Origin of the sequence: Micrococcus sp., assembly GCF_030523875.1 — a bacterium.
Classification (GTDB): Bacteria; Actinomycetota; Actinomycetes; order Actinomycetales; family Micrococcaceae; genus Micrococcus.
This window is the reverse complement of sequence record NZ_JAUNHR010000012.1, coordinates 1-41,075: the sequence shown is the minus strand read 5'-3', so window position 1 is coordinate 41,075 and position 41,075 is coordinate 1. Positions and strand designations below refer to the sequence as shown.

At 74.0% G+C, this 41,075-nt stretch carries 38 protein-coding genes and 1 tRNA gene; 17 read left to right on the top strand and 22 right to left on the bottom strand.

Features of this window, described 5'->3' with window-relative positions:
• Nucleotides 1–109: 109 nt before the first annotated feature.
• From lepB to rsmI, 11 genes are all read right to left on the bottom strand, one after another.
• Nucleotides 110–871: a signal peptidase I gene (gene lepB, locus Q4D18_RS03145; RefSeq protein WP_303125708.1), complete on the bottom strand. Its 762-nt coding sequence runs from the start codon at nucleotides 869–871 to the stop codon at nucleotides 110–112.
• A 3-nt stretch (nucleotides 872–874) separates the two neighbouring features.
• Complete coding sequence (locus Q4D18_RS03140; RefSeq protein WP_303125705.1) at nucleotides 875–1,855, bottom strand: ribose-phosphate diphosphokinase; 981 nt, start codon at nucleotides 1,853–1,855, stop codon at nucleotides 875–877.
• A 73-nt stretch (nucleotides 1,856–1,928) separates the two neighbouring features.
• Nucleotides 1,929–3,455: a bifunctional UDP-N-acetylglucosamine diphosphorylase/glucosamine-1-phosphate N-acetyltransferase GlmU gene (glmU, locus tag Q4D18_RS03135; protein ID WP_303125702.1), complete on the bottom strand. Its 1,527-nt coding sequence runs from the start codon at nucleotides 3,453–3,455 to the stop codon at nucleotides 1,929–1,931.
• 34 nt (nucleotides 3,456–3,489) lie between these two features.
• Nucleotides 3,490–3,561 (bottom strand) — tRNA-Gln (locus Q4D18_RS03130).
• Between the two features lie 82 nt (nucleotides 3,562–3,643).
• Entirely contained in the window at nucleotides 3,644–5,134 is a 1,491-nt protein-coding gene (locus Q4D18_RS03125; RefSeq protein WP_303125700.1) for a sugar transferase, read from the bottom strand.
• Between the two features lie 104 nt (nucleotides 5,135–5,238).
• Complete coding sequence (locus tag Q4D18_RS03120; RefSeq protein ID WP_303125698.1) at nucleotides 5,239–7,071, bottom strand: ABC-F family ATP-binding cassette domain-containing protein; 1,833 nt, start codon at nucleotides 7,069–7,071, stop codon at nucleotides 5,239–5,241.
• A 65-nt stretch (nucleotides 7,072–7,136) separates the two neighbouring features.
• Nucleotides 7,137–8,096 carry a 4-(cytidine 5'-diphospho)-2-C-methyl-D-erythritol kinase gene (locus Q4D18_RS03115; protein ID WP_303125696.1) on the bottom strand — a complete coding sequence of 320 codons (960 nt, stop codon included), beginning with the start codon at nucleotides 8,094–8,096 and terminating at the stop codon, nucleotides 7,137–7,139.
• Nucleotides 8,093–9,019, bottom strand: a complete 927-nt coding sequence (rsmA, locus tag Q4D18_RS03110; RefSeq protein WP_303125693.1) for a 16S rRNA (adenine(1518)-N(6)/adenine(1519)-N(6))-dimethyltransferase RsmA — start codon at nucleotides 9,017–9,019, stop codon at nucleotides 8,093–8,095. The genes Q4D18_RS03115 and rsmA overlap by 4 nt, the downstream gene beginning before the upstream one ends.
• A 62-nt stretch (nucleotides 9,020–9,081) precedes the next feature.
• Entirely contained in the window at nucleotides 9,082–10,041 is a 960-nt protein-coding gene (locus Q4D18_RS03105; RefSeq protein ID WP_303125691.1) for a TatD family hydrolase, read from the bottom strand.
• Nucleotides 10,042–10,259: 218 nt separating this feature from the next.
• Nucleotides 10,260–11,747, bottom strand: a complete 1,488-nt coding sequence (locus Q4D18_RS03100; protein WP_303125688.1) for an NAD-dependent succinate-semialdehyde dehydrogenase — start codon at nucleotides 11,745–11,747, stop codon at nucleotides 10,260–10,262.
• A gap of 171 nt (nucleotides 11,748–11,918) precedes the next feature.
• Nucleotides 11,919–12,803: a 16S rRNA (cytidine(1402)-2'-O)-methyltransferase gene (gene rsmI, locus Q4D18_RS03095; RefSeq protein ID WP_303125685.1), complete on the bottom strand. Its 885-nt coding sequence runs from the start codon at nucleotides 12,801–12,803 to the stop codon at nucleotides 11,919–11,921.
• Between the two features lie 45 nt (nucleotides 12,804–12,848).
• On the opposite strand from rsmI, the gene Q4D18_RS03090 reads away from it, so the two are divergent.
• The 3 genes from Q4D18_RS03090 to Q4D18_RS03080 all read left to right on the top strand — a co-directional run bounded on the left by Q4D18_RS03090 (nucleotide 12,849) and on the right by Q4D18_RS03080 (nucleotide 17,619).
• Nucleotides 12,849–14,495 (top strand): dolichyl-phosphate-mannose--protein mannosyltransferase, encoded by a 1,647-nt coding sequence (locus tag Q4D18_RS03090; RefSeq protein WP_303125684.1) that lies wholly within the window; start codon nucleotides 12,849–12,851, stop codon nucleotides 14,493–14,495.
• 82 nt (nucleotides 14,496–14,577) lie between these two features.
• Entirely contained in the window at nucleotides 14,578–16,416 is a 1,839-nt protein-coding gene (locus Q4D18_RS03085) for a long-chain fatty acid--CoA ligase (RefSeq protein WP_303125683.1), read from the top strand.
• A 129-nt stretch (nucleotides 16,417–16,545) separates the two neighbouring features.
• Nucleotides 16,546–17,619, top strand: coding sequence for an alkene reductase (locus tag Q4D18_RS03080; protein ID WP_303125682.1), 1,074 nt, complete (start codon nucleotides 16,546–16,548; stop codon nucleotides 17,617–17,619).
• A gap of 89 nt (nucleotides 17,620–17,708) precedes the next feature.
• Here Q4D18_RS03080 and Q4D18_RS03075 read toward each other — a convergent pair whose 3' ends face one another.
• From Q4D18_RS03075 to Q4D18_RS03065, 3 genes are read right to left on the bottom strand one after another with little or no spacing between them, the layout of a single operon-like run.
• Nucleotides 17,709–18,902 (bottom strand): TIGR01906 family membrane protein, encoded by a 1,194-nt coding sequence (locus Q4D18_RS03075; RefSeq protein WP_303125680.1) that lies wholly within the window; start codon nucleotides 18,900–18,902, stop codon nucleotides 17,709–17,711.
• 43 nt (nucleotides 18,903–18,945) lie between these two features.
• On the bottom strand, nucleotides 18,946–20,505 hold the full coding sequence (ahcY, locus tag Q4D18_RS03070) for an adenosylhomocysteinase (protein WP_303125679.1): 1,560 nt from the start codon (nucleotides 20,503–20,505) through the stop codon (nucleotides 18,946–18,948).
• Between the two features lie 55 nt (nucleotides 20,506–20,560).
• Nucleotides 20,561–20,875 carry a DUF3499 family protein gene (locus tag Q4D18_RS03065; protein ID WP_303125676.1) on the bottom strand — a complete coding sequence of 105 codons (315 nt, stop codon included), beginning with the start codon at nucleotides 20,873–20,875 and terminating at the stop codon, nucleotides 20,561–20,563.
• A 72-nt stretch (nucleotides 20,876–20,947) separates the two neighbouring features.
• Here Q4D18_RS03065 and Q4D18_RS03060 point away from each other — a divergent pair, with 72 nt between their 5' ends.
• Nucleotides 20,948–21,457, top strand: a complete 510-nt coding sequence (locus Q4D18_RS03060) for a hypothetical protein (RefSeq protein WP_303125674.1) — start codon at nucleotides 20,948–20,950, stop codon at nucleotides 21,455–21,457.
• A 28-nt stretch (nucleotides 21,458–21,485) separates the two neighbouring features.
• Here the strand turns inward: Q4D18_RS03060 and Q4D18_RS03055 are convergent, their stop codons facing one another.
• Entirely contained in the window at nucleotides 21,486–22,010 is a 525-nt protein-coding gene (locus Q4D18_RS03055; protein ID WP_303125673.1) for a WhiB family transcriptional regulator, read from the bottom strand.
• Nucleotides 22,011–22,215: 205 nt separating this feature from the next.
• Between Q4D18_RS03055 and Q4D18_RS03050 the strand changes: the two genes are divergently transcribed.
• Entirely contained in the window at nucleotides 22,216–22,887 is a 672-nt protein-coding gene (locus Q4D18_RS03050; protein ID WP_303125671.1) for a TIGR03089 family protein, read from the top strand.
• Nucleotides 22,888–22,926: 39 nt separating this feature from the next.
• On the opposite strand, the gene Q4D18_RS03045 is transcribed toward Q4D18_RS03050, so the two are convergent.
• The gene (locus Q4D18_RS03045; protein ID WP_303125669.1) at nucleotides 22,927–23,502 is read right to left on the bottom strand and encodes a GtrA family protein; all 576 of its coding nucleotides are present in this window, start codon (nucleotides 23,500–23,502) and stop codon (nucleotides 22,927–22,929) included.
• Between the two features lie 211 nt (nucleotides 23,503–23,713).
• Here Q4D18_RS03045 and Q4D18_RS03040 point away from each other — a divergent pair, with 211 nt between their 5' ends.
• The 4 genes from Q4D18_RS03040 (at nucleotide 23,714) to manA (ending at nucleotide 28,350) form a co-directional block, all read left to right on the top strand.
• A complete protein-coding gene (locus Q4D18_RS03040) occupies nucleotides 23,714–24,883 on the top strand; it encodes a 5-(carboxyamino)imidazole ribonucleotide synthase (RefSeq protein ID WP_303125718.1) in 1,170 nt (389 codons plus the stop codon).
• 62 nt (nucleotides 24,884–24,945) lie between these two features.
• The gene (gene purE / locus Q4D18_RS03035) at nucleotides 24,946–25,437 is read left to right on the top strand and encodes a 5-(carboxyamino)imidazole ribonucleotide mutase (protein ID WP_303125716.1); all 492 of its coding nucleotides are present in this window, start codon (nucleotides 24,946–24,948) and stop codon (nucleotides 25,435–25,437) included.
• 4 nt (nucleotides 25,438–25,441) lie between these two features.
• Nucleotides 25,442–27,052, top strand: coding sequence for an LCP family protein (locus Q4D18_RS03030; protein WP_303125667.1), 1,611 nt, complete (start codon nucleotides 25,442–25,444; stop codon nucleotides 27,050–27,052).
• A gap of 38 nt (nucleotides 27,053–27,090) precedes the next feature.
• A complete protein-coding gene (gene manA, locus Q4D18_RS03025) occupies nucleotides 27,091–28,350 on the top strand; it encodes a mannose-6-phosphate isomerase, class I (protein WP_303125665.1) in 1,260 nt (419 codons plus the stop codon).
• Between the two features lie 26 nt (nucleotides 28,351–28,376).
• Here manA and glpX read toward each other — a convergent pair whose 3' ends face one another.
• Nucleotides 28,377–29,393, bottom strand: coding sequence for a class II fructose-bisphosphatase (gene glpX / locus Q4D18_RS03020; protein WP_303125663.1), 1,017 nt, complete (start codon nucleotides 29,391–29,393; stop codon nucleotides 28,377–28,379).
• Between the two features lie 110 nt (nucleotides 29,394–29,503).
• Here glpX and Q4D18_RS03015 point away from each other — a divergent pair, with 110 nt between their 5' ends.
• The 4 genes from Q4D18_RS03015 to Q4D18_RS03000 all read left to right on the top strand — a co-directional run bounded on the left by Q4D18_RS03015 (nucleotide 29,504) and on the right by Q4D18_RS03000 (nucleotide 33,269).
• Nucleotides 29,504–30,082 (top strand): DUF4245 domain-containing protein, encoded by a 579-nt coding sequence (locus tag Q4D18_RS03015; protein ID WP_303125662.1) that lies wholly within the window; start codon nucleotides 29,504–29,506, stop codon nucleotides 30,080–30,082.
• Nucleotides 30,079–30,753: a carbonic anhydrase gene (locus Q4D18_RS03010; RefSeq protein ID WP_303125660.1), complete on the top strand. Its 675-nt coding sequence runs from the start codon at nucleotides 30,079–30,081 to the stop codon at nucleotides 30,751–30,753. Before Q4D18_RS03015 ends, Q4D18_RS03010 begins: the two co-directional genes overlap by 4 nt.
• 43 nt (nucleotides 30,754–30,796) lie before the next feature.
• Nucleotides 30,797–32,230 carry a class II fumarate hydratase gene (locus Q4D18_RS03005; protein WP_303125657.1) on the top strand — a complete coding sequence of 478 codons (1,434 nt, stop codon included), beginning with the start codon at nucleotides 30,797–30,799 and terminating at the stop codon, nucleotides 32,228–32,230.
• A 472-nt stretch (nucleotides 32,231–32,702) separates the two neighbouring features.
• The gene (locus tag Q4D18_RS03000; protein ID WP_303125655.1) at nucleotides 32,703–33,269 is read left to right on the top strand and encodes a hypothetical protein; all 567 of its coding nucleotides are present in this window, start codon (nucleotides 32,703–32,705) and stop codon (nucleotides 33,267–33,269) included.
• 62 nt (nucleotides 33,270–33,331) lie between these two features.
• Here the strand turns inward: Q4D18_RS03000 and Q4D18_RS02995 are convergent, their stop codons facing one another.
• Together Q4D18_RS02995 and Q4D18_RS02990 are read right to left on the bottom strand one after the other, a co-directional pair.
• Nucleotides 33,332–33,835, bottom strand: coding sequence for an A24 family peptidase (locus Q4D18_RS02995; protein ID WP_303125652.1), 504 nt, complete (start codon nucleotides 33,833–33,835; stop codon nucleotides 33,332–33,334).
• 414 nt (nucleotides 33,836–34,249) lie between these two features.
• Nucleotides 34,250–35,728 (bottom strand): PhoH family protein, encoded by a 1,479-nt coding sequence (locus Q4D18_RS02990; protein ID WP_303125649.1) that lies wholly within the window; start codon nucleotides 35,726–35,728, stop codon nucleotides 34,250–34,252.
• A gap of 204 nt (nucleotides 35,729–35,932) precedes the next feature.
• On the opposite strand from Q4D18_RS02990, the gene Q4D18_RS02985 reads away from it, so the two are divergent.
• Nucleotides 35,933–36,592, top strand: a complete 660-nt coding sequence (locus tag Q4D18_RS02985; protein WP_303125648.1) for a rhomboid family intramembrane serine protease — start codon at nucleotides 35,933–35,935, stop codon at nucleotides 36,590–36,592.
• A gap of 31 nt (nucleotides 36,593–36,623) precedes the next feature.
• Here Q4D18_RS02985 and Q4D18_RS02980 read toward each other — a convergent pair whose 3' ends face one another.
• Entirely contained in the window at nucleotides 36,624–37,397 is a 774-nt protein-coding gene (locus Q4D18_RS02980) for an isoprenyl transferase (RefSeq protein WP_303125645.1), read from the bottom strand.
• A 77-nt stretch (nucleotides 37,398–37,474) separates the two neighbouring features.
• Here Q4D18_RS02980 and Q4D18_RS02975 point away from each other — a divergent pair, with 77 nt between their 5' ends.
• On the top strand, nucleotides 37,475–38,191 hold the full coding sequence (locus tag Q4D18_RS02975) for a hemolysin III family protein (protein WP_303125643.1): 717 nt from the start codon (nucleotides 37,475–37,477) through the stop codon (nucleotides 38,189–38,191).
• A gap of 45 nt (nucleotides 38,192–38,236) precedes the next feature.
• On the opposite strand, the gene Q4D18_RS02970 is transcribed toward Q4D18_RS02975, so the two are convergent.
• Complete coding sequence (locus Q4D18_RS02970) at nucleotides 38,237–38,638, bottom strand: hypothetical protein (RefSeq protein WP_303125641.1); 402 nt, start codon at nucleotides 38,636–38,638, stop codon at nucleotides 38,237–38,239.
• Between the two features lie 37 nt (nucleotides 38,639–38,675).
• Nucleotides 38,676–39,596: a mycothiol conjugate amidase Mca gene (mca, locus tag Q4D18_RS02965; protein WP_303125712.1), complete on the bottom strand. Its 921-nt coding sequence runs from the start codon at nucleotides 39,594–39,596 to the stop codon at nucleotides 38,676–38,678.
• A gap of 135 nt (nucleotides 39,597–39,731) precedes the next feature.
• Between mca and Q4D18_RS02960 the strand changes: the two genes are divergently transcribed.
• On the top strand, nucleotides 39,732–40,169 hold the full coding sequence (locus tag Q4D18_RS02960; RefSeq protein ID WP_303125639.1) for a DUF4307 domain-containing protein: 438 nt from the start codon (nucleotides 39,732–39,734) through the stop codon (nucleotides 40,167–40,169).
• A 182-nt stretch (nucleotides 40,170–40,351) separates the two neighbouring features.
• A complete protein-coding gene (gene greA / locus Q4D18_RS02955) occupies nucleotides 40,352–40,846 on the top strand; it encodes a transcription elongation factor GreA (protein ID WP_303125636.1) in 495 nt (164 codons plus the stop codon).
• Nucleotides 40,847–41,075: the final 229 nt, after the last annotated feature.

Below are 41,075 nucleotides of genomic sequence, written 5' to 3'. Positions count from 1 at the left end.
GCAGAGGGCGACGTCCGGGCCGATGCCTCGGCCATCCTGGAGGAGTCCGTGCGCTCCATGCGCGCGGCGGGTGTGCTCGCCTCGCCGTGACCCCCGCGCGGGGGCCTGCTCATGGCGAGCCCCAGTTGCTCGGCGGCCAGAGGGTGAAGAACACCCGGCCCACCACGTCCTCGTCCCGGACGAACCGGGCGCAGTCGCCCGCGTCCTCGGCGGGCACGCCCCGGCACTGGATCACGGAGTCCGCCGAATTGGAGCGGTGGTCCCCCAGCACCAGCAGGGAGCGCTCCGGCACCGCGACGGGGCCGAAGCACCGCGGGGAGCGGACGTCCCCGGACTCGCAGTCCAGCTGACCCGGCACGAACGGCAGGTCCCGGTGGATGTAGGGCTCGTCCAGCGGCTGCCCGTCCACGAGCACGGCACCCTCGGCCGAGCAGCACTCCACGGTCTGCCCCTCGGTCCCGATCACGCGCTTGACCAGCGCCTGCTCATGCGAGCGGCCGATCCCCGTGAGATCGCCGAAGGTGCGCACCGCGTTCTCCACCGGCCCCTCCGGGCCCATGTCCATGGCCCAGTCCTCATTGGCGGCGAAGACCACCACGTCCTGGGACTCGGCCATGCCGTCCGGGTACGCGGTGCGGTTCACCAGGATGCGGTCCCCCACCTGGAGGGTCTCCTCCATGGAGCCCGAGGGCACGGAGTAGACCTTGACCCAGAACGCCTGGACCACGGCCACCACAGTCAGGGCGATCACCACGTTGAGCAGCACCGAGGCCCAGAACGGCAGACGCGGCCCGCGGACCTCGGGGGCGGCGGTGGCCGACGACGCCGCCGGGGCGCCGTCCGAGCCGCGCACGGCCGGGGTGTGCGCCATGGCTCAGGCGTCCCCGTCGAAGAGGCTGGTCACCGAGCCGTCCTCGAACACCTCACGGATGGCGCGGGCGATCAGCGGCGCGATGGAGAGGACCGTGAGGTTGTCGAAGCGCTTCTCCTCCGGGATGGGCAGGGTGTTGGTCACCACCACCTCGCGGGCGCCCGAGTCGCCGAGGCGCTGCGCGGCCGGGTCCGAGAACACGGCGTGGGTGGCGGCGATGATGACGTCCTTGGCGCCGGCCTCCTTGAGGATGCGCACGGCGCCCGAGATGGTGCCGCCGGTGTCGATCATGTCGTCGATCAGCACGCACACGCGGCCCTCGATGTCGCCCACCACGGTCTTGGACTCGGCCTTGTTGGGCGTGGTGAGGTCACGGGACTTGTGCACGAACGCCAGCGGCACGCCGCCCAGGCGGTCCGCCCACTGCTCCGCCACGCGGACGCGGCCGGTGTCCGGGGAGACCACGGTGACCTTCTCCCCCTCCACGCGGCCCCGGATGTAGTCGGCGAGCAGCGGGATGGCGAAGAGGTGGTCCACCGGGCCGTCGAAGAAGCCCTGGATCTGCGCGGTGTGCAGGTCCACGGACATGATGCGGGACGCACCGGCGGTGTGGTACAGGTCCGCCACCAGACGGGCGGAGATGGGCTCGCGCCCGCGGCCCTTCTTGTCCTGGCGCGCGTACGGGTAGAACGGGGACACCACGGTGATCCGGCGCGCGGAGGCACGCTTCATGGAGTCCACCATGATCAGCTGCTCCATGAGGTGGTTGTTCAGCGGCGCCGGGTGGGACTGGATGACGAACACGTCCTTGCCGCGCACCGACTCCCCCGAGCGCACGTAGATCTCCCCGTTGGCGAAGTCGTACGCGCTCATGGGCAGCAGCTCGGTGCCGAGGCACTCCGCGATCTCCTGCGCGAGCTCCGGGTGGGCCCGCCCGGCCGCCAGCACCAGTCGCTTGTCCTCGCTCCGGCTCAGTTCCGTCATGACGTCCCCTGTCCTCGTTCGCTGCAGTTCTGCACGGCGCCGTCCGGCGCCGCAGTCCATCCTAGGCGTGGACTCAGGCCCGCTCGTCGCCCTCGGCCTGGTCAGGCGTTGCGTCGGCGTCGCGGCCCACGGCGCCGGCCGCGCGGGCGGCGTCCGCGGAGGCGGTGCCCGCCCGGCGGGAGACCACCCAGCCGTCCACATTCCGCTGGTCCACGGCGTTCAGGGCGAGCGCGCCGGCCGGCACGTCCTCGCGCACGGTGGCGCCGGCCCCGGTGTACGCGCCGTCGCCCACGGTCACCGGTGCGATGAACACGGTGTTCGAGCCGGTGCGCACGTGGGAGCCGATCACGGTGCGGTGCTTGTCCACGCCGTCGTAGTTGGCGGTGATGTTGCCGCAGCCGATGTTGGCGTACTCGCCGATCTCGGCGTCCCCGGCGTAGCCCAGGTGGGAGAGCTTCGCACCGCGGCCGATCGTGACCTTCTTGGTCTCGTAGAACGCGCCGATCTTGCCCTCCTCGCCGAGCACGGTGCCCGGGCGCAGGTAGGTGAAGGGGCCCACGGTGGCGCCGTCACCGATCACGGCCTCCGTGGCGTCCGTGCGCTTGACCACGGCGCCCTCGCCCACGCGGGTGTCCGTCAGCGTGGAGTCCGGGCCCACGACGGCGCCCGTGGCCACCTCGGTGGTCCCGTGCAGCTGGGTGCCGGGCTTGAGGGTGACGTCCGAGGCCAGGGTGACGGTGACGTCCACCCACGTGGAGGCGGGGTCGACGACGGTCACGCCCTCCTTCATCCAGCCGCGCAGGACGCGGTCGTTGAGCTGGCGGCCCAGATCGGAGAGCTGCCGGCGGTCGTTGGCGCCCTCGACCTCCCACACGTCCGCGGTGCCCACGGAGGCCACGCGGCCGCCCTCCGCGCGCGCCATGCCCAGCACGTCGGTGAGGTACTTCTCCCCCTGCACGTTGTCCGTGGACAGCTGCGGCAGGGTGCGGCGCAGCAGGGCGGCGTCGAAGGCGTAGATGCCCGAGTTGACCTCCGCGATCTCCACGAAGGAGGAGTCGCCCGTGGACTCGGCGTGGGCCACGGCGTCCTTGTGTTCCATGATGCGCTCCACGAGGCCCTCGGCGTCGCGGACGATCCGCCCGTAGCCCGTGGCGTCCTCCAGCGTGGCAGTGAGCACGGTGACGGCGTTGCCGTCCGCCTCGTGCGCGGCCACCAGATCCGCGAGGGTCTGCGGGGTGAGCAGTGGCACGTCGCCGTAGGTCACCACCACGGTGCCCTCGAGATCCTCCGGGAGCGCGGCGAGGCCGAGCTCCACGGCGCGGCCCGTGCCGGGCACCTCGTCCTGATCCGCGATGGCCAGGCCGGTGATGCCCAGGCCCTGCGCCACGGACTCGATGTGCTCCGCCACACGGTCCCGCTCATGCCGGACCACGGCCACGAGGTGCTCCGGCGCCAGGGACTGCGCCGCGGCCAGCGCGTGGCCCACCAGGGAGCGGCCACCGATCGCGTGCATGATCTTCGGCGTCGCGGACTTCATGCGCGTGCCCTGGCCCGCTGCCAGCACGATCACGGCGGACGGACGGGGGGTGGACTCGGTCATGGGGAGGGTCTCCTGCCGGTGGGGAAGCGGGGCGTTCCGCCCCTAGGACTCGAACCTAGACTGCACGGCTCCAAAGGCCGGCGTGCTGCCATTACACCAGGGCGGAGCGTCGTGAGGTCCCCTGGGCGGGGCCCGCCGCGACGACGCTGCATTCTCTCACGCGCCGCGCAGGCCTCCTGCGGGGCGGATCAGTAGGCGCCGTCGGAGGCGGCCACGGCCTTGACGGTGCGGCCCAGGATCACGAGGTCCCCCAGCAGGGACCAGTTCTCCACGTAGTACAGGTCCAGGCGCACCGCGTCCTCCCAGGAGAGGTCGGAGCGTCCGGAGACCTGCCACAGACCGGTGATGCCCGGCTGGACGAGGAACCGGCGGTGCACGTACTCGCCGTACTGGGCCACCTCGTGGGGCAGATGCGGACGCGGACCCACCAAGGACATGTCCCCGCGCAGGACGTTCACCAGCTGGGGCAGCTCGTCGATGCTGGTGCGGCGGATGAACGAGCCGACCCTCGTCACCCTGGGGTCGTCCTTCATCTTGAACAGGATGTCGTCCTCGCCGCGGTCGGAGACGAGCTGCGCCTTGATCTCCTCCGCATCCACCACCATGGAGCGGAACTTGAGCATGGTGAACGGCTCGCCGTGCAGGCCGATGCGCTCCTGCCGGAACAGCACCGGACCGGGGCTGGTGGTCTTGACGGCGATCGCCACGGCCAGCAGCAGCGGGGAGATCAGCACGATCCCGATCCCGGCGGAGACGAGGTCGAAGGCCCGCTTGAGGGACGCCTTGGAGCTGGAGAGCCGGGGCGTGGACAGGTGCAGCAGGGGGAGGCCGGCGAGGGGCTGGGTGTGCAGACGGGGGCCGGCCACGTCCACGAGGGCCGGCGCCATGATCAGGGAGACGCCGCGCTCCTGCAGGTCCCACCCGAGGTGCCGGACCTCCTCCGGGACGAACGGGTGGCCGGATGTGATGGCCACGGCCTCGATGTTCATCCGGTCCACGTGGGCGATGAGCTCCTGGACCGTCTCCACGTCCGTGCTCACGGGGACGGGCAGCCACTCCTCCTCCCGGGGCCGGTAGCCGGGGAGCACGGCGGCCACGGGGGCGTACCCGGCGCCGGCCTCGGGCTCGAGGGCGCCGTGGATGTGCTGGACCGCCTTGGGGCCGCCCACCAGGAGCAGGCGGCGGCGGAAGTCACCGCGGTGCCGGCGGCGGGCCAACCAGCCGCGCACCATGAAGCGGCCGAGCATGATCAGGAGGATGCCGAGTGGAAGCGCCAGGCCGACGTACCCCCGCGCCACCTCGAAGGTGGCCGCGTAGGCGAAGATGGCCACGAGGCCGAACAGGTGGAGCGTGGCGCGCAGGACGCGCTTGTACTCCTCCGCACCCACCCCGAGGATGCGGATGTCCCGGGATCCGTCCACGCCGAGGGCGGCCACCCAGGCCGCGCTGAGCACCAGGCTGAGCAGGCCGTAGTCCAGGAACTCGAGGCCGGGGATCTGCGCGAGGGCGAACCCGCCGAACCGCAGCTCGGCGGAGAGGAACGTGGCCAGCAACACGGCCAGCACGTCCACCAGCAGCACCAGCCGGGGCAGCCCCTGCTCCCACTGTTTACCCAGGACACGGGCGCGCACGGAGGATCCCCGCCGGCGGGGCGCGGTCGTGACAGCGTGCTGGGTCATCTCTCTCCTTGCAGGGCCGAAGGCACCCTCGGCGCCGGGGTGCCTGGCGCGTTACGTGAACATCACTCTATCCCTCGGGTGGGGAGGGCCCGGATGCGCGCCCCTCACATCTCGATCTCGGCCGCGGCGAGCCAGTCCTCCTCGAGGCCCTCCAACTCGGCGTCCACCTCGGCGAGCTCTGCGTGGGCCTTCCCCAGCTCGTCGAAGCGCTGCGCCTGGCCCAGCTCGGCCATGCGGATCTCGAGGCCGCCGCGCCGCTCCCGCAGCCGCTCCATCTGCCGCTCCAGCCGCGCCATGTCCTTGCGGGCCTGACGGCGCTCCGCCTCGGAGACCTCGGGGGCGTCCTCGTCCCCATCGCCCATCCCGCGGCAGGTGCCCTCGGCGTCGCCGCGGCCGCGCGTCGGCCGCGGGGCCCCGGCGGCATCGGCGTCCATGGCGGCGCGCAGCTCGAGGTACTGCTCCACGCCGCCGGGCAGGCCCCGGACCTTGCCGTCGCCCAGCAGGGCCACCTGGTGGTCCGTGACGCGCTCGAGCAGGTAGCGGTCGTGGGAGACGACGACGAGCGTGCCCGGCCAGCCGTCCAGGACGTCCTCGACGGCCGCGAGGGTGTCCGTGTCCAGGTCGTTGGTGGGCTCGTCCAGCATGAGGACGTTGGGCTCCCCCACCAGCAGGCGCAACAGCTGCAGGCGGCGGCGCTCGCCGCCGGAGAGCTCGGACACCTGGGTCCACTGCCGGGAGGTGCCGAAGCCGAGCATCTCCAGGAGCTGGCCCGGGGACATCTCCCTGTCCCCCACCTGGAACGCGGAGCCCTCGCGGGCCATGACCTCGGCCACGCGGAGATGCGCGACGTCGTCGAGCTCCTTGACGTCCTGGGTGAGGGTGGCGGAGACCACCGTCTTGCCGCGCTTCATGCGGCCGGAGTCCGGGGTCAGCCTCCCGTCCAGCAGGCGCAGCAGCGTGGACTTCCCGGCGCCGTTGACGCCCACCACGCCCAGGCGCTCGCCGGGGGCCAGGCGCAGGGTGACGTCGTCGAGGATGGTGGTGCCGCCCAGCGCGAGGCTCACGTCCTCCAGGTCGATCACGTCCTTGCCCAGTCGCGCCGTGGCGGTCTTGGCCAGGGACACGGTGTCCCGCGGCTCAGGGACGTCCGCGATGATCGCGTTGGCGGCCTCGATGCGGAACTTCGGCTTGGAGGTGCGGGCGGGGGCGCCGCGGCGCAGCCAGGCCAGCTCCTTCTTCATGAGCTGCTGGCGCTTCTGCTCGGTGACCTGCGCCTGCCGGGACCGCTCGGCGCGGGCCAGGACCCAGGCCGCATAGCCGCCGTCGAACGGGTCCACGGTGGCGTCGTGCACCTCCCACGTGCGGGTGCAGACCGCGTCCAGGAACCAGCGGTCGTGCGTGACCACCACGAGACCGCCGTCCGTGGGGCGCCAGCGCTGCTGCAGGTGGCGCGCCAGCCACGACACGCCCTCCACGTCCAGGTGGTTGGTGGGCTCGTCGAGGAACAGGACGTCGTCGTCCCCCGCCAGCAGACGGGCCAGCGCCACGCGGCGGCGCTGGCCGCCGGAGAGCCCGGCCACGGTCTGCTCGAGGTCCATACCGGACAGCAGGCCGCCGAGCACGTCCCGGATCCTCGGGTCCGAGGCCCAGACGTGGTCGTCCACGTCCCCCACCACGGCGCGGCGCACGGTGTCCTCCGGGTCCAGCACGTCCCGCTGGTCCAGCACGCCCACCCGCACGCCGCCGCGGCGGGTGACGCGGCCGGTGTCCGGCTCCTGCAGCCCGGCGAGGATGCGCATGAGGGTGGACTTGCCGTCTCCGTTCCGGCCCACCAGGCCGATCCGATCCCCCTCGTCCACGCCGAGGGACAGCCCTTCCAGGACGGTGCGGGTGCCGAAGGAGATGCCGATGTTCTCGGCGCCGAGCAGGTGGGCCATGAGGGGCGGGCCTTTCGAGACGGATGCGGGCGAGCGGAGTGGCGCCGGGGCGGGCACGGGGCGGGTCAGAGGACGTGGGCGCCGGGCACGGGGCCGTGCACGGGCAGGGCGGCCACGCCGGTGCGCTCCTCCACCGCGGTGGCCAGGCGCAGGGCGTCCTGCTCGCTGTGGGCGGCCAGGAGCAGGGTGGGTCCGGAGCCGGAGACCATGGCGCGCAGCGCGCCCTCGTCCAGGGCGACGTCCATGACGTCGGAGAGCTCGGGGAACAGGGCGACGGCGGGGGCCTGGAGGTCGTTCTCCATGGCGGTGGCCAGGGCCAGCGGGTCCGCCCGGGTGAGGGCGCGGACCACGTCCTCGTCCACGGTGGGCGTCTCCTCCCCGGCGGGGGCGCGGCCGGCGGCGCGCAGCTCGTCCAGGGTGCGGAACACCACGGGGGTGGAGAGCCCGGCGTCCGCCGGCAGGAGCACCAGGTGGACGGGCCGGCGGGCGGCCACGGGGGTGAGCTCGGCCCCGGTGCCCAGCCCCACGGCGGCGCCGCCGAGCACGGCGAAGGGCACGTCCGCCCCCAGCGGCTCGGCGATCTCCGCCAGGCGGGCGCGGGTGAGGCCGGTGTCCCACAGGGCGGCGCAGGCCATCAGGGCGGCCGCGGCGTCCGCGGATCCGCCGCCCATGCCGCCGGCCACGGGCACCTGCTTGGCCACCTGAAGGTCTACGCCGTGGGTCTCCGGGTCCAGGCCCAGGTGGTCCCGCAGGTGCGCGGCCGCGCGGTGGGCGAGGTTGCTCTCGTCCCACGGGACGTCCGCGGTGTCCACGAGGCTCACCTGGCGGGTGCAGGGGCCCACGGTGATGCGGCCGTCCGTGCGGGCCGTGGCGGTGACGGTCTCCCGCAGGCTCACGGCCAGGTAGACGCTGGCCACCGGATGGTAGCCGTCCGGGCGCGGCGGCCCCACCCGCAGGGAGAGGTTGACCTTGCCGGGGGCGGTGGCCGTGACGTGCCGGGCGGCCGGGGAGGCGGGCGCGCTCATACGGAGACACCCTGCCGGCGGGCGGCGTCCGGGCGGTGCGCCGCGATCCGCGCGAAGGCGGCGATATCCAGGGACTCCCCCCGGGCCTTCGGGTCCACGCCCGCGGCCACGAGCGCCTCCTCCGCGAGCGCGGGTGAGCCCGCCCAGGCCGCCAGGGCGGCGCGGAGGGTCTTGCGGCGCTGGGCGAAGGCGGCGTCCACGGCGGCGAACACGTCCGCCCGCGGCACCGAGTCCACCGGGGGCTCGCGGCGGGTGAAGGCCACCAGGCCGGAGTGGATGCGCGGGGCGGGCCAGAACACCTGGGTGCCGATCACGCCGGCTTTGCGGACCTCGGCGTACCAGGCCGCCTTGGCGGAGGGCACCCCGTAGGTGCGGGACCCGGGCGGGGCGGCCAGGCGGTCCGCCACCTCCTCCTGCACCATGACGAGCCCGTGCCGCAGGCCCGGCAGCTCGGCGAGGGCGTGGAGGAGGACGGGCACGGCCACGTTGTAGGGCAGGTTGGCCACGAGGGCGGTGGGGCCCGTGGCGGCGGATGCCGGGCGGACGGCGTCGATCTGCTCCGCGGACAGGGCCAGGGCGTCCGCGTGGAGCACGGCGAGGTCGGCGGCGCGCTCGGGGCGGAACTCCTGAGCGGTGCGGGGCAGGCGAGCCGCCGTCAGCGGGTCGATCTCCACGGCGGTGACGGCCGCCGCGGCGTCCAGCAGGCCCAGGGTCAGGGAGCCCAGGCCGGGGCCGATCTCCAGGACGTGCTCGTCCGCCCCCAGGTCCGCGGCGGCCACGATCCGACGGATGGTGTTCGGATCGATCACGAAGTTCTGCCCCCACTGCTTGGTGGGGCGCAGGTCCAGCTCGGCGGCCAGACGGCGCACGTCGGCGGCGCTCAGCAGGGGCGCGGTGGCGGCGGCGTCGGGAGGCTGGACCATGGCGGCGAGTCTACCGGCGGGCCGGACGCACGACGGGCGGGAGCTGGGCCGCTGCCCGGATCTCAGAATTCCCCGTACACCTGCCGGGTGGTCTCCGCGACGGCCCGCGCCAGGTCGGCCACCTCCTCGCCCCTCGCCTCGGCCATACTGCGCAGAGTGAGAGGGATCAGGTACGGCGCATTGGGGCGGCCGCGGTGCGGATGGGGGGTGAGGAACGGGGCATCCGTCTCCACCATGATCTGGTCCTGTGGCATCAACCGGAGGGCGTCCCGGAGCTCGTCATTGGCCTTAAAGGTCACGGGTCCGGCGAAGGACGCGTGCCACCCGTGCTCGGCGCATGTGCGGGCGAGGTCCGGCCCACCGGAGAAGCAGTGGAACACCACGTGCGGGGGCAGCCCGCCGTCGGCCTCCTCTTCGAGCAGGATCCTCACCACGTCGTCGTGGGCGTCCCGGTCGTGGATCTGCAGCGCCTTGCCCAGCTCGCGGGCCAGGCGGATGTGGCGCCGGAAGGAGTCCTGCTGCGCGGCGTGCCCCTCGGGCTCCGTGGTGCGGAAGTAGTCCAGCCCGGTCTCCCCCACCGCTCGCACCCGAGGATGCGCGGCGAGCTCCTCGATGAACGCGAACGCCTCCTCGAACTCCCCGCAAGCGGTGAGACGGGCGGCGTCGTTGGGGTGCAGGGCGATGGCCCCGAGCAGGCGAGGCTCGGCCTCGATCGCCTGGACGGTGAAGCGGGCGGACTCCACATCGCACGCCACCTGCACGGCACCCACCACGCCGACGGCCTCGGCGGCGTCCATCGCCTGGTGCACGTCCACACGGACCAGCCCGTCCCGGAAGTCCAGGTGCGTGTGGTTGTCCACCAGGGGCACAGGCAGCGGCTCGGGCGCCGGCGGGTACTCCAGACGACGCCTCTTCCCGGACTTCTCCTCGCGGGTGTCCCGCCGAGGTCCGCCGTCCTCTGTGGTGACGGGCTCGGCCGGGGATCGGTAGGCCTCGGGGGCGTCGAGGTGCTCTGCAGACATGCCCCTCACCCTACTGAGCAGCGTCACCCGCGCTCCCGTCACCACGAGCGATCCACTGCACTTCTGACCCTTCTGGCCCCCTGAAATGGCCCCAGAAGGGTCAGAACCGCAGGGGATTCCGGTGCGATCGTGGCCCCCAGCACGACGCCGGTCCCGCCGCCTCAGTGAGGTGACGGGACCGACGTCGTCGGGACCGGGCGCAGCGGAGCCCGGCGGGGTCAGGCCTTCTGCCCGGCGAAGGGGTCCGGGATGCCGACGTACTGGACCGTGGTGTACTCCTCGATGCCCTCGGCGCCGCCCTCGCGGCCCAGGCCGGACTGCTTGACGCCGCCGAACGGGGCGGCCGGGTTGGACACCACGCCCACGTTGGCGCCCAGGATGCCGAAGTCGATCTGCTCGGCCACGCGGTACATGCGGGCGGCGTCCTCGGTGAACACGTAGGAGGCCAGGCCGTAGACGGTGTCGTTGGCCATCTCGATGGCCTCCTGCTCCGTGGAGAAGGTGACGATCGGCGCCACGGGGCCGAAGATCTCCTCCTGCAGGATCGGGTTGCCCTTCTGCACCTTGAGGGCGGTGGGGGCGTAGAAGTAGCCGTCGCCCTCGATCTTCTCGCCGCCGGTGAGGATCTCGCCGCCGGCCGCCACGGCGCGGGTCACCAGCTCGTGGATGTCGTCGCGGGCGCCCTCGTCCACGATCGGGCCGAGGGTGGACTCCGGGTCCGTGCCGCGCAGCGGCTTGAGGGCCTCCAGCTTGGCCACGAACTTCTGCGTGAAATCGTCCACCACGGACTCGTGCACCAGGAAGCGGTTGGCGGCGGTGCAGGCCTCGCCCATGTTGCGCAGCTTGGCCGCGAACGCACCCTCGACGGCCTTGTCCAGGTCCGCGTCCTCGAACACGATCAGCGGGGCGTTGCCACCGAGCTCCATGGAGGTGCGCAGGACGTTGTCTGCGGCGTCCTTCATGAGCTTCACGCCCACCGGGGTGGAGCCCGTGAAGGAGACCTTGCGCAGGCGGGTGTCCTGCATGATCGGCCCGGAGATCGCGGAGGCGGAGGAGCCGGCCACCACGTTCAGCACGCCCTTCGGCAGACCCGCCTCCTGCATGACCTGCGCGAAGAGCTGCGTGGTCAGCGGGGTGAGCTTCGCGGCCTTGAGCACCATGGTGCAGCCGGCGGCGACGGCGGGGCCCACCTTGCGGGTGGCCATGGCCAGCGGGAAGTTCCAGGGGGTGATGAGCAGGCAGGGGCCCACCGGCTTGTGGTGCACCTGCATGCGCAGGGCGCCCTCGGGCATGATCAGCGTGCGTCCGTAGTGGCGCACGGCCTCCTCGGAGAACCAGCGCAGGAACCCGTTCCCGTAGACGACCTCGCCGCGGGCCTCGGCCAGGGGCTTGCCCATCTCCAGGGTCATGAGCAGCGCGAAGTCCTCGGCGCGCTCGTTGATCATGTCGTAGGCGCGGCGCAGGATGTCGGCGCGCTCCTTGGCGGGGGTGCGGGCCCAGTCGGCCTGCGCGGCGCACGCCGCGTCGAGGGCGGCCATGGCGTCATCCGAGTTCGCGTCCTGCAGGCTCGCGATGACCTTGCCGGTGGCCGGGTCCTTCACGTCGAAGGTCTTCCCCGAGGACGCGTCACGCCACTCGCCGTCGATCAGCAGGCCGGTGGGGACGGAGTCCAGCAGGGCCTTCTCGCGCTCGTCGGTCACGGTCATGGGGCACCTCTTTCGAATCGGTGGAGCAAGGGGCGGCTCCGGCGCCGTCCTCCATGGCTAAGGAACGGGGCGCAGCGGCGCCGTATTCCGGCGCGGGATGACGCCGCCCCTGCCCCGGATCCTAGCGAGCAACGCGTGCGTGGTCCCGCGTGGGTCCGCCGCGCGACCCCCTCACCCCCGCCGCGCGTCGAGCACCGTCTGGTAGAGCTCGCGGCTGCGCAGCCCGTGCGCGGCGGCCACCGTGGCCACGGCCTCCTTGAGCCGGGTGCCGGACGCCGTGAGTGAGGCGACCTCCGCCACCACGTCCGCGTCCGACGTCGGCGCGGCGTCCTCGGCGCGGGCCGGCCCCACCAGCAGGACCACCTCGCCGCGGATGCCCTCCCCCGCCTCCCGCTCGGCGGCCCACGCGGCGAGCTCGCCGGCGGTGCCGCGGACGACCTCCTCGTGCAGCTTGGTCAGCTCCCGGGCCACGCAGGCGGGGCGTCCGTCCCCCAGCACCTCGGCCACGGCCGCGAGCGCGGCCGCCGTGCGCTGGGGCGACTCGAAGTAGACCACCGTGCGCGCCTCGGTGCGGATCTCCTCGAGCCGGCGGCGGCGCTCGCCGTCCTTGCGGGGCAGGAACCCGTCGAACGCGAAGCGGTCCGAGGGCAGCCCGGACAGGGCCAGGGCGGTGGTGACGGCGCTGGCCCCCGGCGCGCACGTGACCGGCAGGCCGGCCTCGACCGCGGCGGCGACGAGGCGGTGGCCGGGGTCGGAGACGGCGGGCATGCCGGCGTCGGAGACCATCACCACGGTGGCGCCGTCCCGCACCTGCTCCAGCAGCCCCTGGGCCGAGGCGGCCTCGTTGTGCTCATGATGGGCCACCATGCGCCCGGTCGGGACCACCCCGAGCGCCTGGCACAGGCGGCGGGTGTTGCGGGTGTCCTCCGCGGCGATCACGTCCGCGGTGGCCAGCAGCTCCCTCAGCCGCGCGGTGGCGTCCCCCAGGTTGCCCAGCGGGGTGGCGGCCAGGACGATCCGTCCGGTGCCGGCGTCGGCGGTGCTCTGCGGGCTCATGCCCGCGAGCCTAGCCGCGTCCGCCCCGGCCCGTAGCATGGGCGCGTGCCCGCCTCCGCCCTCCTCCTCCGCCCCTCCCCGGACGTCCGGGACGTGACCGGGGCCGAGTCCTCGGGCCCGTTCGGCGAAGCCGCCCTGCGCGCCCGCCTGGGCGTGGCGGCCGCCGTCCGCACGCACGCGCACTGGCTCGTGCCGCTGCTGGTCACGGCGCTGGCCGCGGTCATGCGGTTCACCAACCTGTCCTTCCCGGACCGGCTGATCTTCGACGAGACCTACTACCCCAAGGACGCCTACTCCCTGCTGCTCTCCGGCTACGAGCGCCGCTGGGACGAGGACGTGGACGCCGCCTTCGCGCGTGGCGAGGCGCAGCCGCTGGACGAGGCCGCGTATGTGGTCCACCCGCCGCTGGGGAAGTGGCTGATCGGGCTGGGCATGCTGGCGTTCGGGCCGGACAACGGCCTGGGCTGGCGGTTCAGCGCCGCCGTGGCCGGCACCGTCTCTGTGCTCCTGGTGACGCTCGTGGCGCAGCGCCTGTTCCGGTCCGTGGCGCTCGGCGCCCTGGCCGGGCTGCTGCTGGCGGTGGAGGGTCACCACCTGGTGATGTCCCGCATCGGCCTGCTGGACATCTTCCTGTCCGTGTTCGTCCTGGCCGGGTTCGGCGCCCTCCTGCTGGACCGGGACCACGGCCGGCGGGTGCTGGCCCGGCGCCTGGCCGCGCAGGTCTCCGCGCACGACGCCGGCACCCGCTCCGCCGACCCCCTCGCCTCCGGCCCGTGGCTGGGCTGGCGGCCCTGGCGGGTCGTGGCGGGCGCCCTGCTGGGTGCGGCCTGCGCCGTGAAGCTCTCCGGCCTGGCCTTCATGGCCGTGTTCGGCCTGCTCACCGTGCTGTGGGACATGGAGGCCCGCCGCACCGCGGGCGTCCGGGACTGGCTGCGCGCCGGCGTCGTGAGGGACGGCCTGCCCGCCTTCGTGGCGGTGGTGGGCACCGGCGCGGCCGTGTGGCTGGCCTCCTGGACCGGCTGGTTCCGTTCCGAGGACGGGTACTACCGGCAGTGGCACACGGAGAACCCGCCGCAGGGTCCGCTCGAGGCCCTGGTGCCGGGTCCGCTGCGCTCGCTGATCCACTACCACCAGGAGTCGTTCCGGTTCCACGAGGGGCTCACCAGCCCGCACGAGTACGGCTCCAGCCCCTGGACCTGGCCCTTCATGGGCCGGCCCGTGAGCTACTACTACGAGGGCGGCGAGCCCGGGCAGAACGGCTGCCCCGCGGACGCCGCGCAGGCGTGCTCGGCCGCCATCACGGACATCGCCAACCCGTTCATCTGGTGGACGGGGCTGATCGCGGTGCTCGTGTGCCTGGCGGTGCTGCTGCGCCACCGGGACTGGCGGGCCGGCGCCCTGCTGGCCGCTTACGTGGCCGGCCAGGTGGTGTGGTTCCGCTGGCCCGAGCGCACCATGTTCTTCTTCTACACGGTGGCCTACGAGCCGTTCCTGATCCTCATGGTCGTCCTGGCCCTGTCCCTGCTGCTGCGCCGCGGGCACGCTCCCGGCCCGCGGTGGGGCGGCGTGCTGGTGGCCGCGTACCTCGCCGCGGCCACCGCGGTGTCCCTGTTCTTCCTGCCCGTGTGGCTCGGCGAGCAGATCCCGTACTCGTGGTGGAGCCTGCGGATGTGGTTCCACAGCTGGATCTGAGCCGCGCCTCCGAGCCCGGATCCCGCCCCGGGACCGGCGCAGGGGCCTGACCGGGCCCGCCGGGGTCGCTAGGCTCGACCCCGTGCACCACGAGACCCCCACCACCGAGGCGTCCACGGACGTCGTCGACATGCCCCCGGCCGAGACCAACGTCACCGACCTCATCCTCGCCTCCGCCGCCGAGGCCCCCCGGGCCCCGGTGTACGCCGTGCGCAACGGCGCCGGCGCCTGGCTGGACGTCCGGTTCGACACGTTCCTGGACCAAGTGCGCGCCGTGGCCAAGGGCCTGATGGCCCGCGGCGTGGGCCGCGGGGACCGGGTGGCCCTGTTCGCGGCCACCAGCTACGAGTGGGCGGTCCTGGACCAGGCCGTGTGGTTCGCCGGCGCGGTGTCCGTGCCGATCTACGAGACCTCCTCCGCCCACCAGGTGGCGCACATCCTCTCCGACTCCGGGACGGTGCTGGCCGGCGTCGGCACCCCCGCCCTGGACGAGCGCACCCGCGAGGCCGCGGCCCTGGCCTCCTGCGAGGTGGACACGTTCCCCATGACCCCGGAGGGCCTGGCCGCGCTGGCCCGTGCCGGCCGGAACGTGCCGGACGCGGAGTTGGAGGCCGCCCGGGCCGCCGCCACCCTGTCCGACCCCGCCTCGATCGTCTACACCTCCGGCACCACCGGCCTGCCCAAGGGCGCGATCATCACCCACGGCAACTTCGCGGGCGCGTGCGTCAACGTCCTCGCGTTCGCCGCGGAGGTGGTGGGGCACGGCCACGAGGAGCCCTCCCGCTCCGTGATGTTCCTGCCGCTGGCGCACGTGCTCGCCCACGCCGTGCAGGTGATCTGCCTCTACGCCCGCATCCAGCTGGCCCACGCCCCCTCCACGGCCACCCTCCTGAAGGACCTCGGCTCCTTCCGCCCCACCTGGCTGCTGGCCGTGCCGCGCGTGTTCGAGAAGGTGGAGGCCGGGATCGCCGCCAAGGCGGAGAAGGGCGGCACGGGACGGCTGTACCGCGCCGCCCGCGCCACGGCCGTGGAGTGGTCCGAGGCCGTGCAGTCCCGTGACCACGGCGACGGCCCCGGCCCCTCCGCTGCGCTCTCCGCGCGTCGGGCGCTGTTCGACCGGCTCGTGTACCGCAAGGTGCGCCAGGCCCTGGGCGGGCAGGTGAGGTACTGCGTCTCCGGCGCCTCGGCGCTCTCCCCCGAGCTCACCCACGTGTTCCACGGCATGGGCGTGCCGATCGTGGAGGGCTACGGGCTCACCGAGACCACCGCCCCCGCCACCGTGAACATCCCCGGCGCGCACCGGATCGGCACCGTGGGCCTGCCCGCGGCCGGCGTGACCGTGCGGATCGCGGAGGACGGCGAGATCCTCATCGCCGGCCCCGTGGTGTTCGGCGGCTACCACGGCCGGCCCGAGGCCTCCGCGGAGAGCTTCGACGGCGAGTTCTTCCGCACCGGCGACATCGGCGCCCTGGACGAGGACGGCTACCTGCGCATCACCGGGCGCAAGAAGGAGGTGATCGTCACCGCGGGCGGCAAGAACGTGTACCCCACGCCCCTCGAGGAGATCATCCGCCGCCACCGCCTGGTGGAGCACGCCGTGGTGGTGGGCGACGACCGCCCCTACGTGGGCGCCCTGATCGTCCTGGACCAGGAGGAGCTGACCCGCTGGAGCCTGGACCGCGAGCGGACCCTCACCCTCGCCGAGGCCGCCACGGACCCGCAGGTCCTGGCCTCGCTGCAGGAGGCCGTGGACGAGGCCAACGAGACGGTCTCCCGCGCGGAGTCCATCCGGCGCATCCGGGTGCTGGACCATGTGGTCTCTGAGGAGTCCGGGCACCTCACCCAGTCCCAGAAGCTCAAGCGCAGCCAGCTGATCGAGGACTTCGCGGACGAGGTGGAGGCGCTCTACCACCGCCGCTGAGCGGACGGCGTCGCACGGACGGCGTCGGATGGGCGCAGGAGCACGGGCACCGGGCGGGCCGCGGAATATCCGCCGCCCGCCCGCCCGTTACGGGGGGTGACCTCGACCGCTCCGACCGACAGGACCCCCATGCCCTCCCTGTTCGACCCCCTGGACCTCGGCGCCCTGCGCCTGGACAACCGTGTGACCATGGCCGCGCTGACGCGTCAGCGCGCCGGTGAGGACGGCGTCCCCACGGACCTGCACGTGGAGTACTACCGCCAGCGCGCCTCGGCGGGCCTGGTGGTCAGCGAGGGCGTGTTCCCGGCGTTCTCGTGCCGCTCCTTCCCCGGCCAGGCCGGGATCGCGGACGCCGACCACGCCGCCGGCTGGGCGCGCGTGGCCGAGGCGGTCCACGACGACGGCGGGCACCTGTTCCTGCAGGTCATGCACGGCGGGCGCATGTGCCACCCGGACCTGCTGCGCGGCGCCGAGCCCGAGGCCCCCAGCGCGATCGGCCCCGGCGTGCCCGTGCGCGGCTTCTCCGGCAAGCTCGAGGGCTCCGTTCCCCGCGCCCTCGAGACGGAGGAGCTGCTGCGGGTCGTGCGCTGGTTCGCGGAGGCCGCCCGTCGCGCGGTGGACGCCGGCGTGGACGGCGTGGAGGTCCACGGCGCCAACGGCTACCTGCTGCACGAGTTCACCGCGGCCTCCAGCAACGAGCGCACGGACGCCTACGGCGGCTCCCCCGAGAACCGCGCCCGCCTGACGGTGGAGGTCGTGCGCGCGGTGGCCGAGGAGATCGGCGCCGAGCGCACCGCCCTGCGCATCTCCCCCGAGCACGACGTGCAGGGGGTGCTCGAGCCGGACCGCGAGGACGTGCTCGCCACCTACGGCGCGATCCTGGACGGCCTGGCGGACCTCGACCTGGCCTACCTATCCGTGCTGCACCGGGACGTCGACGGCGACCTGGTGGCCGCCCTGCGCGAGCGCTTCGGCGGGACGTTCCTGCTCAACAGCGGCTTCGCCTCCCCCACGGACCTGGCCGAGGCCCGGCACATCGTGGAGGACGGCCTGGCCGACGCCGCCGTGGTGGGCCGCGCGCTGATCGCCAACCCGGACCTGGTGCGCCGCTGGCGCGAGGGCCTCGAGCTCAACGAGCCGGACCCCTCGACGTTCTACGTGGGCGGCGAGCGCGGCTACACGGACTACCCCACCGCCGACTGAGCCGTGCCGCACGACAGACCCCCGGGCGGGGCCGGATCCCTCCGGCCCCGCCCGGGGTCTGTCACGTCGCGGGACGCCCCGCGGGGCGCTCAGCGCGCGCCGTAGGCGTCCTCGCGGGCCCAGCGCAGGCGGGTGGCCTCCAGCTGGGCGCGGCGGTCCTGCGCGAGCTCCCGGCGCCGACGGCTCGGCCAGCCGAGCACGAGCGTCAGGAGCGCGCCGGCCAGGGTCAGCAGGGCGACGGAGAACGCCGCGTCCACCCAGAACTGCTCCGGGTAGAGGCGGATCAGCGCGTCGGCCGTGGAGAAGGTCCACGTGCCGTCCGCGAAGAACAGCGAGTGGAACCCGGCGAAGAACTCCTGCCACCCGGTGGCGGCCAGCACGCCGAGCACCACCAGGGCGATCAGCAGCCACACCGCGCCGGCGAACAGGGCGCGGCGCACCCCGCCCGGGCTGGTGCGGTGCAGGTACCAGGCCAGGGCGGCGCACACCAGGGTGAGCACCACCAGGGCCGCGGTGGCCGCGAGCATCACGATCTTCACGTCCGTCATGTGGGAGACCTCCGCCGCGGTGAACAGCGGCTGCCCCTCATGCATGAGCGAGGACAGATACCGGGAGCCCGCCAGGTTGGACAGGTAGTCCAGGCCCGCGGAGCCGTAGTGCATCCGGTCCCCCGTGGTGAACCCGTAGTCGTCCTCCGGGAAGCCGGGCCGGTGGTACTCCAGCCACAGGAACAGCGGGCTGGCCACCAGGCGCACGGCGGCCAGCAGCAGCGTGAGCGGGGCCAGCACGGCCAGCAGCACCTGCGCGACGCGCGGGCCCGCCGTGGGCAGGCGCGCCTGCTCCTCGGGGGTGGGCCCGTCCGCCTCGGCCGCGGCCCGGGAGCCGGCCACGCCCACGGGCGTCGCGGTGTCCCCGGGGTAGCGGTCGACCGGCACGGCCTCCCGCACCGGGGCCCGTCCGGCGTCGCCGCCGTACGCGCCCGGGGGCACGGCGGCGGACGGCGGGGTGGACCGGGTGGCCGTGATGTCCCCGCCGGATCCGGCGGCGTGCGCGCCGGCGCCGGAGCCGCCGGCCGCGGCGATCCCGCCGCGGTCCATCACCAGGGTCGGGTTGTCCCCGGCGCCGGGGCCGTCCGCGCCGGGGCGCGACGGCGCGCCCTGACGGGGCAGCGCCTGGGTCGCGTCGGCGTCGTCCTCCACGAACGCGCCGTAGTCCAGCCCGGACTCGAAGTCGTCGGATCCGGCGCGGTCCTCGCGCCCGGACCCGGTGGGGTGGGAAGCCATGGGAGTCCTCTCCTGCCGGGCCGCCGCGGAGGGCGGCACGGGCTCAGTAGCGGTAGTGGTCCGCCTTGTACGGGCCGGCCACGTCCACGCCGAGGTACTCGGCCTGGGTCTTGGACAGTTCGGTCAGCCCGACGCCGAGGGCGTCCAGGTGCAGGCGGGCCACCTTCTCGTCGAGCACCTTGGGCAGGACGTAGACCTGCTTCTCGTAGTGCTCGCCGGTCAGGGCACCGGTGCCCGTGGAGCCGCCGAACAGCTCGATCTGCGCCATCACCTGGTTGGTGAAGGACGCGGACATCACGAACGAGGGGTGGCCGGTGGCGTTGCCCAGGTTCAGCAGGCGGCCCTCCGAGAGCACGATGATCGAGCGCTCGGAATCGGTGCCGGCGTCGAACGTCCACTCGTGCACCTGCGGCTTGATCTCGGTCTTCACCACGCCGGGCACGCGGGCGAGCCCGGCCATGTCGATCTCGTTGTCGAAGTGGCCCACGTTGCCCACGATCGCCTTGTCCTTCATGCGGACCATGTCCTCGGCCATGATGATGTCCCGGCCGCCGGTGGTGGTGACGAAGATGTCCCCGTCCGCCACCAGGTCCTCGAGGCGGGCCACCTGGTAGCCGTCCATGGCCGCCTGCAGCGCGCAGATCGGGTCGATCTCGGTGACGATCACGCGGGCGCCCTGGCCGCGCAGCGCCTCGGCGGCGCCCTTGCCCACGTCCCCGTAGCCGCACACCACGGCCACTTTGCCGCCGATCAGCACGTCCGTGGCGCGCATGATGCCGTCCGGCAGGGAGTGGCGGATGCCGTACTTGTTGTCGAACTTGGACTTGGTGACGGCGTCGTTCACGTTGATGGCCGGGAACAGCAGCGTGCCCGCCTGGGCCAGCTGGTACAGGCGCATCACGCCGGTGGTGGTCTCCTCGGAGACGCCGCGCAGGGTGCCCGCGGTGCGGGTCCAGCGCTGCGGGTCCTCCGCGAGCGAGCGGCGCAGGGTCTCGAGGATGATCCGGTACTCCTCCGGGTCCTCCTCCGTGGCGGAGGGCACCGCGCCGGCCGCCTCGAACTCCACGCCCTTGTGCACCAGGAGGGTGGCGTCGCCGCCGTCATCCAGGATCATGTTGGGGCCCAGGGCCGGGTCCTCCGCGGCGCCGGGCCACGTGAGGATCTGCGAGGCGGTCCACCAGTAGTCCTCGAGGGACTCGTTCTTCCACGCGAACACCGGCACGCCCTGCGGGTCCTCCGGGGTGCCCTCCCCCACCACGACGGCGGCCGCGGCCTCGTCCTGCGTGGAGAAGATGTTGCACGAGGCCCAGCGGACCTCGGCGCCCAGGGCGGTGAGGGTCTCGATCAGCACGGCGGTCTGCACGGTCATGTGCAGCGAGCCGGCGATCCGGGCGCCGGCCAGGGGCTGGGACTCGGCGAACTCCTCGCGCAGGGACATCAGGCCCGGCATCTCGTGCTCGGCCAGGCGGATCTGGTGGCGGCCGGCCTCGGCCAGGGAGAGGTCGCGGACCGCGAAGTCGAAGCGCGCGCCGGGCACGGTGGTGCGGTTGGCGTACGCGGGGTCCACGTCGGGGGTCTGACGTGCGGAGGGGGTGTTGGTCATGGCCCCAGCCTACCGAGGCGTCCGGACGCGGGAGGCGGGGCGGAGACCGCTCAGGTCACCGTCCGTCGTCGACGACGCGCAGGAACCCCCGCGCAGGGCCCTCGCCCTCCGGCGCGGACGGGGCGGGCCCGGCCGGGGCGGCGCCGATCGCGCGGCGCGGGGCGGGTGCCGCGGGCTCCGGGGCGTCGATGCGCAGCACCTCCCAGCCGCGCGGGACGGTGATGCGGGCCGCGTGGGCGGGGCAGAGGTCGTAGGCGTGGGGCTCGGCGAGCTGGGACAGCGGGCCGATCACCACCTGGGAGTCGGCGTAGTTGTACGTCAGCGTGGCCAGGGCAGGCTCCTGGCACGGCGTCTTGCTGCAGCGTCGCATGGCTCCCACGGCAGATCACCCTACCCGCCCCGCGCGCCCGGGCGTCCCCGTCCGCTGGCCTAGCATGGCCCCATGTCCGCCGACCCGCTCGCCCCGCTGCCGCCCCCGCCGCCGCGGGCCCCGCGCACGGCAGGCCCGGGCGGAGACGGCCGCCGGCCGGGCCGGCGCCGGGACAGGCGCGGCCGCGGGATCCGGCACCCGCTGCCCTTCGGCCTCCGCGCCCCGCGCGGCCGCGTGGAGGCCTTCGTGGACGCGGTCCAGTCCTCCGTGGAGCGCCTCACGAACCTGGGCGTGCCGGGCCTGCGCCGGGTCACCGCCCGCGTCGAGCGCATCCCCGACCGCCTGGACGACCGGCTGGCCCTGCTCCGGGCCCGCGCGGACGGGGACGACGAGGAGCTGTTCGGCCGCGCGGAGACGGACGGGCCGGACGGGGTGGTGCTCACCCTCTTCGAGCGCCCCCTCCGGGAGACCGTGGAGGCCGAGGACCTCGAGGACGCCGTCTACGGGGTGGCCCTCAGCCGGTGCGCCGCGGCGCTCGGCGTGGACCCGCAGGCCCTCGACCCGTCCTGGGGCCGGATCTGACCGACCCCGGCGGCGGCGCCGGGACGGCTCAGCCGCGCTCGCGGCGCAGGCGGCGGCGCTCCCGCTCGGACAGGCCGCCCCAGATGCCGAACTTCTCGTCGTTCGCCATGGCGTAGTCCAGGCAGTCCTGGCGCACGAGGCACGCCGCGCACACGCGCTTGGCGTCCCGCGTGGAGCCGCCCTTCTCCGGGAAGAAGGCCTCCGGGTCCGTCTGCGCGCACAGGGCGTCCACCTGCCACGCCAGCTCCCCCTCCACGGGCTCGACGGCGACACCGGGCACCGGCTCCCAGCGCTCGGCGTGCCCGGCCGCGCGGCGCGGGGCGAGCTCGGTGACGGTGGCGCCGGGGGTGCCCTCGGCGTCGTCGGCGTCCGCGAGGTCGTGGGCGGCGAGGAGGGCGGAGGCGCGGTCCTCGAGGGAGTCGGGGGCGTCCCAGGCCCCGGCGGCGGGGTCGGCGGGGTCCAGGAACCAGTCGCTGGGAACGGCGCGGGAGCGGGAGGCGGCCGGCGCGCGCCGGGCGCGGCCGGCGTCCTCGGCTCGCTGCGTGTCCTGCATGGTCAGCACCCTCCTGTGGCCCTGGATCGACGGTCCCGACGGCCCGGGGCGGCGCACGGCGCGACCCCATGACGGCCACCACATTACACGGGTGTAATTCGCTCCCCCACCCGCCCCCCCCCCCCCCCCCCGAGGCCCGGGACGGCGTGCGGCCCGGACGCCGCGCGGCCCGGCGCGGGCCGGGTCGGGGTGCCAGACTGGGGCCATGGTCTCCCTCTCCACGCCCCGCGCCCAGGGCCCGCTGGTCACCCGGCTGGCCGCCTCCCCCCGCCCCGCCCTGCTGCAGGAGCCGGCGCCGGGCGCCGGGGGCGGGCACGGCGCCGTGGACCAGCGGATCGAGCTGTCCGGGACCGTGGTGGTGAACTGGGCGGCCAAGGCCGCCGGGCTGCTGCTGGACGAGGGCGTGGGCCCCGGGGACGCGGTGCTCCTGGACCTGCCGGACCACTGGCTCTCCCGTGCCCTGGCGCTCGGGGTGCTGGTGGCCGGGGCGCGCCTGGACCCGGCCTCCGGCGCCGCCTCCCCCGCCCCGGACGCCGACGCCGCGGCCGTGCTCACGGACCGCCCGGAGGCGTGGGAGGACCCGGCCCTGACGGTGGTGGCGGTGCGCCTGCCCCGCGGGCTCGAGCCCCACTTCGGCGACGACGCCGCGGACCCGGCCGTGGTGGACCTCGCCGCGGAGATCCGCGCGCAGCCGGACGCCCTGCCCGGACCGGTGGACCACGTGGTGCCGGACCTGGTCCCGGCCGCCGACGCGAGTGGGGACGGGGACGGCGCGGCCGACGGCAGGCAGGGCGGGCGCGCGCGGGTGGGCGTCGGCGTCGTGCGCGCCACCCTGCAGGACTGGGACGCGGGGCGCTGCGTCACCGTGCCGGCCTGAGCCCGGCGCGGGGCGCCCCGGTGTGCGGGGCGGCCGCGGTCAGCGGACGTCGTCCTCCGGATGCGGCCGGTGGCGGTGGACCACGCCGGGGGCATGCTCGGCGTGGTCGTGCAGCACGGGGATCTGGCCGGTGATCACGGCGATGTCGTTGGCGAAGCCCGGCTCCTCGTCCAGCTCCTCCTTGAACACCCAGAAGCGGTAGGCGAAGTACCGGAACACGGTGCCGAAGAACAGGCCCACCACGTTGCCGGCGATGAACAGGCCCATGGGGTCCGTGATGCCCATGAGGTACTGGGCGATGAACACGCAGCCGGCCTGGATGCCGAGGCCGATCGCGTTCATGATCAGGAACATCACGAGCTCGCGCACCTTGTTGGTGGAGCGCTTGTCCCGGAAGGTCCAGTAGCGGTTGGCCACCCAGCTGAACATCGTGGCGACGACGCCGGCCACGATCTTGGCCTTGACGTTCGAGCCCTCGAGGGGGCCGGTCATCATCCACCAGAACACCAGCGAGTCGATCACGAAGGCGGCGGCGCCCACGGTGCCGAACTTCGCCACCTCGCGCCACAGCATGGAGACGACACCGGTGGCACGGCGCCAGAGATCGGACATCATGGGGGCGGGACACCTCGGTTCGGACGGCGGGAGGGTCCGGGCGGCGGGGCGGCGCCGGACGGCTGGGAACACTGTAGTCCCGCGCGGGTCCCGGACCGGTCCGACCGGAGGGCGTGCAGGCGATCCTGACGGAGTTCCCAGGCTGCGCCACTAGCCTGGTGCCGTGACTTCCCCTCGACTCGGTGTGATCGGCGGCGGCCAGCTGGCCCGGATGATGGCGGGCCCCGCCGCGGAGCTGGGCGTGCCCTTCCGCGTGCTCGCGGAGGCCCCGGACGCCTCCGCGGCCCAGGTGGCCCCCCACGTGGTGGGCGACCACGCCTCCCTGGACGACCTGCGCGCCTTCGCGGCCACGGTGGACGTGGTGACCTTCGACCACGAGCACGTGCCCACGGAGCACCTGCGCGCGCTGGAGGCGGAGGGCGTGGCCGTGCGGCCGGGCCCGGACGCCCTGCAGTTCGCGCAGGACAAGCTCCTCATGCGGCAGGCCGTGGAGCGCCTCGGCCTGCCCAACCCCGCGTGGGCGCCCGTGAGCACCCTCGAGGAGGTCCTCGCCTTCGGCGACGAGCACGGCTGGCCCATGGTCCTCAAGACCGCCCGCGGCGGCTACGACGGCAAGGGCGTGCTGGTGGTGGACTCCGCCGAGGACGCCCGCGCCGGCGCCGGCGCCGAGGAGGGCACCCTGGCCACGTGGCTGGGCGCGGGCATCGCGCCGCTGCTGGCCGAGGCCATGGTCCCGTTCTCCCGGGAGCTCTCCGCCCAGGTGGCCCGCACGCCCTCGGGCCGGATCGCCGCCTACCCCGTGGTGGAGTCGGTGCAGACGGACGGGGTGTGCGACGTCGTCACCGCCCCCGCCCCGGACCTCGACCCCGCGGTGGCCGAGGCCGCCTCCGCGGCGGCCGCCCGGATCGCCGAGGAGCTCGGCGTGACCGGCATGCTCGCCGTGGAGCTGTTCGAGACCCCCGGCACTAGCCCCGGCTTCCAGGTCAACGAGCTGGCCATGCGCCCGCACAACTCCGGCCACTGGTCCATGGACGGCGCCGTCACCGGCCAGTTCGAGCAGCACGTGCGCGCCGTGCTGGACCTGCCGCTCGGGGACACCTCCCCGCGCGGGGCCGGCACCGTCATGAAGAACGTCCTGGGCGGCACCCGCGAGGACCTGCACGCCGGCTACGCCGACGCGATGGCCGCCCATCCCCAGGCCAAGGTGCACACCTACGGCAAGGGCGTGCGCCCCGGCCGCAAGGTGGGCCACGTGAACGTGGTGGCCGAGGGCGGGCTCAGCCTGGCCGACGCCGCCCGCGCCGCCGACTCCGCCGCCGCCGTCCTGCGCGACGGCGCCGCCCCCCGCCCCCTCGAGACCGCCCCGGAGGCCCGCCCGTGACCGCTCCCGACGCCCCCCACACCCAGCCCCTGCAGGACGAGGCCCCGGTGGTCTCGGTGGTCATGGGCTCGGACTCCGACTGGCCCGTGATGCGCCAGGCCGCTGAGGCCCTGCGCGCCCTCGGCGTGGCCGTGGAGGTCGGCGTGGTCTCCGCGCACCGCATGCCCCACGAGATGGTGGCGTTCGGGGCGCTGGCCCATGAGCGCGGGATCCGCGTGATCGTGGCCGGCGCCGGCGGTGCGGCCCACCTGCCCGGCATGCTCGCCGCGGTCACCCCGCTGCCCGTGATCGGCGTGCCCGTGAAGCTCAAGTCCCTCGACGGCCTGGACTCGCTGCTGTCCATCGTGCAGATGCCCGCGGGAGTGCCCGTGGCCACCGTGTCCGTGGACGGCGCCGCGAACGCCGGGCTGCTGGCCGCGCGCATCCTCGCCGCGGGCGACTCGGACGAGGCCGCCCGCCTCCGCGATGCCCTGACGGCCCATGCCGCGGACCTCAACGCGCAGGCCCAGGCGAAGGGGGCCCGGCTCCGGGACCGTCTGACCGACGAGGCCTGAACCCGTGTCCCCCTCCCACCTGCACCCACCCCGCACCGCGGATCCGGTGCGGGACCCCCGCGCGGCCTCCCCCGCGGAGCGCCGGCGTCGCGCCGGGATCCTCCTGCTGCTCACGGCCCTGGTGCCCGGCGGCGCCCAGGTGGTGGCCGGCAGCCGCCGGCTGGGCCGCGCCGCGCTGCGCGTCACCCTGACCGTGTGGGCCGTGGTGGCCGCCGCGCTCGCGCTGTACCTGGCCTCCCGCGCCACGCTGATCTCCCTCCTGGCGAACGACGCCGTCCTGATGGGCCTCGGCGCCGTGCTCGTGGCGCTGGGCCTGGGCTGGGCGTGGCTGTGGCTGGACACGTTCCGGCTCATCCAGGCGCGCCTGCTGGCGCCCCGCGCGCGGGCGGTGACCGCCGCCGCCACCGCCGCGGCCGTCCTGGTCACGGGCGGCGGGCTGGTCTACGGCGGCTGGGCCTCCCAGGCCGGCCGCGGAGCGCTGGACACCGTGTTCGGCGACGGCCCGGCCCTCGCGGCCGCCGACGGCCGCTACAACGTGCTGGTCATGGGCGGGGACGCCGGCGAGGGCCGCACGGGCCTGCGCCCGGACTCCATGCACGTGGTCTCCCTGGACGCGCAGACCGGGGCCGCCGCCCTGTTCTCCCTGCCCCGCAACCTGCAGAACGCGCCGTTCTCCGAGGGCTCCCCGCTGTGGGGGGTGTACCCCGGCGGCTACGACTGCGGGGACGAGTGCATCCTCAACGCCCTCTACATGGACGTGGAGGAGGAGCACGCGGACCTCTACCCCGGCGCCGAGCACCCGGGCGCGGAGGCCATGATGGACGCCGCCGGCGGGATCCTCGGGATCGACGTGCACGGCTACGCGATGATGGACATGGCCGGGTTCGCCCAGCTGATCGACGCGATGGGCGGCGTCCAGGTGGTCTCCGGCGGCTACGTCACGCACCGCGGCGAGCGCCCCGACGGCGAGTGGGGGGACGTCTGGTGGGCCCCGGGCACCCACCGGTTCGACGGCGATGACGCCCTCGCCTTCGCCCGGTCCCGCAAGTTCGCCACGGACTATGCGCGCATCCGCCGCCAGCAGTGCATGCAGGCGGCGATGCTCGAGCAGTTCACCCCGGCCACCGTGCTCACCCGCTTCCAGGGCATCCTCGACGCCGGGCAGCAGGTGGTCACCACCAACCTCCCCCAGCGCCAGCTGGGCACCTTCGTGGACCTCGCCGACGGCTCCCGCCGCCACGAGATGCCGCGCCTGACCATCGGCGCCCCCGACTTCGGCACGGCCGCGGATCACTTCACCGCGCACCCGGACTACGACCTCGTGCACCGGCGCGTGGCCGAGGTGCTCTCCGCCGAGCCCGAGCGGCGCGCCCGGACGGCCGCCGCGCCGGCCACAACGCCCGGCGCGCTCCCCGTCCTCACCGTGCTCGCCGCCCCGTCAGGCGGCCGGCAGGACGGCGTGGACGTGGACGACCCGGACACCTGGCCGGAGCCCCCCTCGCACGCCGACGGCAGCCCGTACTCGGCCGAGGAGCTCATGGAGCTGCAGGACGCCGGCCGGGAGGCCGAGCTCGTGCGGATCGCCTCCACGAACGACCTCTGCGCCCCCGCCTGACCGGCCCCGGACGGGCCCGGCTGGCCTACCCTGGGGGCATGCATGTGCTCGACGCGACCGTCCGCGACTACGCCTGGGGATCCCCCACCCTCCTGCCCCGGCTCGAGGGCCGCGAGCCCACCGGCGCCCCGGAGGCCGAGAAGTGGCTCGGCGCGCATCCGGGGGCGCCGAGCGTGGTCGTGGGAGCGGACGGGGACCGGCGGGGCCTGGACGAGGTGATCGCCGCGGACCCGGAGGGCATGCTGGGGCAGGCCCGGCGCTTCGGTCGGCTGCCGTACCTCATGAAGCTGCTGGCCGCCGCCCGCCCGCTGTCCATCCAGGCCCACCCCACCCTGTCGCGGGCGCGGGAGGGGTACGCGCAGGAGGAGGCCGCGGGCGTCCCCGTGGACGCTCCAGACCGCAACTACAGGGACGACAACCACAAGCCCGAGATGATCGTGGCCCTCACGCCGTTCTCCGCCCTGTGCGGGTTCCGCCGCCCGGAGGAGGCCACGGCCACGTTCGAGCGCGTGGCCCTGGCCCTGACCGAGTGGGCGGACGGGGACTCGACGCAGGTGGCGGTGGCCGCCCGGCGGATGGCCGTGCTGCTCGCGGACGAGGACGTGGAGGGCGCGTTCACCGAGATCCTCGACCCCGCCTCCGTGTGGAGCGCCGAGGGCGGCGTGGACCAGCTGGTGGAGGCGCTGCGGGGCATGCCGGACCTGATCCGCCAGGACGAGGCGCTCGAGACCGCCCTGCAGACGGCCGAGCACTTCCCCGGCGACCCCGGCGTGGTGGTCTCCCTCCTCCTCAACCGCGTGGACCTCCAGCCCGGCCAGGCCGTCCACCTGCCCGCAGGCAACGTGCACGCGTACCTGCACGGGCTCGGGGTGGAGGTCATGGCCGCCTCGGACAACGTGCTGCGCGGCGGGCTCACCGGCAAGCACGTGGACCTGGCCGAGCTGCGGGCCGTGGTGGTGTTCGAGCCGATGCCCGTGCCCTACACGGACCCCGAGGCCGAGGCCGAGGGCGTCACCCGCTACCGCCCGCCGTTCGAGGAGTTCGAGCTGACGCGCCTGAGCGCCGACCCCGCGCCGGACCCCGCGGCGGAGGGCGTGCGGGCCCGGGTGGCCGGGCCGGCGATCGCCGTGGCCACCGAGGGCACCGCTGTGCTGCGCTGCGGGGACGAGGCCGTGCGCCTGACCCCCGGCCAGTCCGTGTTCGTGCCCGCCGCGCAGACCGCCGCGGCGCCCCTCGCACTCGAGTCGGAGGGGCGGGGGCGGGCCACCGTGTTCGTGGCCGCCCTGCCCACCGCCTGACCGGGCGGACCCGGCTCAGCGCGCGGTCAGGAGCGCCCGTCGAGCCACTTGGCCCACTTGGCCACGTCGTGCTCGGCGTCCACGGTGCGGACGGTGCCGGACTTGGAGCGCATCACGATCGACTGCGTGTGCACGCGGCCGTCCTGGAAGCGGACGCCGCGCAGCAGGTCGCCGTCGGTGATGCCGGTGGCGGCGAAGTAGCAGTGCTCGGAGGAGACCAGGTCGTCGGTGGTGAGCACCGCGTCCAGGTCCAGGCCGGCGTCGAGCGCCTTCTGCTTCTCGGCGTCGTCCACGGGGGCCAGGCGTCCCTGGATCACGCCGCCGGTGGCCTTGATGGCGCACGCGGTGACGATGCCCTCCGGGGTGCCGCCGATGCCCATCATCATGTCCACGCCGGTGTCCGGGCGGGCGGCGGCGATCGCGCCGGCCACGTCGCCGTCCAGGATGAACTTCACGCGGGCGCCGGCCGCGCGGATCTCCTTCACCAGGCCCTCGTGACGGGGGCGGTCCAGCACGCACACGGTCACCTGGGAGACGGGCTTGTCCAGGGCCTTGGCCACGAGGTTCACGTTCTGCTTCACGGGCAGGCGCATGTCCACGAAGTCGGCGGCCTCGGGGCCCACCACGAGCTTGTCCATGTAGAACACGGCGGAGGGGTCGAACATGGTGCCGCGCTCGGCCACCGCGAAGACGGACAGGGCGTTGTTGTAGCCCATGGCGGTCAGGCGGGTGCCGTCGATCGGGTCCACGGCCACGTCCACGGGGGCGCCGGTGCCGTCGCCCACGGACTCGCCGTTGAAGAGCATGGGCGCCTCGTCCTTCTCGCCCTCGCCGATCACCACGGTGCCGTCCATGGAGACGGTGTCCATGAAGGCGCGCATCGCGTCCACCGCGGCGCCGTCCGCCCGGTTCTTGTCACCGCCGCCCACCCAGGGGCTCGCCGCGATGGCGGCCGCCTCCGTCACACGCACCAGCTCCATGGCGAGGTTGCGGTCCGGGACGTGGTTCTCGTAGCCGGTCTTCTCCGAGGACGCGCTGGTCATCCTGCTCTCCGATCCTTGAGCTCGATGCGCCGCGCACGGCGGACGCCGGGGCCGCTCTGCCCCGCCCCCCATCCTACGGCGGTGCCCGGACGGTGGCAGAATGCCCCCTGATGAGCTCCCCCACCGACGCCCCCGCCCCGCGCCCGGTCCTGACCGCCAAGCAGGCCCAGCGCGCCCGCGCCCCCTGGATCGCCATGGTGCTGTCCACCTTGGCGGTGCTCGGGTTCGTGGCGGTGCTGCTGCTGGTGAACCAGCCCCCGGCCGTCCAGGAGCGCGCCGACCGCGTGGACGTGGCGGCCGCCGCGGCCACCGTGCCGCTCGAGGACGGCGACCTGCCCGCGCTCGCGCCGCAGGTGCCCGAGGGCTGGACCTCCAACTACGCCCGGCTGACCCGCCTCGACGGCCTGCCGACGTGGGAGGTGGGCTGGGTGGTCACCGACACCGTGTTCGCGGGCCTGCGCCAGTCGACGGAGGCGGACCGCACGTGGACCACGCTGCGCGTGGGCACCGCGCCCGCCGTGGGCACCGTGGAGACGGACGGGATCACGTGGGAGCACTTCACCCCGCAGGGCACGGACGAGCAGCACCTCGTGACCCGGACGGAGGGCGGCACCGTGGTGCTGACCACCACCGGGGACCGCGAGGTGCTCGAGGACCTGGCCCGCGCCGTCGCCAAGGAGATCCGATGACCGCCGCACCCCAGCCCACCCCCCAGGACGCCGCCGACGCCGCAGGTGAGGCGCCGCACCGCCCCACGCCCGCCGAGGCCTGGGAGATCCTCGCCGCCGGCAACCGCCGGTTCGTGGCCGGCACCCCCGGCCACCCGAACCAGGACGCCGAGCGCCGCCACGGCCTCACCGCGGGCCAGGCGCCCCTGGCCGTGATCTTCGGCTGCGCGGACTCCCGCCTGGCGGCGGAGATCATCTTCGACGTGGGCCTGGGCGACGTGTTCGTGGTCCGCACCGCCGGACACGTGATCGACGACGCCGTCCTCGGCTCGCTCGAGTACGCCGTGGACTCCCTGGAGATCCCCCTGGTGATCGTGCTGGGCCATGACTCGTGCGGCGCGGTCACCGCCACCGTGGAGTCCTACATCAGCGGCGACATGCCCCCCGGGTTCATCCGCTCACTGGTGGAGCGCATCACCCCGTCCGTGCTGGCCGGGCGCCGCCGCGGCCTGGAGGAGATCGACGACTTCGTGGCCGAGCACGTGGACCAGACCTGCGACCGCCTCATGGAGACCTCCCAGTCCGTGGCGCGGGCCGTGGCGGAGGGGCGCACCGCCGTCGTGGGCCTGACCTACTCCCTGCACGAGGGCACCGCGAAGGCCGGGCGCGTGGTCGGGGACCTCACGGTCTGACAGACGGGGTGCGGGCGTGGCGCCGTTCACTAGGATGAGCGCCATGACCGCACAGAACTCCCCCGCAGAGAACCAGCAGTTCCGCATCGAGCATGACACGATGGGCGAGGTCAAGGTGCCCGTCGACGCGCTCTACCGCGCCCAGACGCAGCGCGCCGTGGAGAACTTCCCGATCTCGGGCAAGACCCTCGAGCCGGCCCACATCCACGCCCTGGCCCAGATCAAGAAGGCCGCGGCCAAGGCGAACGCCGAGCTCGGCATCATCTCCCAGGAGCGCGCCGACGCGATCGTCGCCGCCGCGGACGAGGTCATCGCCGGGAAGCACGACGGCGAGTACCCGATCGACGTGTTCCAGACCGGCTCCGGCACGTCCTCCAACATGAACACCAACGAGGTGCTCGCCACCCTCGCCACCCGCCGCCTCAAGGACGCGGGCTCCGAGGAGGAGGTCCACCCGAACGACCACGTGAACGCCTCGCAGTCCTCGAACGACGTGTTCCCCACCTCCGTGCACGTGGCCGTCACCGGCGCGCTGGTGAACGACCTGGTCCCGGCGTTCGAGCACCTGGCGGAGTCGCTGGAGAAGAAGGCCGAGGAGTTCAAGGGCATCGTCAAGTCCGGCCGCACCCACCTCATGGACGCCACCCCGGTGACCCTGGGCCAGGAGTTCGGCGGCTACGCCGCGCAGATCCGCTACGGCATCGAGCGCGTGCAGTCCTCCCTGCCGCGCGTGGCCGAGGTCCCGCTGGGCGGCACCGCCGTGGGCACCGGCATCAACACCCCGAAGGGCTTCTCGGCCCGCGTGATCGAGCTGCTCGCCGAGGAGACCGGCCTGCCGATCACCGAGGCCCGCGACCACTTCGAGGCCCAGGCCAACCGCGACGGCCTCGTGGAGGCCTCCGGCCAGCTGCGCAACGTGGCGTACTCGATCATGAAGATCAACAACGACCTGCGCTGGATGGGCTCCGGCCCGAACACCGGCCTCGGCGAGATCGCCATCCCGGACCTGCAGCCGGGCTCCTCGATCATGCCGGGCAAGGTCAACCCCGTGATCTGCGAGGCCGCCATCATGGTGTGCGCCCAGGTGATCGGCAACGACACCACCGTGGCCCTGTCCTCCACCAACGGTGCCTTCGAGCTCAACGTGGGCATCCCGGTGATGGCCGCCAACCTGCTCGAGTCCATCCGCCTGCTCGCCAACACCTCCCGCGTGATGGCGGACAAGATGATCGACGGCCTGACCGCCAACGAGGAGCGTTGCACGTTCCTGGCCGGCGCCTCCCCGTCCATCGTCACCCCGCTGAACAAGGTGATCGGCTACGAGGCCGCCGCCAAGATCGCCAAGCACTCCGTGGCCAACAAGATGACCGTCCGCGAGGCCGTGGTGGACCTCGGCTACGTGGAGCGCGGCGAGGTCACCGAGGAGCAGCTGGACAAGGCCCTCGACACCATGTCCATGACCCACCCGGGCGAGTGAGTCCCGGCCGCGCCTGACGCGGCCGCCCCACCGACGACGACGGGCCGTCCCCCTGCGAGGGGGCGGCCCGTCGTCGCGCGGGGCCAGAGCCTTGCCGTGATGTTCCAGACAGGGATCAAACAGATGCTGTGAGGGAGGCCTTCCGCCCCGAACATCCCGCTGACAAGGGACGATGTTCCGTTGATCACATATCCCCAGCGCAATGAATACCGCCGGGTCATCCAGTGACGTGAACCATCATGAAGGGAAAGCACCGCGTGCGGCCCCCCATCCCCGGGTCGCACGCGCACCGCCTCATGAGGGAAAGGACGTGCCATGAGCACCTCCCCGCAGGACACCCATGCCGTCTCGCGCCGCACCGTGGCAACCGGCCTCGCCTGGACCGCCCCGGCCGTGGCCGCCGCGGTGGCCCCACCCGCATTCGCGGCCTCCACCACGACCCTGACGGCCACCGACGACCCCGCAGATCTTCGTGAGCCGGTACTATCGCGTCCCCACGGACTGCACCAAGTCCGGCGGGTTCATCGATACCCAGGGGTGCACCCCCACCGGCGGCCCCGCCTCCGGGACCAGCAAGTCCGGCGACTGTCTGCGCAACCCCCACTCCTCCGTGGGCTACTGGCTCGAGACCACCAACTCGGCCTCTGGCGTTGCCCGCATCGATTCCGTCACGACCACCTACACCTTCAACAACCCGATCGTGATCGACTCCTGCCCGAACGGCACATACAATCAGGACTCGACCGCCACGTGGCGCTGGACCGAGTGCACCACGCTCAACGGCTGGACCTACTCGCTCTCCGCCGACGGCAAGACGCTGACCTTGAAGTACACGAAACCGACGATCGTCACCACCTCCACGGCGACCAACGGCACCGGTGACTACCTGCCGGGCTACTTCATCTACTACCACACGGCTGATCCGTGCATCGCCACGTCGACCACCATCGCGACTTCGCACACGATGACCTACTCCACGAAGACGTATCCGACCGGCACGACGTTCACTCAGAACATCGGTGCCCGCTCGATCGTCTGACTGACCCTCCGGCCACGGCCCCTCCCCCGACGGGAGGGGCCGTCGTCGTCTCCCTCGGCCGCTCACCCGAGGAACACGGCCACCCCCGCCCCCGCCACCATCGCCGGACCGAAGGGCAGGGCCGTCGCCCTGGTCGCACGCCGGAGGACCATCAGCGCGAGCGCGGTCAGCCCACCCAGCAGGATGGCCAGCACCCCCGCCATCACGACGGCGTCCGGCCCGGCCACCCCCGCGTACGAGCCGAGACCGCCAGCCAGCTTCACGTCCCCCATGCCCAGACCGCCGCGGCTGAACAGGTGCAGCGCCAGCATCGCCGCCGCGTAGCCGACGCCTCCGACCACCACCGAGAACAGCAGGTCCCCTCGGCCGGCCAGAGCCGCTCCCCCGCCGATGGCCGCCAAACCGCCGCCCCAGAGGCGCAGCGTCCACCGGTTCGGCAGCCGGTGCTCCCGCAGGTCCGTGCGCACCAGCACGGCCCCGCACCCAGCGAACCACGCCAGCCCCGCGCCCCACAGCGCGATCGTCGGCCACGCTCCGGCATCCCACGCCCACCCCCACCACGTCATGGCCCGAGGCTAGTCAGACCCCCGCCCCGCCGCGACAGGCGTCCACAGGGGCGACCTCACGGTGGGCGACTATCACACCATAGGACCCCGGCGCAACCCGTCGAAGGTGTAGTTGCACACTCCCGGGCTCTGGAGTACACTCGTCTTATTGGCTCCCTTCTGGGTAGAGCCGATCCTGAGACCCATGGCCTCGATCCCGTTTCAAGGGGCCATGGATGCGGGCTTCCTCGGTCCCCAATCCCCCCTCCGCGGGGCCGAGCACCCCCGCCGGGGCGGCTGTTCGCAGCGGCCCCCTTCTCTTCCCCCGTCACATTCGTAGATGTCGCGTAATCTCCCCAGGGCGACACAGCGGACGTGTCCGATCGTCCACCCCACCGTGGACCATCGGACAGTCGCGGCCACGGGCCGCTCGGTTCAGACCCCGCCGTCCTCGAGGAGCTCGGTGACGAGCCCGGCGATCGGCGAGCGCTCCGGCCGCGTCAGGGTCACATGCCCGAACAGCGGGTGCCCCTTGAGCCGCTCCACCACGGCCGCGACGCCGTCGTGCCGCCCCACCCGCAGGTTGTCCCGCTGGGCCACATCGTGGGTCAGGACGACCTTAGAGTTCCGCCCGATCCGGGACAGTGCCGTCAGCAGCACGGTCCGCTCGAGCGACTGCGCCTCGTCCACGATCACCCACGCGTCATGCAGCGAGCGGCCACGGATGTGGGTGAGCGGGAGCACCTCGAGCATGCCGCGGTCCACGACCTCGTCGATCACGGACGGGGACACGATCGAGCCCAGCGTGTCGAACACCGCCTGCGCCCAGGGGCCCATCTTCTCCCCCTCGGTGCCGGGCAGGTACCCGAGGTCCTGGCCGCCCACCGCGTACAGGGGCCGGAACACCACCACCCTGCGGTGCTCCCGCCGCTCCATCACAGCCTCCAGCCCGGCGCACAGGGCCAGGGCCGACTTGCCGGTGCCGGCCCGTCCACCCAGGGAGACGATCCCGACGCCCGGGTCCAGCAGCAGGTCCACGGCCAGCCGCTGCGCCGCCGAACGACCGTGCAGACCGAACACCTCCTGGTCCCCCCGGACGATCCGCGCCACGCCGCCCTCCCGCACCCGGGCGAGTCCGGCCCCCCGCGAGGAGGTCAGCCGCAGGCCGGTGTTGACGGGCAGGCGCTCCGCCGTCGGCGCGGGGTCCCCGGGGCCGACCTCGATGCCGGACCCGGCCTGGTCCTCCAGCGGCAGGCCGGCCAGGGGCGCCTGGCCGGCCTCGTACAGGCCGTCCAGCCACGCGTCCTCGACGGCCAGCGGGACCAGGCCCCGCCATCCGGAGTCCCGCACCAGCTCGTGGCGGTACTCGTCCGCCGCGAGGCCGATGGCCGCCGCCTTCACGCGCATGGGCAGGTCCTTGGACACCACGGTGACGTCGGCCCCCTCGTCCGCGAGCGCGGCCGCGACCGCCAGGATCCGCGAGTCGTTGTCCGAGCCCCGGATCCCGAGGGGCAGGACGTCCGGAGAGACGTGGTTGAGCTCCACGCGCAGCGTGCCGCCCTCCGCGGTGAGCGGCACGCGCCGGTCCAGGTGGCCGTGACGCCGGCGAAGGTCGTCCAGCAGGCGCAGCGCCGCCCGCGCGCAGTGCCCGAGGTCCGGGTCGGCGCGCTTGGCCTCCAGCTCGGTCACCACCACGAGCGGCAGAATCACCTGGTGCTCGGCGAAGTGCAGCGGCGCCCGCGGGTCCGAGAGGAGCACGGAGGTGTCCACCACGTAGGTCCGCCGGCCGCCGGCCCGACCGTCCTCGCTCGGCTCCGCCACGCCGGGTGCCGCCCCGTCCCGCGCCGCGCCCGCCGGCGCCACACCTTCGCGCGCCGCACCGTCCTGCGGGCCCGTCGCCGTCGTCCTCGTCATGCCGTCCTCCTCGCTGAGCACCCGCGGGCGGGGCCGCCCGCTCGGGGCCCACGCTAGACGGGCCCCCTGGACCACCCGGGGAGCGTCCCGTGAACGGCGGGTAAAGCCCTCGGGGCTCCAGCCGTCGGGCCGGCCGCCCCGGACCGGGACCCCACCCGCCGCCTAGACTGACCGCGACCCCCGCACCCCGCCCAGGAGCCCGCCATGTCCCTGACCCCGCCCCACCGGGAGACCGGCCTCACCGCGGGCCTGTCCCGCCCCACGGACACCCTCACGGACCGCGCCGGGCGCGGCCTGCTGCGGGCCGTCGCCCCCACGGCACTCCTGCTGGCGCTGATGTGGGCCATGTTCCTGGTGACGATCGTGGCCGGCCGCCCGCTGATCGGCGGGCTCGGGCTCATCCCCCGCAGCTCCGCGGGCCTGGACGGGATCCTCTTCTCCCCGCTCCTGCACGGCGGCTGGCGCCACCTGATCGGCAACACCACCGCCCTGCTGGTGCTGGGCCCGACGGCGGCGCTCGTCTCCCGCCGTCCCCTCGCCCTGCTCGCGGCCGCCTGGCTGCTGTCCGGGGTGTTCACGTGGCTGATCGGCACGCCCGGGGTGCACATCGGCGCCTCGGGGATCGTCTACGCCCTCACGGCGTTCCTGCTGGTCTACGGGGTCGTCGCCCGGCGCCTGCTCGCGGTGGCCGTCTCCCTCGTGGTGGCCATGACGTACCTCGGCTCGTCGCTGATCGGCCTGCTCCCCCAGCCCGGCGTCTCGTGGACCGGCCACCTCTCCGGCGCCGTGGCCGGCGTCGTGCTGGCCCTGGCCTGGGGGCGGGCGGACCGGGCCGCGCGGCGTCGTCGCCTGCCCGCGCTCTGACCCGAGACCGCACCCCCGTCCCGGGCCGTGCTCAGGCGCCGAAGCGGCGCTGGCGGCGCCCGTAGTCCCGCAGCGCGCGGAGGAAGTCCGTGCGACGGAAGGCGGGCCACATGGCCTCGCAGAAGTAGAACTCGGAGTACGCGGACTGCCAGGTGAGGAACCCGGAGAGCCGCTGCTCGCCGGAGGTGCGGATCACCAGGTCCGGGTCGGGCTGGCCGCGCGTGTAGAGCCGGTCGGAGATGGCGTCCACGGTGAGTGCGTCGGCCACGTCCCCGGCGCTCGTGCCGGCGGCGTCCGCCTCCCGCAGCAGCTCCCGGACCGCGTCCACGATCTCCAGCCGGCCGCCGTATCCCACCGCCACGTTCACGTGCACCCCGGTGTTCTCCCGGGTCCGCTCCGCCACCTCGCGCAGGCAGCGGGCCATGCGCGGGGGCAGGAGGTCGACGGCGCCCACGGGCTGCACGCGCACCGGCGCACGGTCCTCGCGCGGCTCGGCGAGGCGCTCGGCCGTGGTCATGATGATCTCCAGCAGCGGGGCAAGCTCGGCCGCCGGCCGGGCCAGGTTCTCCGTGGAGAGCATGTAGAGCGTCACCACGGGCACCCCGACCTCGTCGCACCAGCCGATGAAGTCCAGGATGCGCTCGGCGCCCGCCCGGTGGCCCTCCTCCGTGGTGGCCCCGAAGGCCCGCGCCCAGCGGCGGTTGCCGTCCACCAGCACGCCCACGTGGTGCGGGAGCCGCGCAGGGTCCAGGTCGCGCGCGAGCCGACGCTCGTACAGGCGGTAGAACGCCTCGGGTCGACGCACGGGGCACCTCGCTCTCCAGGTGGGGCCGGGGTGATCAGGATACGCGGCCGCCCCCGTCCATGGGCGAGAATGGGGGCATGCCGCACTCCGACCCCACGCCGACCGACCGGACCGACCGGCCCCTGCGCTGGCGCATCGAACGCGTCGGGGACCCCGACCACCCCCTGTACAAGCCGCGGCTGCGCGGCTGGGTCCACGCCGTCATGGCGCCCCTGGTGCTGGCGGCGGGGATCGTGCTGATCGTCCTGGCGCCCACCACCACGCTGCGCTGGGCCGCCGTGGTCTACACGGTCACCGGGATGCTGCTGTTCGGCGTCTCCGCCACCTACCACCTGGTGCAGTGGAACGAGTCGGTCTCCCGGGTTCTCAAGCGCCTGGACCACACGAACATCATGCTCGTGATCGCAGGCACCTACACGCCGCTCGCCCTCGCGCTCCTGCCCCCGGACAAGGGCATGACCCTGCTCACCGTGGTGTGGGTGGGGGCGGTGCTCGGCGTCGTGTTCCGGCTGCTGTGGACGGACGCCCCGCGCTGGCTCTACACGCCCGTGTACGTGACGCTGGGCCTGGCGGCCCTGCTGTACCTGGGCGACTTCTTCGCCGCGCACGTCCCCGCGGCCGTACTGATCTGCGCCGGCGGCGCCGCGTACATCGTGGGCGCCGTGTTCTACGCGCTCAAGGCCCCCACGATCCACCGCGAGTGGTTCGGCTTCCACGAGCTGTTCCACGTGTTCACCGTGGGCGGCTTCGTGTGCCACTGCATCGCGGTGTTCATGGCCTACCTGGCCCTCTGACCCGCCGGCGTCGGCCCGGGCCGGCGCCCGACGGCGCGGCCGCGCTCAGTCGCGGCCGGTGTCCGGGGCCTCGGGCTCCGGGGTGGGGTCCTGGAGGTAGCCGGGGTACTTGCGCTGCAGACGCGTGAGGCGGTCCTCGGCGTCGCCGTCCAGCTGCTCGCCGCCCGCGCGCACCTCCGGCGGCAGGTGCCCCTGGTGGCGCTCCACGAGCATGGCCTCGGCCTCCGGGGAACGCTGCTGCACGCGACGCACGGAGCGCACCATCAGCCGGATCACCAGGATGGCCATGGTCACCATCAGGGCCGTGAAGAGGAAGCCCTCGATGCCCGGGGTGATGTCCGCCTCGGACAGGCCCGGCTTGAGCGTGGGCTCGGGCACCGCGGGCGCGGGGGCGGCGGACACGGCGGCCGCGAGCGCGGAGGACAGGGCGAGGGGCGTCAGGGACATCACGACGCCCAAGTCTACCGGCGCGGCCGGAGCCCGCTCAGCGCAGGCCGTTGAAGAGGTCGTGCTCGGGGGTCGGCGCGGGCACGCGCGACTCGATCAGCGTGTAGTCCTCCCAGGGCCATGTGGTGCGCAGCAGGTCGTTCGGCGCGGCGAAGAAGGGGCCGTCCGGGTCCACCTGGGTGGCGTGCGCGCGCAGGGCGGCGTCCCGCTCGTCGAGGAAGTCGGCCACGGGGACCTGCGTGGTGACCTCGTGGTGCGGAGGGACGAACGGCGGCAGGTGCTCCGGATCCGGGACGTCCTCGCCCGCGTCGCGACGGCGCAGCACCTCCCGCATGGCGTCCATGCGGGCGTACATCGTCAGCCGGGCCTCGAACGGCGAGGCCTGCCCCAGGGCCAGGAAGCCCTCGTGCAGGGCGCGGAACTTGTCCGGATTGAAGGCGCGGTCGTAGTAGAGCTTGTCGATCTCCCACGGCTCCCCCGTGCCCGGGTACGCCTCGGGGTCGCCGGAGGCGCGCCACGCCTCGAGGGTGACGTGGTGGGCCTGGATGTGGTCCGGGTGCGGGTAGCCGCCGGCCTCGTCGTAGGAGATCAGCACGTGCGGGCGGAACCGCCGCACGAGCGCCACCAGCGGGGCCGCAGCGGTCTCCAGCGGCAGCTGCGCGAAGCAGTGGTCCGGCAGGGCGGGCAGCGGGTCGCCCTCGGGCAGGCCCGAGTCCAGGAACCCGAGCCACACCTGATCCACGCCGAGCGCCTCGGCGGCGTCCGCCATCTCCTCGCGGCGCACCGCGGCGATGTCCCGCTCCGCGCGGACGAGGTCGGTGTAGGAGGGGTTGAGCAGGGAGCCGGCCTCGCCGCCGGTGCACGTGACCACGAGGACCTCGGCCCCGGCGTCCGCGTAGGCGGCCATCATGGCGGCGCCCTTGGAGGCCTCGTCGTCCGGGTGCGCGTGGACGGCCATGAGCCGCAGGCCCGTGGAGTCGGGCAGGGGCGTGGAGGCGGCGGTGGACGGCGCGGACACGGCGGCGGGGTTCCTTCCGGGAGGCTGTCCCCCGCACAGCCGCGGGGGCGGGGCGCGGCGGCTAGGCTGGAGGGGATGTCCTCGACCCCCGCCCCTGACGCGCGCACGCCGGAGAACACCCTAGCCAACCGCTACGGGGTGGCGCAGCGCGGCGCCTCCCGCCGCCCCCTGTGGATCGCCCTGGGCGCGCTGGCCCTGACCGCCGCCGTCGCCCTGGCCGTGGTGATCGGCCTCAACGTCTCGGTGGGTCAGGTGCAGGCCAAGGACGTGGGCTACGAGATCCACGACGCCGGCTCGGCCTCCGTGACCTTCCAGGTGGCGGTCCCCGAGGGGGTCGCCGCGGAGTGCGACCTCGTGGTCATGGACGCGCAGGCCGCCCCCGTGGGCTTCCGCACCGTGCGGATCGCCCCCGGCCCGGAGGTGGAGCCGGGACGCTCCGCCACCTACACGGTGGACGTGCGGACCGTGGCCCGCGGCGTCACCGGCGTGGTGGACGGCTGCCGCTCCTCCTGAGCGCCCCGCACCGGTTGGGGTGACGTGCGTCTCGCCGTTAGACTGGTCCACGGTTTCCCCGCCCCGTCGCCCCGGGCCCGACGACCTCCCGCGCATCGCGCAGGGTCGTCCACCCGGTCGGCGGGGCGCTTCGCATACCCCGGCGGCCCCACGGCCGCCCCGACCCGAGAGGACACAGCCCCATGGCCACCACCCCCTCCGACGCCCCCTGGCTGACCCAGGAGGCCTACGACCGCCTCAGCAAGGAGCTCGAGCACATCTCCGGCCCCGGCCGCCAGGAGATCATCGAGCGCATCGAGGCCGCCCGCGACGAGGGCGACCTCAAGGAGAACGGCGGCTACCACGCCGCCCGTGAGGAGCAGTCCAAGAACGAGGGCCGCATCGCCGAGCTCAAGCAGCTGCTCGAGACCGCCCGTGTGGGCGAGACCGGCACCGCGGACGGCACCGTCCAGCCCGGCACCGTGGTCACCGCCGTCGTCGCAGGCGACGAGATGACCTTCCTCTTCGGCAACCGCGAGATCGCCGCGGACGGCGAGGACCTCGAGGTCTACTCCGAGCGCTCCCCGCTCGGCGAGGCCATCAACGGCGCCAAGAAGGGGGACACGGTGTCCTACACCGCCCCCAACGGCAAGGACATCGAGGTGACGGTGAAGAAGGTCGAGCCCTACACGGCCTGACCCCTCCTCGGCTCCGCGCGGCGGCCGCGGCCCCCCCCCCGGGGGCGGGCGCCGCGCGGTGGGACGCGGGGCGCCGTCGCACCGCCGCGGAGCTGCACCCGGGGCGCACCCCCGCGGACGGGCCGACACCCCTGCGCGACCCAGGATCCACCGGCAACGTGAAGCTCTCGACCCTCCCCTGGGACCTGACGGAGAAGCCCGGCGACGCGTCCATGCCGCCCTGGTTCCG

What these genes read in the sequence shown, in the direction of transcription:
- lepB (WP_303125708.1), bottom strand. Translation starts at nt 871, where the DNA reads ATGGCGCACACCCCGGCCGTGCGCGGCTCGGACGGCGCCCCGGCGGCG.
- Q4D18_RS03140 (WP_303125705.1), bottom strand. Translation starts at nt 1,855, where the DNA reads ATGACGGAACTGAGCCGGAGCGAGGACAAGCGACTGGTGCTGGCGGCC.
- glmU (WP_303125702.1), bottom strand. Translation starts at nt 3,455, where the DNA reads ATGACCGAGTCCACCCCCCGTCCGTCCGCCGTGATCGTGCTGGCAGCG.
- Q4D18_RS03125 (WP_303125700.1), bottom strand. Translation starts at nt 5,134, where the DNA reads ATGACCCAGCACGCTGTCACGACCGCGCCCCGCCGGCGGGGATCCTCC.
- Q4D18_RS03120 (WP_303125698.1), bottom strand. Translation starts at nt 7,071, where the DNA reads ATGGCCCACCTGCTCGGCGCCGAGAACATCGGCATCTCCTTCGGCACC.
- Q4D18_RS03115 (WP_303125696.1), bottom strand. Translation starts at nt 8,096, where the DNA reads ATGAGCGCGCCCGCCTCCCCGGCCGCCCGGCACGTCACGGCCACCGCC.
- rsmA (WP_303125693.1), bottom strand. Translation starts at nt 9,019, where the DNA reads ATGGTCCAGCCTCCCGACGCCGCCGCCACCGCGCCCCTGCTGAGCGCC.
- Q4D18_RS03105 (WP_303125691.1), bottom strand. Translation starts at nt 10,041, where the DNA reads ATGTCTGCAGAGCACCTCGACGCCCCCGAGGCCTACCGATCCCCGGCC.
- Q4D18_RS03100 (WP_303125688.1), bottom strand. Translation starts at nt 11,747, where the DNA reads ATGACCGTGACCGACGAGCGCGAGAAGGCCCTGCTGGACTCCGTCCCC.
- rsmI (WP_303125685.1), bottom strand. Translation starts at nt 12,803, where the DNA reads ATGAGCCCGCAGAGCACCGCCGACGCCGGCACCGGACGGATCGTCCTG.
- Q4D18_RS03080 (WP_303125682.1), top strand. Translation starts at nt 16,546, where the DNA reads ATGCCCTCCCTGTTCGACCCCCTGGACCTCGGCGCCCTGCGCCTGGAC.
- Q4D18_RS03075 (WP_303125680.1), bottom strand. Translation starts at nt 18,902, where the DNA reads ATGGCTTCCCACCCCACCGGGTCCGGGCGCGAGGACCGCGCCGGATCC.
- ahcY (WP_303125679.1), bottom strand. Translation starts at nt 20,505, where the DNA reads ATGACCAACACCCCCTCCGCACGTCAGACCCCCGACGTGGACCCCGCG.
- Q4D18_RS03065 (WP_303125676.1), bottom strand. Translation starts at nt 20,875, where the DNA reads ATGCGACGCTGCAGCAAGACGCCGTGCCAGGAGCCTGCCCTGGCCACG.
- Q4D18_RS03060 (WP_303125674.1), top strand. Translation starts at nt 20,948, where the DNA reads ATGTCCGCCGACCCGCTCGCCCCGCTGCCGCCCCCGCCGCCGCGGGCC.
- Q4D18_RS03055 (WP_303125673.1), bottom strand. Translation starts at nt 22,010, where the DNA reads ATGCAGGACACGCAGCGAGCCGAGGACGCCGGCCGCGCCCGGCGCGCG.
- Q4D18_RS03050 (WP_303125671.1), top strand. Translation starts at nt 22,216, where the DNA reads ATGGTCTCCCTCTCCACGCCCCGCGCCCAGGGCCCGCTGGTCACCCGG.
- Q4D18_RS03045 (WP_303125669.1), bottom strand. Translation starts at nt 23,502, where the DNA reads ATGATGTCCGATCTCTGGCGCCGTGCCACCGGTGTCGTCTCCATGCTG.
- Q4D18_RS03040 (WP_303125718.1), top strand. Translation starts at nt 23,714, where the DNA reads ATGATGGCGGGCCCCGCCGCGGAGCTGGGCGTGCCCTTCCGCGTGCTC.
- purE (WP_303125716.1), top strand. Translation starts at nt 24,946, where the DNA reads ATGGGCTCGGACTCCGACTGGCCCGTGATGCGCCAGGCCGCTGAGGCC.
- manA (WP_303125665.1), top strand. Translation starts at nt 27,091, where the DNA reads ATGCATGTGCTCGACGCGACCGTCCGCGACTACGCCTGGGGATCCCCC.
- glpX (WP_303125663.1), bottom strand. Translation starts at nt 29,393, where the DNA reads ATGACCAGCGCGTCCTCGGAGAAGACCGGCTACGAGAACCACGTCCCG.
- Q4D18_RS03015 (WP_303125662.1), top strand. Translation starts at nt 29,504, where the DNA reads ATGAGCTCCCCCACCGACGCCCCCGCCCCGCGCCCGGTCCTGACCGCC.
- Q4D18_RS03010 (WP_303125660.1), top strand. Translation starts at nt 30,079, where the DNA reads ATGACCGCCGCACCCCAGCCCACCCCCCAGGACGCCGCCGACGCCGCA.
- Q4D18_RS03005 (WP_303125657.1), top strand. Translation starts at nt 30,797, where the DNA reads ATGACCGCACAGAACTCCCCCGCAGAGAACCAGCAGTTCCGCATCGAG.
- Q4D18_RS02995 (WP_303125652.1), bottom strand. Translation starts at nt 33,835, where the DNA reads ATGACGTGGTGGGGGTGGGCGTGGGATGCCGGAGCGTGGCCGACGATC.
- Q4D18_RS02990 (WP_303125649.1), bottom strand. Translation starts at nt 35,728, where the DNA reads ATGACGAGGACGACGGCGACGGGCCCGCAGGACGGTGCGGCGCGCGAA.
- Q4D18_RS02985 (WP_303125648.1), top strand. Translation starts at nt 35,933, where the DNA reads ATGTCCCTGACCCCGCCCCACCGGGAGACCGGCCTCACCGCGGGCCTG.
- Q4D18_RS02975 (WP_303125643.1), top strand. Translation starts at nt 37,475, where the DNA reads ATGCCGCACTCCGACCCCACGCCGACCGACCGGACCGACCGGCCCCTG.
- Q4D18_RS02970 (WP_303125641.1), bottom strand. Translation starts at nt 38,638, where the DNA reads ATGTCCCTGACGCCCCTCGCCCTGTCCTCCGCGCTCGCGGCCGCCGTG.
- mca (WP_303125712.1), bottom strand. Translation starts at nt 39,596, where the DNA reads ATGGCCGTCCACGCGCACCCGGACGACGAGGCCTCCAAGGGCGCCGCC.
- Q4D18_RS02960 (WP_303125639.1), top strand. Translation starts at nt 39,732, where the DNA reads ATGTCCTCGACCCCCGCCCCTGACGCGCGCACGCCGGAGAACACCCTA.
- greA (WP_303125636.1), top strand. Translation starts at nt 40,352, where the DNA reads ATGGCCACCACCCCCTCCGACGCCCCCTGGCTGACCCAGGAGGCCTAC.